This is a genomic window from Burkholderia sp. BCC1640 (assembly GCF_902833125.1).
Lineage (GTDB): Bacteria > Pseudomonadota > Gammaproteobacteria > Burkholderiales > Burkholderiaceae > Burkholderia > Burkholderia diffusa.
Genome location: NZ_CADFEF010000036.1, coordinates 1 through 57,671, shown reverse-complemented (window position 1 = coordinate 57,671; position 57,671 = coordinate 1). Strand labels below are relative to the sequence as shown.

Genomic DNA, 57,671 nt, shown 5'->3' with positions numbered 1-57,671 from the left:
CGCAGCCAGTTCAAGGCCGGCGCGCTGGATGAAGCCGGTTACCGCGAGGCGATGCAGGCGGAAATCGCGCGCAGCGTGCGCGAGCAGGAGTCGCTCGAGCTCGACGTGCTGGTGCATGGCGAAGCCGAACGCAACGACATGGTCGAATACTTCGGCGAGCAGCTCGACGGCTACGCATTCAGTCAATTCGGCTGGGTGCAGTCGTACGGTTCGCGCTGCGTGAAGCCGCCGATCCTGTTCGGCGACATCAGCCGCCCGAAGGCGATGACGGTCGAATGGATCGCGTATGCGCAGTCGCTGACGAACAAGCCGATGAAGGGCATGCTGACCGGCCCGGTGACGATCCTGAATTGGTCGTTCGTGCGCGACGACCAGCCGCGTTCGGTGTCGTGCTACCAGCTCGCGCTCGCGATCCGCGACGAAGTGCTCGATCTCGAGAAGGCCGGCGTGCGCGTGATCCAGATCGACGAGGCGGCGCTGCGCGAAGGACTGCCGCTGCGCCGCGCGCAATGGGGCGAGTACCTGGAGTGGGCGGTCGAGTCGTTCCGCATCACCGCGAACGGCGTGCAAGACGATACGCAGATCCATACGCACATGTGCTATTCGGAGTTCAACGACATCATCGCGTCGATCGCCGACATGGACGCGGACGTGATCACGATCGAGACGTCGCGGTCGGACATGGAGCTGCTCGACGCGTTCGACAGCTTCAGGTATCCGAACGAGATCGGGCCGGGCGTGTACGACATCCACTCACCGAACATCCCGACGCAAGATCATATCGTCGGCCTGATGAGGAAGGCGGCCGAGCGGATTCCGGCGGAGCGCCTGTGGGTGAACCCGGACTGCGGGCTGAAGACGCGCCAGTGGGCGGAAGTGATTCCGGCGCTGACGAACATGGTCGCCGCCGCGAAGACGCTGCGCAGCCAGGTGCGATAACGCGCGAACGCGGGGTGAATGTCGTCGCGATCGACGATCGGGCGGCATAAACGGCGGCCCGCATGTCGCGATGAGCGTTTGGGGACGTTGCGGCGTACCGCGGTACGCCCATGCAAACGGGCAGGCGATGTCGCCTGCCCGTTGCGTGGGGTTACGCGGTGCGTGCGCCGCGCGGCAACGCTTCGTCCGCCTTGCCGGGCGCGCCGGCATCGTCGATGCTGACGCGGCGCGAGATCAGCCACACGCACACCGACGACAGCACGGCGGCGCTCGTGTACTGAATCGCGAGCGGCCACCATTGCGGCGCGGTGTTCTGTGCGATCAGCGTGGCGACGAGCGGCGTGAGGCCGCCGGCGATCGCACCGCACACCTGGTACGCGATCGAGATCGCCGTGTAGCGGATGCGCGCGATGAAGATGCCGCTGACGAAACCCGCGACCACCGAGTAGTAGCCCGATTCCGCGAGCGTCGCGAGGCCGACGCCGACCGTGATCGACAACGGCGTGCCCATGTGCACGAGCGGCAGCATCACGAACGGCACGATCGCGGCCCAGGCGCCGGTGATCAGCAACACGCGCGTCGTGCCGAAGCGTTGCGCGATGAACGCGGCGGCGAGCTGCACGACGAACTGCAGCACAGCGACGATCGTCATGCAATGCAGCACCATCGACCGGTCGAGCGACAGGAACTGCGTCGCGTAGCTGATCATGAAGATGTTGCTGAAATACACGCCGGCGATTCCGTACACGTTCGCGCCGATCGCGAGCAGCAGCAGCGGCCAGTACTTGAGCGCCTCGCGCACCGGGTTCTGCGCGGTGTTGCCGCTCTTCCTGACTTCCTCGAACTCGGGCGACTCGGACACGCTCGCGCGGATCACGAAGCCGACCGCCAGCAGCACGGCGCTCGCGAGGAACGGCACGCGCCAGCCCCAGCTCATCATGTCGTCCTTCGACAGCGTGCTGATCGCGCCGAACGCGAGCATCGACAGGATCAGGCCGCTCGCGCTGCCGAGCTGCGCGAACGACGCGAAGAACGTGCGCTTGCCTTCGGGCGCATGCTCGCCGGCGAGCAGCACCGCGCCGCCCCATTCGCCGCCGACCGCGATGCCTTGCAGCACGCGCATCAGAACCAGCAGGATCGGTGCGATCACGCCGGCCTGCGCATGGGTCGGCAGCAGGCCGATCGCGACCGTCGACACGGCCATCAGCATCAGCGTCGCGAGCAGCGAGCGCTTGCGGCCGAAGCGGTCGCCGAGATAGCCGAACATCACGCCGCCGAGCGGCCGCGCGAAGAAGCCGACCGCGAACGAGCCGAACGACGCGAGCAGGCTGACGAAACGGCTTTCGCCGGGAAAGAACAGCGGGCCGAACACGATGGCGGCGGCGGTCGCGTAGCTATAGAAGTCGTACCATTCGATCGTGGTGCCGACGAATGAAGCGAGCGCCGCCCGCTTCGGTTGCTTGATGGCAGTCCCCATCTGTTATGTGCTCCTCTGGAATCCTCTGATTTGGAATAGGCCGTGCGCCGGGATCAGTCGCGGTACGCGACGCCGGGCAGCACGCACAGCAACTCGTAGGCGAGGTTCGCGCCGAGCAGGGCCGTGGTGCCGAACGGGTCGTACGGCGGCGCGACTTCGACGAGATCGCAACCGACGATGTTCAGCCCTTTCGCGCCGCGGATGATCTCGAGCGCCTGCGGCACCGTGAGGCCCGCGATTTCCGGCGTGCCGGTGCCCGGCGCGTAGGCCGGATCGATGCCGTCGATGTCGAAGCTGATGTAGACGGGCGTGTCGCCGATGCGCGCGCGCACTTCTTCCATCAGCGGGGCGAGCGACTTGTTCCAGCATTCCTCGGCCTGGACCACGCGAAAGCCCTGCTCGCGACACCAGTCGAAATCCTCGGCTGCGTAGCCGGTGCCGCGCAGGCCGATCTGCGTGACCTTGTCGCCGTGCAGCAGGCCTTCCTCGACCGCGCGGCGGAACGGCGTGCCGTGCGCGATCTTTTCGCCCATCATCGTATCGTTCACGTCGGCGTGTGCATCGACGTGGATCAATGCAACCTTGCCGTGCTTGCGGTGGATCGCGCGCAGGATCGGCAGCGCGATCGTGTGGTCGCCGCCGAGCGTGATCGGCTTGCAGTCGTGCGCGAGAATCGCGTCGTACGCGGTCTCGATGCGCGCGATGGAATCGTGCAGGTTGTACGGGTTGATCGCGACGTCGCCGATGTCGGCGATCTGAAGCGAATCGAACGGCGCGGCGCGCGTGGCCATGTTGTACGGGCGCAGCAGCACCGATTCCGTGCGGATCTGGCGCGGGCCGAAGCGTGCGCCGGTGCGATTGGAGGTGCCGAGGTCGAACGGCACGCCGACGAAACACGCGTCGAGGCCGGCGGCGCTCGCCACGTGCGGCAGGCGCATCATCGTCGCGATGCCGCCGCTGCGCGGCATTTCATTGCCGCCGAGCGGCTGGAAATGGGTGTGGTCGTTCATGGGCTTGTCTCTTCCGATGTGGGGTTGCCGTATCATTCGACGCGGCCTGGCGCATAGTTTTACGCGTCCGACCGGAAAGAAGAATGCGAAGATATCGACGTAAACATCGATTTTCATCGATGTATGGAAGGGGAATAGCGTGCTGGGGAATCTGTCGACCCTCGATCTGCGGTTGATCCGCGTGTTTCTCGCGGTCACGGACGCGGGCGGCGTGTCGGCCGCGCAGGCGATGCTGAACGTCGGCCAGTCGACGATCAGCGCGCAACTGTCGTCGCTCGAGACGCGGCTCGGCTACCGGCTCTGCGAGCGCGGCCGCAGCGGCTTCCGGCTCACGCCGAAGGGCGAGCGGTTCCACGCGATGAGCCGCAAGCTGCTCGCCGCGCTCGACGAATTCGGGATGGCCGCGCGTCACATGGACCGCCAACTCGTCGGTACGCTGAATATCGGCCTGATCGGCCATACGCCGGTCAGCCAGAACGCGCGGATCGCGGAGGCGATCGCCGCGTTCCGCACGCGCGACCAGGCCGTGCGCTTCTCGATTTCGGTGCGCGCGCCGGGCGATCTCGAGGAAAAACTGCTGAGCGGCGAGATCCAGATCGCGGTCGGCTACTTCTGGCATCGCGTGCCGACGCTGCACTACACGCCGCTGTTCATCGAGCGGCAGGTCGCATACTGCGGCCGCGGCCATCCGCTGTTCGAACGCGCCGGCGCGCTGACGCCAGCCGACGTCGCGGGATTCGAATGGGCCTGGCGCTCGTATCCGCTGCCGGAGGCGCAGATGTCGACCACGCCCGATCGCGTGACCGCGACCGCCGACAACATGGAGGCGGTCGCGCTGCTGATCCTGTCAGGCCATCACCTCGGCTATCTGCCGCAGCACTTCGCGGCGCCGTATGTCGCGCAAGGGCTCCTCGCGCCGCTCAGCCCGGATCGGCTGCATTACGAGGTCACGTTCCATATGGTCGTGGCGCGCGACGGGCGCGGCGATCCGCTCGTCGAAGCGTTTCTCGAGGATCTCGAGCGCGCGCACCAGTCGCCCGACATCGTGTGAACCCGCGTGCGGCCGGGCAACGCCGGCACTGTGGACGAATGTCACGCCGGAGCGGGCCGCGGCCTGCGTCACGGCACCGGCAACCCCGCGTCATGCTTCACCTCCCGTAGCGACAGCGCCGATTCGATCGACGTGACGCCCGGCAGCATCCGCAGCGAGTCGCGCAGGAACGTGCCGTAGTCGTCGAGATCGCGCGCGACCACCTGCAGCAGGTAGTCGGCCGTGCCCGCGACGTTGTGGCACGCGAGGATCCGCTCGATGCCGAGCACTTCCCGTTCGAACCGGTCGGCGACCTTGCGGTCGTGCGTCGCGAACCGCACGAGCACGAACGCGACGACGCCGAAGCCGAGCGCCTGGCGTGACAGCTGCGCGCGGTAGCGCTCGATGTAGCCGTCGTTTTCGAGACGTTTCAGGCGCCGCGCGCACGGCGTTTCGGACAGGCCGACGGAATCGGCGAGGCGCGCGATCGGCAGGCGGCCGTCGCGCTGCACCGCAGCGAGAATCGCGCGATCGGTTTTGTCGAGTTCGGTCATGTTGGCGGAATCCGTGTCTGGATCCCATGATTGTGGCGGATTCCGCTATGGAGCGCCAATCCTGAGCCAAAGATGGCCAATAATCCCTCCACCTCCAGCGGCAACATATCGTCATTGAAGGACGGGGCAGACCATGATTTCCACGCATTTGCTGTTGATTTATCTCGCCGCGCTGGCGGCCATCTACGCGGTGCCCGGGCCCGACATGGCGCTCGTGCTGCAGACCAGCATCGGCCGCGGCGTGCGCCCGGGCTTGGCGGCGGCGGCCGGCCTTTCGCTGTCACGCACCGCGCACGTGACACTCTCCGCGTGCGGCGTCGCGGCGCTGATCCGCAGCGCGCCGTGGCTGTACGAAGCGATCCGTTACGGCGGCGCGCTTTATCTCGCGTACGTCGCGATCCAGGTGTTCCGCTCGCCGGTGTTCGCACTCGGCGACGGCGACGAGGCGGCCTCGGACGAACTGCGGCAGTCTTTCTTCAAGGGGCTGCTGACGAACCTGCTGAATCCGAAGGCGCTGCTGTTCTGCTCGGTGCTGCTGCCGCAGTTCGTGCGGCCCGAGGCCGGGCCCGTCGTGTGGCAGATGTTCGAGCTCGGCGCGCTGCTGGTCGCGGCCGGCGTGTGCTTCGACCTCGCATGCGTGTTCGGCGCGTCGCGCATCGCGGCGTGGATGCGCGCGCATCCGCTCGCGCAGACGGTCCAGCGCTGGACGTTTTCCGCTGCGCTGATCGGGTTCGCGCTGCGGCTGTCGATGGATTGAGCCGCATCGTCGTATCGCTGCCGTGCGGGTCGACGGGCCGCGCGACAGCGATACGACGATCGACGGAGGCCGCGTGCAATGCCGGCCTTCGCGCCCATGCCCCGCCGCAGAAGGGCGTGCGCGCAAATCGTCTGACTGATCTAAACTCCCTTTAACTTCGCGCATTCGCGAACCGACTGACCGAACGGAACCGACTTCCGCCGGCTATGTCCGATTTCCTGGCTGTTCCGTGCAACGCGGTACCAAGGAGGGTCAGAACATGGCAAGGCATCTTCACGCCGACCGTGAACCCCGAATCGTCCCCGAGTCCAAGTGCCTCGGCCCGTGCGATCCGGCAGAACGCATCCACGTCACGATCATGTTGCGGCGGCAGGAAGAAGGGCAACTCGATACGTTGGTCCACCAGCTCGCCACCGGCGACGCACAGGCGAAACCGCTGTCGCGCGAAGCCTTCGCGCAGCGTTTCTCCGCCCATTCCGACGACATCCGCAAGACCGAGGACTTCGCGCGTCGTCATCAGTTGACGGTCGATCGCGTCGATCCGGTCGAAAGCGTCGTCGTGCTGTCGGGCACGATCCAGCAGTTCGAAGCGGCATTCAGCGTGAAGCTCGAGCGTTTCGAGCATCGTTCGATCGGTCAGTACCGCGGCCGCTCGGGCCCGATCGCGCTGCCGGACGAGCTCGGCGACGCCGTCACGGCCGTGCTCGGCCTCGACAGCCGCCCGCAGGCGCGGCCGCACTTCCGGCTGCGTCCGCCGTTCAGGCCGGCGCGCGGCGCCACGAGCGTCACGTTCACGCCGGTCCAGCTCGCGTCGCTGTACGGTTTTCCGGCCGGCGACGGCGCCGGGCAGTGCATCGCGATCGTCGAACTCGGCGGCGGCTATCGCGCGGCCGATATCCAGCAGTATTTCCGCGGGCTCGGCATCGACACGCCGCCGACGCTCGTCGACGTCAACGTCGGCACCGGCCGCAACGCGCCGACCGGCGACGCGAACGGCCCGGACGGTGAAGTCGCGCTCGACATCGAGATCGCCGGTGCGATCGCGCCGGCCGCGAAGATCGCGGTCTATTTCGCGCCGAACAGCGACGCAGGCTTCATCCAGGCCGTCAACGCGGCCGTCACCGACAAGACCAACAGACCGTCGGTGATTTCGATCAGCTGGGGCGGGCCGGAAGCGATCTGGCAGGCGCAGTCGGCGCAGGCGTTCAACCGTGTGTTGCAGGCGGCCGCCGCGCAGGGCATCACCGTGTGCGCGGCGTCGGGCGACAGCGGCTCGGGCGACGGGTTGCAGGACGGCACCGATCACGTCGACTTCCCCGCGTCGAGCCCGTACGTGCTCGGCTGCGGCGGCACGCAGCTCGATGCGCTGCCCGGGCAGGGTATCCGCGGCGAGGTCACGTGGAACGACGAGGCGTCCGGTGGCGGCGCGGGCGGCGGCGGCGTCAGCACGCTGTTCGACCTGCCGGCATGGCAGCAAGGATTGAAGGTTGCGCTTGCCGACGGCTGCAGCGTGCCGCTCGCGAAGCGCGGCGTGCCGGACGTCGCCGGCGATGCATCGCCGCAGACGGGCTACGAGGTGTCGATCGCGGGCACGCCCGCGGTGATGGGCGGCACGAGCGCCGTCGCGCCGTTGTGGGCCGCGCTGATCGCACGGATCAACGCGGCGGCGGGCGCATCGGCCGGCTGGATCAATCCGGCGCTGTACAAGAATCCGGGCGCGCTGCGCGACATCACCAAAGGCTCGAACGGCACCTATGCAGCCGCGTCCGGCTGGGATGCATGCACGGGCCTCGGTAGCCCCGACGGCGCGAAACTCGCGGCAATCCTCGGGCGCAAGCCGTCGAGCTGACACGCCGGCACCGGCCTTTCCACGCGACGCGGGTTTCCTGCCCGCGTCTTTTTTCACCTCCAGGAGCAGCACGATGGGCATCGATTCCGCATCCTCCGGCGGCGTGTATCCGCTGCATCACGGCGACCACAATTCGCATGGCGTGCCGCCGACCATCAATCCGGTCGCGCTGAGCCACGGCCGCGACCAGCCGTTCTTCGATCCGGTCGCGTACGGCAACGGCCCCGACGACTCGGTCACCGACACGACCGAAGCGGCCGCGATCACGCACCATACGATCCTGATCGACGGCAAGCGCATCGCGTACACGGCGACGGCCGGCCATCTCGTGACGGTCGACCCGAGCAGTTCGCTGCCGGCCGCGAAGATCTTCTACGTCGCGTTCACGGCCGACGGCGCGAAGGAGGAGACGAGGCCCGTCACGTTCTTCTACAACGGCGGGCCCGGGTCATCGTCGGTGTTCGTGCTGCTCGGCTCGTTCGCGCCGAAGCGCATCAAGACCTCGATGCCGGGATTCACGCCGCCCGCGCCGTACCAGATGGAAGACAATCCGGACAGCATGATCGACCACAGCGACCTGGTGTTCATCAACCCGGTCGGCACCGGCTATTCGGCGGCCGTCGCGCCGAACAAGAACCGCAATTTCTGGGGCGTCGACCAGGATGCGAATTCGCTGAAGCAGTTCATCAAGCGCTACCTGACGAAGAACAACCGCTGGAATTCGCCGAAATACCTGTTCGGCGAGTCGTACGGCACCGCGCGCAGCTGCGTGCTCGCGTACAAGTTGCACGAGGACGGCGTCGACCTGAACGGCGTCACGCTGCAGTCGTCGATCCTCGACTACCGGCAGGCCGGCAACCCGGTCGGCGCGCTGCCGACCGCCGCGGCCGACGCGTGGTATCACAAGAAGCTCGGCGTCACGCCCGCGCCGACCGATCTCGGCACGTTCGTCGAGGAAGTCGCGCAGTTCGCGCGTACCGATTACCTGACCGCATTGCGCAACGTGCCGCATGCCGATCCGGCCGCCGTGCGAAAGCTGTCGGACTACACGGGCATCGACGCCGCGACGCTGCAGACCTGGGGGCTCGACATCGCGGGCTACGACGCGCGTGGCAATTCGCTGTTCCTGACGACGCTGCTGCACGCGCAGGGGCTGGCGCTCGGGTCGTACGACGGCCGCGTGACCGGGATCTCGTCGGGCATCGCCGGCAAGATCGATCCGAACTCGGGCGGCAACGATCCGACGATGACGGCCGTGACCGGCGTCTACACGGCGATGTGGAACAGCTACCTGAACGAGCAGTTGAAGTTCACGTCGAATTCCGCGTTCACGGACCTGAACGACCAGGCGTTCCAGAACTGGGACTTCAGCCACATCGATCCGACCGGCGCGCAGCAGGGCATCGATGCGAAGGGGAACGTGATCCTCTATACGGCCGGCGATCTCGCCGCGGTGATGGCGCTGAACGTCGACCTGAAGGTGCTGTCGGCGAACGGCCTCTACGATTTCGTCACGCCGTTCTACCAGACCGTGATCGACCTGCAGCAGATGCCGCTCGAGGATCAGAAGGTGCGGCAGAACCTGTCCGCGCGCTTTTATCCGTCGGGGCACATGGTGTATCTCGACGGCGGTTCGCGCACCGCGCTCAAGCGCGATCTCGCGACGATGTACGACGCGACGGTCAGCGATACGGGCGCGCGGATGCGGATTCGTGCACTGCAGGCGAAGAAGACGGGCGGGCACGCGTAGCGTCGCCCGTCGTGCATGTGCCGCGCGTAACCGCGAGGTTCGCGCGGCACGGCATGGTGCGGCGGCGACGGGGCCGGCTTACGCGGCCGGCCAGTCGAACGGCGTGTACGGCAGCGCGCGCTTGTGGCGCGAGCCGTCGTAGAAGCGCAGCACCGTTTCGTACACGCTGTCGGCCACGGGTTTGCCTTCGAGGAAATCGTCGATCTCGTCGTAGGTGACGCCATACGCGTGCTCGTCGGGGCGCAGCGGACGCAGTTCCTCGAGGTCGGCCGTCGGCACCTTCATCACGATCAGTTCGTCGCCGCCCAGCGCGCGGGCGACCGCACGCACGCGGCGCTTGCTCAGGCCGGCGAGCGGCAGTACGTCCGCGCCGCCGTCGCCGAACTTCGTGAAGAAACCCATCAGCGATTCGGCCGCGTGGTCGGTGCCGATCACGATGCCGCGCCGCGCGCCGGCGACCGCATACTGCGCGATCATGCGCTCGCGTGCCTTGATGTTGCCGTGCACGAAATCCTGCTGTGCCGGGTTTTCGAACGCGTGGCCGGAGGCGACGAGCGATGCGAGCATCGCGTCGGCGGCCGGCTTCACGTCGACCGTGAACGTTTCGTCCGCGCGCACGAACGCGAGCGCGCGCTGCGCATCGGCTTCGTCGTTCTGCACGCCGTTCGGCAAGCGCATCGCGATGAAGCAGGCGTCGTAGCCGTCGGCGCGCAGCCGTTCGACCGCCAGTTGCGCGAGCCGCCCGGCCGTCGACGAATCGACGCCGCCGCTGATGCCGAGCACGTAGGTCCGCAAGCCGGTCGAACGAAGGTACTGCGCGAGGAAGTCGACGCGGCGGGCGATTTCGGCATCGACGTCGAATTGCGGGGCGACGTTCAGTTCGGCAATGATCGCGCGTTGGCGGCTGGCGTAATCGGCGGATGTCATGGAGGGTGGTTCCGGAACGAAATGCAAGGCGCTCATCATAAGCGCAATCGCAGCCCGACGCCGCGCCGGGCATGCGATCCGGCGGCCGCGCGTTGCATCGGCGAGACGCGTTGCATCGTCATGGGGCAGCGCGCGGGGCGGCGGGCTCCGGCGTGCACGCGGATGCCTCGTTTCGATGCATGAAAGGGGCGCGGTGAGGATGCTCTCTGCTTCCGCTCGCCCGCGTCAGCGCCGCGCGAGCACGACGCCCACCAACGCGAGCCCGAAGCCGGCGAGCTGGACGGCCGCGAGCGTTTCGCCGAACAGCAAGTAGCCCTGCAGCGCGGCGAGCGGCGGCGCGAGGAACAGCAACGACGTCGCGCGCGCGGCGTTGCCGCGCCGCAGCATCCACATCAGCATCGTGACCGCGCCGCCGGACAGGAGCACGATGCCCCACACGAGCGAGATCCACAGCGCCGGCGCGCCGATCCAGCGCGTTTCGTGCAGCAGCACGACGAAGACCGCCGCGACGATCGCCGCGCCCAGGTTCTGCACGGCGACGGCCGTGCGCAGGTCGTTCTGCGCGAGCTTGCCCTTCTGATACAGCGAGCCGGCGGTGATCGAGCCGACCGACAGGATCGACACGGCCACGACGAACCACGCGGGCGCAGCGCCCGGCAGCGGCGCGACGCCGCCCGCCACTTTCGGCGCGAGCACGAGCGCGACGCCGGCGAGGCCGAGCGCCATCCCGAGCCAGCCGCGCGCGGGCAGGCGCTCATTGAACAGCGGCACCGCGAGCACGGCGGTGGCGAGCGGCTGCAGCGCGCCGAGCAACGCCATCACGCCCGCATTCAGTCCCTGCGCGACGGCCCAGTAGCTGGCGCCGAGATAGACGCCTTGCAGCAGCGCGCCCGCGATCAGGTGGCGCGGCCATTCGCGGCGGGCCGGCCACGGCGCGCGCGCGGCGAGCGCCACCGCGCCGAACAGCACGGCCGTGCCGGCGAAACGCGCGAGCAGGAACAGGTTCGGATCGGCGTACGGCTTGATTGCCCGGGCGACGATGAAGCCGGTGGACCACAGCGCGACGAAAGCCGCGGCGACGAGCGAGTTAAACATGCATGGCGGGCCGCGATACGGCCGGACGAATCGTGAAGTCGGCCAGTATCGGCGGAACCGGAGCCGCCGTCTTGTCGGATTTTGCATTCGCCTGTGGCGCGAGCGCGGCGGCCATTCCGTTACCGGCCGGCCAGATGAAGGTGCTGCGGCATGAAAGCGCGCCGTGGCGCGCGGAAAGGACGGAGGATCAGTCGAGCGAGAACGTGTCGAGCGGCTGGTTTGCGCGAGCGTCGGTCGCGAAGCGCGCGGCGAGCTGTTCGTACAGCCGGCGCGCCTCGTCGAGCGTCAGGTCGATCCAGTACGGATCGCCCGCGCCGTCGTTGAGTCGTTCTGGCGAAAACTGGATTTCGAGCACACTGCCTTTGCGATACATTGCGCAAGCCCCTTGATGGTCTGTCGTTCGGCGAAACGCAGAGTGTAGCAACCGCTTGCCGTGCCGATTCGCGCGCATCGGGCAATACAGAATTTCGCTTTCGTGAAACGCGCCGACCGCCAGCCGCGCCGCCGTCAAATGGCGGTCAAACGGCCGTAATACAATGGTCGGCTTACCCATTACCAGTCGCCTCGGGCGCATTGCGATGCTGGCGGAACAACGTCATCAATACATTCTGTCGGAGCTCGGACGATCGGGCGCGCTGTCGGTCGCCGAACTCGTGCGCTCGCTCGACGTATCGCGCGAGACGATCCGGCGCGATCTGAATGCGCTCGCGGCGCGCGGCCTGCTCGTGATGACGCACGGCGGCGCGCTGGCGGCGGACCGCCGCGAGCCGAGCCTGTCCGAGCGTGAAGCGGCGAACGCCGAAGCGAAGCGCACGATCGGGCGACGCGCGGCCGAATTCGTACCCGACGACGCATCGGTGCTGATCGACTCGGGCAGCACGCCGCATGCGGTCGCGCTCGCGCTGGCCGACCGGCACCGGCTGTCGATCTACACGAACGACTGGCGCACGGCATTCGTGCTCGCGCGGCGCAACGGCAATCGCGTGACGCTGCTCGGCGGCGAACTGTCCGACGACGAGGACGCGACGTTCGGGCTCGATACGATCCAGCAGCTCGCGCAATACCATGTCGATTTCGCGTTCGTCGGCGCGGGCGGCATCACGTCGGACGGCGACTGCACCGACTATTCGCGGCTCGCCGCCGAAGTGCGCAGCCGGATGATCGCGGCGGCCGGCACGGCGATCATCGTCGCCGACCATTCGAAGTTCGGCCGCGTGACGCCAGTGCGGATCAACGGCACATCGGCCGCGCGCTACCTCGTCACCGAGCGCGCGCCGGACAAGGCCGTGCGCCGCGCGCTGACCGCACGCGGCATCGAGCTGCTCGTGTGCGACTGACGCGGGTCCGACATACAAGGTTCATCGAACCGTCATCGCGCGGGAAGAACCACCGTCAACACTGACTCATTCATCTCGACCGGCCCGTCCGGCAGGAGCAACGAATGACCGTCAGCGTACGCAGTTATCTTTCCCCGACCCTCGTCCTGCTTGCCTTCGACTGGCCCGATGCGGCATCGCGCACGGACTTCCTCGGCTTCGCGATCCGGCGTACGCCGGGCTTCTGGTCGGCCGACGGCAAGACGCGGGCGCCGAACAGCTGGCTGCCGAACCGGCTCACGTTCGACGGCCCGGCCGCCGACACGCAGGGCGACGCACCGACCGACCAGGCGCCGATCCAGAAATTCATGTGGTGGGACGCGCGCATCGATCCGCAGGACCGCGACGCGTCGTTCCGCTATGACGTCTATCCGGTCGTCGGCACGCCGGAGCACCTGCAGGTGCTCGATGCGGAGGCCGGCGTGTGCGATGTCGTGCTGCCCGCGCACGTCGTGGACGGTGTCGGCACGTGGTTCAACCGTGCGGTCGTCAGCTCGCAGGCGTTCGCGAAGCAGGTCGCGGCACTGGGTCTCGCGCCGGATGCCGCGCCGAGCGCGGACCAGGCACTGAAGCTGCGCACGTGGCTCGCGAACGACATGGAGCAGGTGTTCGCGGCGATGCTCGACCCCGCGTCGCGCGCGGTGTCGGCCGTCTATCACCTGACGGACACGCTGTGGGCGCTGCCCGCTTTCGAGGCGTTCGGACGGCGGCACGGCGAAGCGTCGCTCGCGATCGTCTACGACGCGCACACGACCGCGCGCAAGGGCAAGCCGCCGCTGCCGTCGCCGAACCAGCCGGCCGTCGACGCGCTGCAGGGCCTCGCGACGCTCGCGCCGCGCGACCAGACGCACATCATGCACGACAAGTTCATCGTGACCGACGCACCGGCAAATGTGGCAACCGCGGTGACGCCCGCGCGCGTGCTGACCGGTTCCGCGAACTTCACGACCGAAGGGCTGACGGAGCAGGCGAACGTGCTGCACGCATTCGATTCGCCGGCGCTCGCGGCGCTGTACAACGCGCGTGCGCACGCGCTGGCCGCGAATCCGCCGATCGCGGAGACGGCGAAGTTGTCGGCGGGCTGGTCGGCGCCGATGACGATCGGCAGCGCGCAGGTGCGCGTCGCGTTTTCGCCGGAGCCGGCGGGGCAGCGCACCGAGATCGATACGATCGTCGCCGCGATCGCGGCCGCGAAGCATTCGGTGTCGTTCTGCCTGTTCATGCCGACCGACGCTGCGCTGCGCGACGCATGCTTTGCAGCCGGCGATCGCGGCCTGATGATGTTCGGCCTGGTGAACCGCATCAACGTCGGCAGCGCGACGAAGGCCGATGCCGCGCAGCACGACGGGCAGTCGCTCGATGCGGCGACGCTCGCGAACCTCGAGCTTTATCATCGCCAGCGCGATCGGCGCGACGTGATCGATGCCGCGTATTTTTCGCCGGCGACGGTGCCGAAGGGTTTCGAGCCGGAGCTGCGCCTCTTTCCGGGCGAGCCGGCGCCGGCGTATCCGCCGGTCGTGATCCACCACAAGTTCATCGTGATCGATGCGGAAGGCGCGAACCCGATCGTCTATACGGGCTCGGCGAACATGAGCCGCAACTCCGAGCAATACAACGACGAGAACCTGCTCGAGATTCGCGACACGCGGATCGCGGCGATCTATCTCGCGGAATTCCTGCGGCTCTACGAGCACTACCGCGCGCGGGCGCTGTCGATCGAGACGAAACGGCATGGCGCCGGTGCGCATCGGCAACTCGCGCTCGCGCCGGATTCGAGCTGGGCGAAGAAATATTACGTGGCGGGAAGCCCGGAAGAGAAGGCGCGGATCGCGCTGGCGTCGACCGTGCCGACGGACTCGCCCGCGACGCACGCGCGGCGTGAGGCGGCCTGAATGAGCGTGCCGCGTGCGTCCGGCTCATGCCGGTTGCACGCGGCGCGGCGACGTTCGGGAGATGTGCCGGACGGCGAGTGGCGTGATCGCCAGCCGGCCTTCGGGCGGAATCGCGCGGTGTGCCTACGCGGCGACGTAGCGCAGCACGGAGTCGGTGATCGTCTCGCGATGTCGCGCGCGCAGCCGCGGCGCCGACGGATCGCGGCCGAACGCGGCGCCGAACGTATAACGGTTCGACACGCGGTGGAAGCAGAACGAGCTGATCAGCAGATGCAGGTCGAACGCGTCGATGTCCTTGCGGAAGGCGCCGCTCGCCGCACCGCGCTCGAGCAGTTCCTCGAGCGTCTTGATGATGCTGACGTTGCGGTTCTTGAACGACTTCAGCTGTTCGAGATACTTCGCGCCGTGGATGTTCTCGATCGACACGAGGCGGACGAAGTCGCGATGCTTGTCGTGATAGTCGAACGTGAATTCGACGAGCCGGCGCATGCCTTCGCGCGGCTCCATGTCGCCGACGTGCAGTTCCTGCTCGAGCGCGCGGATGTCGCCGTACACCTTCTCCAGCACGGCCTCGTACAGGCCTTCCTTGCTTTCGAAGTAGTAGTAGAGCATCCGCTTCGTCGTGTTCGTGCGCTCGGCGATCGCGTCGACGCGCGCACCGGCGAGGCCCATCGCGGAAAACTCCTGCGTGGCGACGTCGAGGATGTTGCGCTTGGTTTGCTCGGGATCGTATTTGCGCCGCGCATCGGTCGCAAGCGCGCGGCTTTCGGACGTGGCGGCCTTGCTTCCAGCTTTCATGTGACTTTGTTGTGAGTTCGCGGCGGCATGAAGAAACCATTCTAGCATGCGGGAAATGCCCGCCCGGCCGACCTTTCGCTCTAATCGGCCGGGCGGTTTCGGCTGCTGACGCCGCTCAGCGCCGGCACGACGCGAGCGCGTCGCGGGCCTGGTACGCGGTGTACGTGAGCTGCGCGGCGGCGAGGCCCGCGAGCCCGAACGTGCGCGTGAGCCCGAACGCGGCAAAGCCTTCCGGCACGGGCCGCTCGCCGGCAAGCGCGGCGGCGAGCGCTTCGCCGGCGACGGTGGTGGGCGCCATCCCGTGACCGCCGAATGCGATCGCGTGCCACACGCCGTCCGCGTCACGGCCGATCTGCGGCATCTTGTGCCGCGCGTAGCTCATCAGCCCGCCCCAGGCGTATTCGACCTTCACGCCTTCGAGCTGCGGATACACGCGCAGCAGGTCGCGTCGCAGCAGCCGCGCGATCGCGTCGGGGCCGCGGTCGAGCACCGAGATCCGGCCGCCCCACAGAATGCGCGTGTCCTTCAGCGGGCGGTAGTAGTCGAACGCGAAGCGCGTGTCGTAGATCGCGTACGGCGCGTCGATCGCGTCCGGCAGGCGCGTGCCGAGCGGTTCGGTCGCGATCACGTAAGTCGCGATCGGCAGCACCGCGCGCTCGATGCGCGGCGACACGCCGCGCGCGTAACCGCCGCCGGCGAACACGACGTCCTTCGCGCGCACCGTGCCCTGCGCCGTGCGCACGACGTAGCCGGCGCCTTCGCGCGCGATGCCGAGCGCGGCCGAGCGTTCGAACACGCGCGCGCCGCCGCGCGATGCGGCCGCCGCGACGCCGAGCACGTACTTGAGCGGATGAAAGTGGAACGCGTTCGGCTCGAACAGGCCGCCGTAATAGCGCTGCGTCTTCAGCCGCGCGCGCAGCGCGTCGGTCGCGACCGGTTCCCAGTCGACGTTGAATTCCTGCTTCATCAGCGTGCGCACGCCGTCGAGCCGCGATGGATCGTCGAACCAGTTCGCGAGCATCACGCCCTCGTCGACGATGTCGCAGTCGATTCCGTAGCGGGCGATCCGCGCGCGGATCAGGTCGACCGCATCGACGGTGAGCCGGTACAGGCGGCGGCCTTCGTCGCGGCCGAGCGTGCGCAGCAGGTCCGCGTTGTCGAGGCTGTAGCCGCCGAACACGAAGCCGCCGTTGCGGCCCGATGCGCCGAAGCCGACCCGCTCGCCGTCGAGCACGACGACGTCCCGCACGCCGCGCTCGACGAGGCCGAGCGCCGTGCACAGGCCGGCGAGGCCGCCGCCGACGATGCAGACCTGCGTGTCGATCGTGCCGGTCAGTTGCGGGTAGGGCTGGCGGGTAACGGTGGCTTCGTAGAAGTTCTGCATGCGTTTTCGGGGATTCGTAACGGCGGAAAAACGGACGGCGCGCGTCGATCTTGCCTGAACGCGCGCGCCGCGTCGAATGGGGTTTTCAGTGCAACGGCCGCGGCGATCGGGCGGCGGCCGTTGCGCGACCGGGCGTCAGGCGCCCGGCGTCGGGTTGGCCGGGGCGGCGACGTAGGCCGGATAGCCGGCATCGGCCTTTACCGTCGCCTCGGGCATCGCGTTGCGCTCGATCCACGGTGCGATCTCCATGTCCTCGTAGCGGACGAGGCGGCATTTGCGCACCAGCGCGTAGCCGAGCCAGATCGCGAGGAAGAACGGCAGGCCGATGTAGGTCGCGGCGATGCCGGCCCAGTCGATCCTGTCGGCGAGGAACGCCTGGTAGTCCTGGCCGAGCGCGACGATGGCGCACAACGCGAATGCGAACAGCGGGCCGAGCGGAAACCACTTCGACCGGTATGGCAACTGGTCGAGCCGAAAGCCCTGCTTCAGGAAGCCCTTGCGGAACCGGTAATGGCTGACCGCGATGCCGAGCCACGTGATGAAACCGGCCATGCCCGATGTGTTCAGCAGCCACAGGTACACCGTCTTGTCGCCGTACAGCGACGTGAGGAAGCACAGCGCGCCGACGGCGGTCGTCGCGTACAGCGCATTGCGCGGCACGCCGCCGGCGGACAGCTTCGCGAACAGCTTCGGCGCGCGGCCTTCGACCGCGAGGTTGTAGAGCATCCGCGTCGACGCGTACATGCCGGAGTTGCCGGCCGACAGCACGGCCGTCAGGATCACCGCGTTCATCACGCCGGCGGCGAACGCGAGGCCCGCATGGCGGAACACGAGCGTGAACGGGCTCACGCCGACGTCGGTCACGTCGCTCTTCAGCAGGCTCGGGTCCGTGTATGGAATCAGCACGCCGATCACGAAGATCGCGAACACGTAGAACAGCAGGATGCGCCAGAAGATCTGGCTGACCGCGCGCGGGATCGTCGTGCGCGGGTTCTCCGATTCGCCGGCCGCGACGCCGATCATTTCGGTGCCCTGGAACGAGAAGCCCGCGATCATCGCGACGCCAAGCATCGTCGCCCAACCGCCCGCGAAGGGCGCGTCGCCGATCGTGAAGTTGCCCCAGCCCGCGCTCGGGCCGCCTTGCATGATCCCGAAGATCATCAGCAGGCCGACGCCAACGAACGCGAGCACCGTCAGCACCTTGATCAGCGCGAACCAGTATTCGGCTTCGCCGAAACCGCGCACCGACAGCGCGTTGAGCGCGAAGATCAGCGTGAGGAAGATCGCGCTCCACCAGACGCCCGGCACGTGCGGAAACCAGTAGTGCATCACGAGCTGCGCGGCGACGAGTTCGACCGCAAGCGTCACCGCCCAGCTGTACCAGTAATTCCAGCCGAGCGCGAAACCAAAGCCCTCGTCGACGAATTTCGCGCCGTAGGTCGCGAACGACCCCGACACCGGCATGAACGCGGCCATTTCGCCGAGGCTCGTCATCAGGAAGTAGACCATCAGGCCGATCAGCATGTACGCGAGCATCGCGCCGCCGGGGCCGGCTTGCGAGATCGACGCGCCGGACGCGACGAACAGGCCCGTGCCGATCGAGCCGCCGATCGCGATCATCCGCAGATGGCGCGCCTGCAGCGCGCGGTGGAGGGACGGCTTCGCGGGCGGCGAGCCGGACGGACGGGGCGAGTCGGGGCGGGCATCTGAATGCATGGCGGGTGCTGGGCGCTGTCTCCGGGATTGTTTTTTGGTGACGAAGGGCGACGCGCCGGCGGCCGGCCGGCGGTCGGCGGCACTGCTTCGCGGGCTTGATCCGGATCCACCGGATCGACCGGATTTACCGGTGCCGCGGTGCGCGACGCGTGTCGTCTTCGTCTGTCGTCCGGCTGCCGCTGGGCGGCCGTCGGCGCGCCGGGTGCCGTGCACCTCGTCGACGCCGCCCCGATTGTGTGTGCCGGCCGCATGCGCGGCAAACGATATTTCCGCACAGGGTAATGCGGCTTTGTCATCAACTTGTGGCGCGGCGCAATCGGGTCGGGCGGCCCGGCCATCGGCCCTGGATACGTCACATGCCGGCGTCGAAACGGGCGGATCAGTCCTGCCGAGGTGTTGCGTTTTGGGAATGAAGTCGTGAGTTAATATCAATAGCGGCCCGACTTGTGGCCATCGACAATGTGTCTCATGGATCGTGCCTCGCGAGGCCGGGGCGTGCCGTCAGGCCGGGTTTCCGGCGGCGGCGCCGCGCGATGCGCCAGGCGGCGCACCGGGCCCGCCGAGCTGCGCATCCGCTTGCACAGGGCGCGCGAACGCGCTCCAATCGAATCACGCGGGCGGCGTCGCCGCCGCACCGATCAATCTGTCCCTGAAGAGGAAGTGATGCAATTCAACGACATTCTTGCTGCGCTCGACATCGATCTCGCCCAGTGGAAAGGCAATGCGCTGACCGCGCGTTCGCCGCTCGACGGCGCGACGCTCGCGACGCTGGCGGTTGACTCGCCCGCCGACGCCGAGCGCAAGATCGACGCCGCGCACGACGCATTCCTCAAGTGGCGCACGGTGCCGGCGCCGGTGCGCGGCGAGCTCGTGCGCGTGTTCGGCAACGTGCTGCGCGAGCACAAGGCCGAGCTCGGCCGCCTCGTCACGCTCGAAGCCGGCAAGATCACGTCGGAAGGGCTCGGCGAAGTGCAGGAAATGATCGACATCTGCGACTTCGCGGTCGGCCTGTCGCGTCAGCTTTACGGCCTGACCATCGCGTCCGAGCGCCCGGGCCACCGGATGATGGAAACGTGGCACCCGATCGGCGTGTGCGGCGTGATCTCGGCGTTCAACTTCCCGGTCGCGGTGTGGGCGTGGAATGCGGCGCTCGCGTTCGTGTGCGGCGATCCGGTCGTGTGGAAGCCGTCGGAAAAGACGCCGCTCACCGCGATCGCATGTCACCAGCTGCTCGCCAAGGCGCTGCGCGAATTCGACAAGACGCATCCGGGCGTCGCGCCGGAAGGCCTGAGCCAGCTCGTGCTCGGCATGCGCGACGTCGGCGAGGTGCTGACGTCGTCGAAGAAGGTGCCGGTCATCAGCGCGACCGGCAGCGTGCGGATGGGCACGGAAGTCGCGAAGGTGCTGAGCCAGCGTCTCGCGCGCGGCATCCTCGAACTTGGCGGCAACAACGGGATGATCGTCGCGCCGAGCGCCGACCTCGACCTCGTGGTGCGCGCCGTCACGTTCGCGGCGGTCGGCACGGCCGGCCAGCGTTGCACGACGCTGCGCCGCCTGATCGTGCACCGAAGCGTCGTCGACCAGCTGCTGCCGCGCATCGAGAAGGCCTATGCGTCGGTGAAGGTCGGCAACCCGCTTGAAGAAGGCACGCTGGTCGGCCCGCTGGTCGACCGTGCGTCGTTCGACGCGATGCAGAAGGCGCTGGCCGACGCACGCGAGCAGGGCGGCGAAGTGAAGGGCGGCGAGCGCATCGATGTCGGTCACGCGGATGCGTACTACGTGCGTCCGGCCATCGTACGGATGCCGAAGCAATCGGCGGTGGTCGAGCGCGAGACGTTCGCGCCGATTCTCTACGTGATGGTCTACGACGACTTCGAAGACGCGATCGACGTGCACAACGCGGTGCCGCAGGGCCTGTCGTCGGCGATCTTCACGAACGACATGCGCGAGGCCGAGCAGTTCATGTCGGCGGCGGGCAGCGATTGCGGGATCGTCAACGTGAACATCGGCACGAGCGGCGCGGAGATCGGCGGCGCGTTCGGCGGCGAGAAGGAAACGGGCGGCGGCCGCGAGTCGGGTTCGGATGCGTGGAAGGCGTACATGCGCCGTGCGACGAACACGATCAACTACAGCCGTCAGCTGCCGTTGGCGCAGGGCGTGAAGTTCGACGTGTGACGCAGCGGCCCGTCAGGGCGCGTTGACGTTCGAATGACAAGGGCCGGTTGCCGCGAAAGCGGTAACCGGCCCTTGTCGTTTTCGGCGATGCCCGATCCGCGCCCGCCCGATCACGTATTCATTCGTGCCGGGTGGATCCGTCGACTGCCGGCATGTTCTGCACGACTAGCATCTGCGGTGTCGACAGCGTGATCTGCGACGCCCGCAACTGCTTCAGGATCTCGAACAGCAGGTCGCTCTTCGTCGCGCTCGCGATCCGCGGGCTCGCCACGTAGCCCGTGACGCTCAGCGTGATCCCGTCCGGCGCCAGCTGGCTGAACGTGACCGACGGCGCCGGCTTGTCGAGAATCGCTGGATGCTCGCGATATGCGTCGAGCAGCAGGTCGCGCACCTGCTCGGGGTCGGTGTTCAGCGGGAACGTCAGCATCAGCGTCGCGACGCCCTGCGTGCTGTTGCCCATCGTCACGTTGCGCACGTTCTGCGAGATCAGCTGCGAGTTCGGCACGATCACGGTCGAGCGGTCGCTGAGCTGGATCTCGGTCGCGCGCACGTTGATGCGGCGGATGTCGCCTTCGACGCCCGCGATGCTGACCATGTCGCCCACCTTCACCGGCCGCTCGGTCAACAGGATCAGTCCCGACACGAAGTTCTTCACGATCTCCTGCAGGCCGAAACCGATACCGACCGACAGCGCGCTGACGATCCACGCGAGGTTGCTCCACCTGACGCCGAGCAGCCCCAGCGTCATCAGCACGAGCAGCACATAGCCGACGTTGGTGAACAACGTGATCAGCGACACGCGCATTCCGGCATCCATGCCGAGTGCCGGCATGAACTCGCTGTCGAGCCAGCGCCGCACCGAGCGCAGCAGGTAGAAGCCGATCGCGAACCCGATCACCGCGTTCATGATCCGGTCGGGCATGATGTTCAGGCTCTGCAGCCGCTGGCCGCCGATCATTGCGACCGCGCTGTCGAGCAGGTCGCTCGGCGTCGTGCCGAAACCGCCCGTCAGCAACGCGATCGCCGCGACCAGCATCAGCAGGCTCGTGCCGAGACCGGACACGACGGTGTGGGCCTGGTCGAGATGCCGGTCGTCGAGCGCGAACAGGTGCTTGATCTGCTTGCCGGTCGACAGGTTCGCGGAGAACAGGCTTTCGCTCGCGTCGCGCGTCAGCTGCGTCATGATGTAGACGCTGCACAGCACGATCTCGAACCACACGAGCTCGTACGTGATGAAGCGTGCGACCGTGATGTAGCCGATCAGCAGCGCGCCGAGCGACACGACGATCGCCAGCGTGACGCCCGCATGGATCAGCCCCGCGAGCGTCGAGCGATCCTCGGGCGCCTCGCCGGATGCCGCAAGCGCGCTGCGGACGCGATTCGCGCGAAGGATCGACGCGCCGACGGTCAGCGCGACGACGAGCGAGACGATGCCGCGGCCGAACAGCGTGACGGACAGGCTGGTATCGACGATCCGGTTGATCGATTCGAGCGTGCCCGACATCAGCAGCAGCGCTGCCAGCACACCGGGGAACGGCTTCATCGCGAGCGCGACGGGATCGGCGAGCGCGGGCAGCCGCCACGACGGATGCTTCGTGCAGAGCAGCGCACGGCCGAGGCCGGCGATCAGCGCGCAGGTCACGGCGAGCTTCGCGAACTGGTCCCACAGATCGGTCATCGACGACGTGAGCTCGGCGTGGCGGGCGAGCGCGAGATAGAGGATCTGGACGGCGACCGCGGTCGCGAGTAGCGTCGAGAACGCCGTCGCCAGCGCCAGCGCACTGCGGCGCAGCCGCGTGGGCGGCAGGCGGTTCAGGCAGAACCACGCAAGCCCGCGTTCGACGATGCGGCGGCCGCCGAGCCAGGCCGCGAGCGCGGCGATCACCAGCAGCGTGGTGAGCGCGCGCTGGCCGGGTGTCCAGGACGAACGCAGCATGTCGCGCAGTTCGTCGTTGAAATCGTCGAGCCGCTGGACGTCGTCCGGCGACAGATGGAACAGCGGCAGCCAGAACTGCGCGCCGAAGATGCTGCCGGAACGGAACGCAAGCTGGTTTTTCAGCAAGCTGCGGTGCAGCTTCGAGAACTGGTCGTTCAGGTTCGCGAGGTTGGTCTTCTGGTCGGCGGCCTGCTTCAGCGCCGCGTCGATCTGCGCCTTGCGCGCGTTCAGCGCCGCCCGCTGCTGTGCGACGGCGGGGGTTTCGGGCGACGCGCCCGGGGCCGGCGGCGGGCCGAGCACGTCGAGCTGCGCCTGGACCTGCGTGCGCTGTGGCGCGAGCTGGCTCTGCAGCTTGTCGACGTCGGCGCTCAGTTCTTGGGTCGCGTCGCCGAGTTCGTCGAGCTCCTTGCTGTTGGTCGCGTTCGACGTCTGCTGCTTGATGCGGTCCTGCTGCACCTGCATCTGCTTGAGCTGCGCAACGGCGTCGCCGAGCGAAATCGTCGGCACGGGGACGCCGACGCCGCTCGCGCCCGGTGCGGACGCGGCCGTCGGAAATGCCGACGCGGTCGCGATCACCGCGAACTGCAGCAGTGCGAACAGCGCGATCCGGCGTGCGTACGTGGATAGTCGTTGTATGGACATGGAATGCTTACGTTTTGCCGACAATGGCGGGCGCCGCAAGGCGCCCGGAAGCCGGGAGTTGGCCCGGTAGCATGTTACCGGGGCATGGCGGCCGCGGCGCTGCCGATCGTGCATCTTGCCTGGCGCGTACCGTGATGCCCGCGCGGGCATGCGATGGCCCCGCGAGCCCTTGCCGGCGGGGCCGTGACGGGTTGCGTTCGCAGTCCGGCAGCGAAACGTCGCGACACCGGCGAACCTTACAGATCCGACAGACGGTTACGCAATTTACACAATACCCGGCGCGAAAGTGGGGTGTCCGAACCGGTTCGCCACGCCGCGCGGCCCGCGCGGCGTGCCGGTACAATGCAGCGAATCGCCCGACGGCGGCCCGCTGGCCGCCGGACAACAAAACACACGACACGATCAGGAGACACGACCAAGATGGTCTCAACGGACAGCTTTCCGCAGGCAGCCGCCTCGTCCTCTTCCATCGACGCCGGCTCGATTTCGGCCCGCCTCGATCGCCTGCCGCCGACCCGCAGCGTCTGGAAGCTCGTCGTGCTGCTGAGCCTCGGCTTCTTCTTCGAACTCTACGATCTGCTGTACAGCGGTTACGTCGCGCCGGGCCTCGTGAAAAGCGGGATCCTGTCCGCGACGACGCACGGCCTGTTCGGCACCACGGGCGTCGCGAGCTTCATCGCCGCGCTGTTCTCCGGCCTCTTCATCGGCACGATCGCATGCGGCTTCCTTGCGGACCGCTTCGGCCGCCGCGCGATCTTCACGTGGTCGCTGTTGTGGTACACGGCCGCCAACGTCGTGATGGCGTTCCAGGACACGGCGGGCGGCTTGAACTTCTGGCGCTTCGTCGTCGGTCTCGGCCTCGGCGTCGAGATGGTGACGATCGGCACGTACATCTCCGAACTCGTGCCGAAGCAGATCCGCGGCCGCGCGTTCGCGTGCGAGCAGGCGGTCGGGTTCGTCGCGGTGCCGGTGGTCGCGTTCCTCGCGTATCTGCTCGTGCCGCACGCACCGCTCGGCCTCGACGGCTGGCGCTGGGTCGTGCTGATCGGCGCGCACGGCGCGCTGTTCGTGTGGTGGATTCGCCGCGAGTTGCCCGAGAGCCCGCGCTGGCTCGCGCAGCAGGGGCGCGTCGACGAAGCCGATCGCATCATGCGCGCGCTCGAGGCGAAGGTCGAAGCCGAATATGGCCGGCCGCTGCCGCCGCCCGCGCCGGCCGAGCCGGTGCCGCCGCGCGGCAGCTTCCGCGACATGTGGGTGCCGCCGTATCGCAGCCGCACGATCATGATGACGATCTTCAACGTGTTCCAGACGGTCGGTTTCTACGGCTTCGCGAACTGGGTGCCGACGCTGCTGATCAAGCAGGGCATCACGATCACGTCGAGCCTCATGTATTCGAGCGTGATCGCGCTCGCGGCGCCGCTCGGCCCGCTGATCGGCCTCGTGATCGCCGACCGCTTCGAGCGCAAGTCGGTGATCGTCGCGATGGCGGCGGCGATCGTCGTCTGCGGGCTGCTGTTCAGCCAGACGACGGCGGGCGCATTCCTGATCGTGCTCGGCATCGGCCTCACGCTCGCGAGCAACATCATGTCGTACAGCTTCCACGCATATCAGGCCGAGCTGTTCCCGACGTCGATCCGCGCGCGCGCGGTGGGCTTCGTCTACTCATGGAGCCGCTTCTCGGCGATCTTCTCGTCGTTCGTGATCGCGGCCGTGCTGAAGGGCTTCGGCACGTTCGGCGTGTTCGCGTTCATTGCCGGCGCGATGGTGATCGTGATGGCCGCGATCGGGTTCATGGGGCCGCGTACCAAAGGCATCGCGCTCGAAACCATTTCGAAGTAGACGCCGGCTGCGCACTCGCGTGTCGCGTGCGGCACGCGGGTGACAAGCACGCGGCAACGAGTTGAAACAAAGCGTGACGAAGCGCAACACCGCCGCGAAACCGGGGGTTCGGCCCTGCCGATTCGTGTCCGCGCGGGTAGAATGAAAGACCTGACGACTCATTAGCCGCCATTGGACCGAACGCGTTGTGCTGCGAACGACTCCACCGCGAAGAGGCGTCGGCGCCGGGCACATGCGTGCCGCAGGCGTGTCGATGGCTCGCGCGGGAGATGCGCCGTTCGCCACGTGCGATGGCCGGATCGGCCGATGGCTTCGATCGCATGATGCTCTCCGACCTGACGCGGCAGTTATCCAGGCCGCGTTGCCGTACTCTCGCGGTCGCCACGTATGTGTGGCTCGCGGCCGCTGTCCCGATCTCCGTTCTTGTCGCGCGGCCGGCCTTTGCCGCGTCCGACGTGCCGTCGGCCACTGCTACGTCTTCCTCATCAACTGCTTCGGCCGCGCATCCGGCTTCGCCGGCACATGTGTCGTCGGAAGCAGCGCCGGCATCCGCCGCGTCCGCGGCCTCTCCTGCATCGGCAGCATCCGCCACACCGGCAAGCGAAGCCGAAGCACCCGCACCGACGCCGCCGCGCCGGCACCCGCCGCTGTCGGCCGAGGAGGCGAGGAACGCAACCGCGCGCGCGATCGACATGCGCAAGCGCTTCACGCAGGAAGTCACGCGGCGCCTGAACGTGCCCGCGAGCGAGCAGCGCGCGTATGGCGATCGCCTTCAGAATGCGCTCGCCGATGCGGATCTCGGTGACCTGGCCGGTGAATACGTTGCGCTCGTCGACCGTGCGCCGAACGTTCAGGCGCTGTTCATCTACTTCCGCGCGACATCGTCCAATGCGTGGTTGATGATCGGTGCGTCGCCGGTCGGCACCGGCTGGCCCGGCAAATACGATCACTTCCTGACGCCGCTCGGCGTGTTCCACCACTCGCCCGACAACATGGATTTCCGCGCGGAAGGCACGACGAACGACAACGGCATTCGCGGCTACGGCAAGCGCGACATGCGCATCTATGACTTCGGCTGGGTGGACGGCGAGCGGGGGTGGGGCAAGGGCGGCAAGTCGCCGATGCGCTTCCAGATGCACGCGACCGACCCCGATCGCCTCGAACCGCTGCTCGGCATCCGGCATTCGAAAGGCTGCGTGCGGATTCCTGCGTCGCTGAATACGTTTCTCGACACGCACGGCATCCTCGACGACGACTATCAGGCGCGCGTCGAGGCGGGTAAGTCGTTGTGGGTGTTGCGCCGCGATCGCGACATCACGCCGATCGCCGGCCGCTACCTGGCCGTGATCGACAGCGCACGCAAGACGCGTCCGGCATGGTCGCCGGCGCCGGGGCGCAACGCATGGTCGAAGCTGCCGAAGAACGGCGACACGGCGGACTGACAACAGCCGGTCCGACGAAGGCGATACGGCGGGTGCGCCCGTTCGATGCACTGGCCGCGACGTTCGCGGCGGCCTGAGCGCGTTGTCGGCCGTATCCGCCGGCCCGCGCATCGTTCGGGGCCTGACGCAGGTCGCCCGCGAAATCGTACGGCGTGCAGTCGCGGAACGCGAAACGCCGCGCGCCGGCGACGCGCTCGAACGCGTCGAGGATGCGCGGTGCGTGCCGGGATCGCTTCCTCAAGGATGACGAAGCGTCATTGTCGAGCAGTGCTCAGCGGAAGATTTTCAGCCAGTCGAACAGGCCGGGGTGCGGATGTCGCTTCGGCACCGGTGCCGGCGCACTGCGCGGCCGAAAATCGGGCGAAAACTGCGCACGCGGATCGATCGCGCGCGCACGCAACGCCGCATCGTAGAACGAGCCGACGATCGGCAGCGCGCTGTGTGCGCCCGCGCCCCAGTAGTCGCTGCGCAGCGTCACGCTACCGTCGTCGAAGCCGACCCATGCACCGGCCACCAGTTGCGGATGCATCAGGATGAACCAGCCGTCCGTGTTGTCCTGCGTCGTGCCGGTCTTGCCCGCGACGTCGACGCGAATCCCGTAGCGCGAGCGGATGTCGGCGCCGGTCCCGTAATCGACGACGCCGCGCATCACGTCAACCAGCGTCTGTGCCGCGGCCACCGGCAGCGCGCGTTCGGGCGGCGCGCTGCCGAACGCAGCGAGCACCTTGCCGTCGCGGTCCTCGATGCGCGTGATCATTTGCGGCGCGACGTACACGCCGCGGTTCGCGATCGTCCCGTACGCGGACACCATTTCCTTCAGCGTGACGGGGCTCGTGCCAAGCGCGAGCGACGGCACCGCGTCGAGCGCGCTGTCGCGCACGCCCATCGCGCGCGCGAGCTGCGCGACCCTGGCCGCGCCTTCGCGCTGCATCACCTGCGCGGTGATCCGATTGCGCGATAGCGCAAGCGCGTCGCGCAACGTCATCGGCGCGTCCGTCGGCGGCTCGGCATCGGTCGGGTGCCACACCGCGTGCGCGCCGATCGGGATCGCGACGGGGCGATCGACGAAGGTATCGCCCGGCCGCATGCCGTCCGCGAACGCGGCGCCATAGACGAACGGCTTGAACGTCGAGCCCGGCTGGCGCCGCGCCTGCACGACGTGATCGAACGGCTCGCTGCCGAAATCGGGGCTGCCGACCCACGCGCGAATCGCGCCGTTGCGCGGATCGATCGCGACGAAGCCAGCCTGCACCTGCGTTTTGCGCTCGCACAACGCGCGGATGAACGTGCGATTCGCGCCGAGCTGCTTCAGCGCCGCCGCATCGGCGAGCCCCGCGTCGCGCGCGGCGCGATAGTCGGGCGTCTGCCGGATGAAGCCGCGGAACAGGTCGTTGCGCAGCCCGCAGCCGGACGGGTTGTGCCATGCGTCATCGGCGATCGCCTGCAGGCGATCGGTCTGCTGCGTCAGCGCTTGCGTCGCCATGTCCTGCAGTTGCGCATCGAGCGTCGTGCGCACGACGAGGCCGTCGGCGTAAAGATCGTAGTTGTTGCGGTCGGCCCATGCGATCAGCCACTTGCGCAGCTGCACCGCGAAGTGCGGGGCGGGGCCGGGCTGCGCGGTCTGCGGCTCGAAGTCGACGCGCAGCGGCCGGCGCTGCAACTGCGCGAGCTGCCGCGGCGACAGCATGCCCATCGCCGCCATCCGGGCGAGCACGATGTTGCGGCGCTGTTCCGCGCGCTCGGGGTTCAGCACCGGGTTGTAATAGCTGTTGCCCTTGAGCATCCCGACGAGCGTCGCGCTTTCGACGATGTCGAGCTGGTCCGCCGACTTGCCGAAATAGGTGCGCGCGGCCATCTCGACGCCGTACGCGTTGTACAGGAACGGCACCGTGTTCAGGTAGGTCTCGAGAATCTCGTCCTTGCTGTACACCGTCTCGATCTTGAACGCGGTGATCAGCTCCTTCACCTTGCGCGTGAGCGTCGGCGCGCGGCCGACTTCGTCCGGATACAGGTTACGCGCGAGCTGCTGCGTGATCGTCGAGCCGCCCTGGCGGCTTCCCGAGAACGTGTGCAGCCCGGCCGCGAGCGTGCGGCGCCAGTCGATGCCGTGATGCGCGTAGAAGCGGTGGTCCTCGGTCGCGATCAGCGCGTCGACCATGTGCGGCGAGATCTGCTTGAGCGGCACCCATTCGCGATTGACGGGCCGGAATTCGGCGATCAGCTGACCGTCGGCCGACAGCACGCGCGCGGGGCGGTCGATGCGCGCCTTGCGGATGTCGCCGATGCTCGGCGTAAACGGGACGAACGCGAGCAGGACCAGCAGGCCGAGCACCGGTATCGCGGCGAGCGTCAGCGCGACACCGCGGCGCGTCGGATGGCGCAGGCGATGCCAAGCGCCGGCGCCCAGCACGCGGGCACCGGTGCGGCAGCGAAGCCACAGGTCACGAAGAAACGGCACGAAGCGATTCACGACGGCAGGAGCGCGAGCGGAAAAGGCGCGATCCTAGCAAACCGCGCACCGTTGCCGGCGGTCAAACAGCCCGTTTTCTTGCAGGATTTACAGACGATTACGTTTGTTTCCCGCGGACAACCTTTGGTCGTCCGCGCCGCCGCGATTCGTCCGATGAAACGGTGCCGGCCGCTTCGCCGACCACATCCGCGAGCCGCTGCGCGGCCGCTTCCATCCGCGCGCGATCGAACCCGCCGAAGCCGAGCACGAGGCCCGGACGCGCGGTGCCCGGCGCGAACATCGGCGACACCGCGCGCACCGCGACGCCCGCCTGCGCGGCACGCGCCACCACGTCGAGATCGTCGATCCCTTCCGCGAGCCATAGCACGACGTGCATCCCCTGATCGCCCGGCTGCACCCACGCGCGCTCGCGCGGCAGCCGCGCGCCGAGCGTGTCGATCAGCAACGCACGCTGTTCCGCGTAGACGCCGCGCACCCGGCGAATGTGGCGGTCGAGATGCCCTTCCGCGATGAAGGCGGCGAGCACGTGCTGATCGGCGGTCGGCGCGTGCCGATCCATTAGCGCGCGCGCACCGCAGAACGCGGGCACGAGGTCGTCGTGCGCGATCACGTAGCCGAGCCGCAGCGACGGGAACAGGATCTTGCTGAACGTGCCGAGATAGATCACGTGTTCCGGATCCAGACCTTGCAGCGACGGAAACGGATAGCCTTCGTAGCGCAGCTCGCTGTCGTAATCGTCCTCGACCACCCACGCGCGATGCGCGCGCGCCCAGCCGAGCAGCGCGTTGCGTCGCGCCATGCTCATCGGCATCCCGAGCGGGTACTGATGCGACGGCGTGACGAACGCCGCGCGTGCGTTCGGCGCGAGACGGATGCCGGCGTCGACGTCGATGCCGTCCGCGTCGACCGGCACGCGGACCATCGCGTCGCTCCGGCCGGTGCTCTCGAGCAGCGCGGTGATGCCGCGATAGGCGGGATTCTCGACCCACGCGCGATCGTTCGGGCCGAGCAGGACCTGGCTCGCGAGGTGCAGCCCCTGCTGCGTGCCGCTCGTGATCACGACCTGATCGGCGCTGCAGCGCACCGAGCGCGAGCGGCGCACGTAATCGGCGATCGCTTCGCGCAGCGGCCGCGCGCCTTGCGGATCCGCGTAACCGGACGGCGCACCGGCGCCGCGGGCGCGCAGGCGGTTACCGAGCCGGCGCCAGATGTCGTCGGGCGCGGTGAGCCCAACCGGCACCGAGATCGCGAACGGCACGGCCGGCAACGGCCGGAATTCGCGGGCGATCCGCGCGAACGTCGCGGCCGGTTCGGGCAGCCCGGCGGGTGCGGCACGCCGCCGGGCGGCGGGCGGTTCACCGGCCGGCGGAGCGGGCTCGGCCAGCGCGTTCGCGACCCGCGTGCCGGCGCCGCCGCGCGACTCCAGGAAGCCTTCGGCGACGAGCTGCGCATACGCATCGACGACGGTGCCGCGCGCGACCTGGAGCGACGTCGCGAGCAGCCGCGTGGACGGCAGCGTGTCGCCGGGCCGCATGTCGCCGCGCCGCACCGCGTCCCGCAACGCCTGCGCGAGCTGGCGGCTCAGGTCGCCGGCCGCGCGGTCGAGCACGCCGAGCGACGGGATTTCGGCGATCCGGGCGGTTCTGGCCATGATTCTGGTCTGCTGAAATTGTTCGAAACCGGCTCTACAGCATAAACCAGTTAGCGATCACAATCTGCGCATGACGGGCCGGTTGCGCCTGTTCCGTCCGAACCCTTTTCGACCGTGGAGCCGCCATGTATGTCCCTGCCGATTTCGCCGAATCCCGCCCCGACGCGCTGCGCGAATTGATCGTCGATCATCCGTTCGGCAGCCTGGTCACGCACGGGAAGGGCGGGCTCGACGCGAACCACCTCCCGTTCGAATTGCTGCCGGGCGACGGCGGCCTCGGCGAGCTGCATGCGCACGTCGCGCGCGCGAATCCGGTCTGGCAGGAGGTCGCGAACGGCGACGAGGTGCTCGTGATCTTCCGCGCCGGCGACGCGTACATCTCGCCGAACTGGTACCCGAGCAAACACGCGGCGCATCGACAGGTGCCGACGTGGAACTACGTGGTCGTGCATGCATACGGCCGCATCACGGTGCGCGACGACGAGAAGTTCGTGCGCGGCGTGGTCGCGCGGCTGACGCGCACGCACGAGGCGTCGCAGCCGGCGCCGTGGAAGATGACCGACGCGCCGAAGGATTATCTCGACACGATGCTGCAGTCGATCGTCGGGCTGCAGATCGAGATCACGCGGCTCGTCGGCAAGCGCAAGCTCGGGCAGAACAAGGCGGTCGACGATATTCGCGGCGCGGGCGACGCGCTGATCGCGGACGGGAATCTCGCGATCGGGGAGGCGATGCTGGCGGAGGCGGATGCGAAGCGGAAGTAAGTCGCGGTGAATCGCACGGGGGCGCATGCCGCGCCCCGGCCGGCGCACGCTACTGCGTACGCGTCGCGCCCTTGGCCGCTTCCCCCGCCTGCGCCAGCGCCCCCCGAATCGCCGCTTCCGTCTTGTCATACCCGCCCTCGCCGTACCGCGTATAGACCACTTTCCCGTTTGCGTCGATCAGGTACAGCGCGGGCCAGTACTGGTTCCCGTACGCACGCCACGTGTCGTAGCGGTTGTCCTGCGCGACCGGATACTGGATGCCGAAGCGCTTGACCGCGTCGGCGACGTTCTTCGCGTCGCGTTCGAACGGATACTCGGGCGTATGCACGCCGACCACGACGAGCCCCTGGTCGCGATACTTCCGGTACCAGTCGTTCACGTACGGAATCGTATGGATGCAGTTGATGCACGAGTACGTCCAGAAATCGACCAGCACGACCTTGCCGCGCAACTGGTCGAGCTTGAGCGGCGCGCTGTTGTGCCAGCGCTCGATGCCGGTGAAGTCGGGCGCCGGCGTGCCGGCCAGCGAGGCGGTCATGCCCGCGTCGTCGCGGGTGCCGGCGAATGCGGCGAGCCCGGCCGTGGCGGCGAGGGCGATCACGAGGGCGGCGGTCCTGAATCTGGGCAGCATGGCGGTTCTCCGGTTCGGCCGGCCGTCGCGCGAGTGCGCGGGCCGGACAGGTTTCGACAGCCTTCATTGGGCCGCGCCGACGTATCTGCGGTGTGTCCGGCAAGCCGCGCGTGTGCAATGTTGTGTGTCGTCATGGCGGCGCGATACATTGGGATACAAACGCGCGCCCGCGGTGCGGTATAAAAGCGGACATCACCAGCCGGAACATCACGCCAACGACATCGACTCATGGACAAGATCGACCACGTACTGATCGTCGACGACGATCGCGCGATCCGCGAACTGATCGCGGACTATCTGGAGAAGAACGGCATGCGCGTGTCGCTCGCCGCGAACGGCCGCGAGATGCGCAACGCGCTCGACGACGGCGCGCCCGACCTGATCGTGCTCGATCTGATGATGCCCGGCGAGGACGGCCTCACGCTGTGCCGCGACCTGCGCGCGGGCAAGTTCCGGACGGTGCCGGTGCTGATGCTGACCGCGCGCGGCGAGGAAACCGACCGCATCATCGGCCTCGAGATGGGCGCCGACGACTATCTCGCGAAGCCGTTCGCGGTGCGCGAACTGCTCGCGCGGATCCGCTCCGTGCTGCGCCGCGCGCGCATGCTGCCGCCCGGCATGCAGGTGACGGAGACGGCCGCGATGCTCGCGTTCGGCGAATGGCGGCTCGATACGACGGGGCGTCACCTGCTCGACACCGAAGGCACGCTGGTCGCGTTGAGCGGCGCCGAGTACCGGCTGCTGCGGGTGTTCCTCGACAATCCGCAGCGCGTGCTGACGCGCGACCAGTTGCTCAACCTCACGCAGGGCCGGCAGTCCGATCCGTTCGACCGGTCGATCGACCTGCTCGTGAGCCGGCTGCGGCAGCGTCTGCGCGACGGCGCGCGCGAGCCGCGCTACATCAAGACGCTGCGCAACGAGGGCTACGTGTTCTCGTCGGCGGTGACCGCGGTCGAAGGCGACGCATGAACACGCGCACCCTGTGGCACTGGCCGCGCTCGCTGTTCGCGCGGCTCGCGCTGATCCTGTGCGTGGGCCTCGCGCTCGCGCAGACGCTGTCGTTCTGGCTCACCGTGACCGAGCGCGACCAGGCGACCACCAACCTGATGATGGGCTACATCGAGCGCGAGGTCGCGAGTTCGGTCGCGCTGCTCGACCACCTGCCGCCCGATCAGCGCGCCGCGTGGCTGCCGCGTCTCGCGCGGCGCAGCTACGCGTTCATCCTCGGGCCGGGCGAGACGGGCACGCCGCCGGAGGCGCGGCTCTCGGCGCGCGTCGAGCGTTCGATCTCGGACGGCATCGGCGGCGATTACCCGCTGACCGCGAACGCGCTCCCCGGCGATCGCGAGCATCTGCAAGTGCATCTGCGCCTGACCGACGGCTCGCCGCTGACGATCGACATCCATCCGATGTCGACGGTGCCCCTGTCGGGCTGGCTGCCGGTCGTGCTCGCGCTGCAGCTCGCGGTGCTCGCCGCATGCTGCTGGCTCGCGGTGCGGCTCGCGACGCGGCCGCTGAAGCAGCTCGCGCAGGCGGCCGACGCGCTCGGCCCCGACCTGAAGGGCGAACGCTTGAACGAGGACGGCCCGTCCGAAGTCGCGCGCGCGGCCCGCGCGTTCAACGCGATGCAGGACCGCATCGCGCAGTACATGGCCGAGCGCATGCAGATCCTCGCGTCGATCTCGCACGATTTGCAGACGCCGATCACGCGGATGCGGCTGCGCGTCGACGTGATGGACGACGACGCGCAGGGCGCGAAGCTGCGCCAAGACCTGCTCGAGATGGAGCATCTGGTGAAGGAAGGCGTCGCGTATGCGCGCACGCTGCACGGCACGGAAGAGGCCGCGCGCCGCATCGATCTCGACGCGCTGCTCGACAGCATCGTGTGCGACTACACGGATGCGGGGCAGGACGTCGCGCTGCACAGCGGCGGGCCGCTCGCGCTCGTCACGCGGCCGAAGGCGCTGCGCCGGATCGTCGGCAACCTCGTCGACAACGCGCTGAAGTTCGCGGGCGCGGCCGAGATCGACGTGCAGGCGGCACCGGACGGCGGCGCGGTCATCGCGGTGCGCGATCGCGGGCCCGGCATTCCGGACGATCAGCTCGACGCGGTGTTCGAACCGTTCCGGCGCGTGGAGACGTCGCGCAACCGCGAGACGGGCGGCACGGGGCTCGGCCTCGCGATCGCGCGTCAGCTCGCGCTCGCGATGGGCGGCACGCTGACGTTGCGCAACCGGCCGGACGGCGGCGGGCTCGAAGCGCGGTTGACGCTGGCGAACGCTGCGTAATGGGACGGCGCGTGATGCGGCGTCAAGGGCATTGCGGGCTGCGAGTCGAAGCGGCCCGCGTCACACGCGCTGCAAATGCGCGTCGACAAGCGGTGCAAGCGTATCCGCATGCACCGCCGCGAGATCGTGGTGGCCGCCCGGCACCACATGCAGCTGCGCATCGGGCAGCCGTTCGAGCAGGCGCCGGCCGGCCGCGACCGGACTGATCGGATCGTCGTCACCCCACAGCAGGAGCGTCGGCTGTGCGATGCGGCCGAGGTCATGCGACAGGTCCGCGCGAAACGTCAGGAACCAGTCGGGCAACTGCGGGTTCGCTTCCGCGAAGCCGGCGCGCCAGTCGTGCGCGCCGAGCCCCTGCATGTCGAGGCCGCCGGACGTGACCGTCAGCACCAGATGCGTGACGAGCGGCGCACGTTCGAGCGCCGCGCGCATCGCGATCACGCCGCCCATCGATTGCGCGATCACGGCGGTCGGCCGGTCGATCGCGGTCAGCACATGGCGCACGAGGCCGTCGAAGTCGTCGACGGCCGGATCGCGCGGCGTGTCGCCGAAGCCCGGATAGGCGACGATCCGTCGCGCGGCCGGATGCGCGAGGCGGCTCGCGAGCGGTTGCCAGAACGCGGTGCTGCCCGACGCACCGGGCAGGAAAAGCAGTTGCGATGGAACGGGCATGACGGGTTGGTTTTCCGGGGAGCGAAGCGGGTTGAACGAGGCGTGACGCTGCGTCAGCACCGGCCGGTGCGCAGCGCGACGGTCCAGTCGTCGCGGCCGCGCGATGCCGCGGTGGCGGCGGCCGTATGCCAGTCGTATTCGACCGCATGGAACTCGGCGTGCCAGCCGGCCGGCGTGCGCGACACCATCGCATAGCGCGCATGTGGCGAACCGGTTTCGATCCGGTGCGGATGCGGAAGATCGTCCATGTAAGCCTGCAGCCCGACGCTGCCCGGGTTGACGATCACACGCCCGTCGTCGAGCTTCGCGATGCGCGGCACATGCGTGTGGCCGCACAGGATCAGCGACGCCGGCGCGTCGCCCGCGCGCTGCGCGATTTCATCGGGCGTCGCCGCGCGGCAGCCGTCGGGCGTCACCGTTTCAAGGAAATAGACGAGATCGCTGGCGGGCGTGCCGTGCACCATCAGCACGTCGTCGCCGAGCGTCAGGCGCTCGGGCAGCGCGGCGATCCACGCGCGATGGTCGTCGCGCAGCGTGTCGTGCGCCCAGCGATCGGACAGCCGCATCGCGTCGCGATCGCCGGTGAGCAGTTGCCGTTCGTGGTTGCCCTTGATGGTCGGCAGCTCGAGCGCGATCAGGCGGTCGGCCGTGTCGGCGGGATGGAGTGCGCCCGACACGATGTCGCCGAGGTTGACGATCACGTCGGCGCCGCGGCGGCGCACGTCGTCGAGCACCGCGTCGAGCGCGGCGAGGTTGCCGTGGATGTCGGACAGCGCGGCGATTTTCATGATGAGCAAGTCGAGGCGAGGAACGGCGATTGTCGCGAATTCGACGCGGATCGTCCAATCGCACCGATGGCGGGACACGCGCGACGCGCGGCGAGTTTCAGTCGGTCGCGATGCGCGCGTACATCGCGAAATCGCCCGGTACGCCGCGCACCATCCGGTACGCGCGCAACAATCCTTCGTAGCGGTAGCCGCATTTCTGCAGGACGCGCACGGAGCCGGAGTTGCTGGTCAGCACGACGCCCTGGATGCGCATGAAGCCACCTTCGGCGAACGCCCACGCGGTGACGCTCGCGCACAGCGCGCTCGCGATGCCGCGCCCCCAGTGCGACGGCGCGAGGTCGTACGCGATCTCGGCCGAGCGGTTCGCGGTGGATACCGTATGCAGTCCGATTGTCCCCGCGAGTGCGCCGGACGCATCGTCGACGATCGCGAGACGGCGGATCGAATCCGGATGAGTCGACTCGATGCCGTCGAACAGCGGCAGCAGATCGTCGCGCGCATGCAGGTTCCAGCTCGTGTGGCGGACGACGTCGTGTTTCGACAGGTACGCGTACCACGCGTCGAGATCCGCGCGGTCGAGCTGCCGGAGCGACAGGCCGGGGAAACCGGAGCGGGGCGGCGCGGCGATCCTCATCGCGCACCCGCCACGCACGATGCGGCGTGCATGCCGACGCGCCTACGCGGCATGACGCCGGTACAGCGCGAGCGAACCGGCCAGGGCGAGCAGCATCGCGCCGCACGTGCGTTCGAGCCAAAGCGCGCCCGAGCGCTTCAGCAGCCGCACCGCGCGAGCGCCGAGCAGCGCGTAGCCGAACATCACCGCCCCGTCGAGCAGCGCGAATGTGACCGCGAGCGCGACGTATTGCGGCGCGAGCGGCGCGGACGGATCGAGGAACTGCGGCAGGAATGCGGAGAAGAACAGATAGCCCTTGGGATTGGTCACCGCAGTCAGGAAGCTCTTCGCGAAGATCGACGCGTTGCGTCCGTGCGCCGCGCCACCATGTGCGACGGCGACGTCGAGCGCGCCCTTCGACGTGAGCAGCCGGATGCCGACATACGCGAGATAGGCGGCGCCCAGCCATTTCACCACCGAGAACCAGAATGCCGACGCCATCAGCAGCGCGCCGAGGCCGAGCGCGACCGCGACGATCAGCGCGAAGTCGGACAGCATCGCGCCGGCGAAACCGTAGGCCGCGCGGCGCACGCCGTAGCGCGAGCCGTTGGTCAGTGCGAGCAGCACGGTCGGGCCGGGCGTCGCGATTCCGACGAACGCGACGGCGGCGAAGATCAGCAAGGTCGTTTGATGCATGCCGAAGGCTCCCTGTGCAAGGCGGGTGCTCGATTATCGGGCGCACGTCGTCGCGCTGTACAGCGGCGTTCGATGCGCGAGCGATTATCTCGATTCTCGCAAGAAATTGTTTTCATCATTGCGCTGTCGACGGGAACCGGTTCCAACTACCATGGCGGCCGTGGCGGGCATGCTCGCCGCGACGTCGCGCGCGCGTATCGCACGCGCGCGTTCCCGTATGCGGCCGCGGCCGGCCTCGCATGCCGGCGGATCTCCCGACCGCACACGCTACTCGCATAGAACAACGGGTTCACCGCCCGGAGACGCTAATAATCATGAACAAGCAACTGATCGCAGCCCCGCTGCTGCTCTCGCTCGCGGGCATCGCATCCGCGCAAAGCTCCGTCACGCTGTACGGCATCGTCGACGCGGGCGTCACCTATCGCAGCAACGAACGGGTCGGCTCGCCGGGCGCCTATACAGGGCATTCGAACGTCGGCCTGACCACCGGCAACCTGTCCGGCAGCCGCTGGGGCATCAAGGGTTCCGAGGATCTCGGCGGCGGGATGCGCGCGCTGTTCGTGCTCGAGAACGGCTTCGACATTACCAACGGCACGTCGGGCCAGGGCGGTCGCCAGTTCGGCCGGCAGGCCTTCGTCGGCGTCGGCAGCACCCGTTACGGCACGGTCACGCTCGGCCGCCAGTACACGTCGCTCGACGACTTCGTGAGCCCGGTCGGCCCGTCGTCGTTCATCGGCGGCTTCGGCGCGCACCCTGGCGACATCGACGATCTCGACCAGACCGCGCGCGTCGACAGTTCGATCAAGTACACGAGCGCGAACTACTCGGGCTTCACGTTCGGCGCGCTGTACGGCTTCGGCAGCCAGCCGGGCAGCATGAAGCAGCGCAACACGTGGAGCGTCGGCGCGGCATACGCGGCGGGGCCGCTGCGCGTGGGTGTCGGCTACGAGCGTTCGGACAACAGCAAGACGGGCGCGACCGACCCGACGGCCGGCAAGTGGCGAAGCACCGACGACGGCCTGTTCAACTCGTCGATCAACGAAGGCTATGCGAGCGCGCAGTCGCAGCAGATCATCGCGACCGGCGCGACGTACGACTTCGGCCCGGCCGTGGTCGGCATGAACTACAGCAACGTGCAGTACCGCAGCGGCGCTCAGTCGCTGTTCAACGGCCACGCGACCTTCAACGTCGCGGGCGTGTTCACGCGCTGGAACGTGCAGCCGCAGACGCAACTGTTCGCGGGCTACAGCTACACGCGCGGCAGCGACGTCGACGGCATCGACAACCGCGCGCAGTATCACAACGTCACGCTCGGCGCGGTCTACGACCTGTCGAAGCGCACCAGCGTGTACCTGCTCGGCGCGTACCAGCATGCGTCCGGCACGACGCTCGACGCGCTCGGCCGGCCGGTGGCCGCGACCGCGTCGGTGTCGGACAAGGCGAACGGCCACTCGTCCGACTCGCGGTCGCAGGCGATCGTCAGCCTCGGCCTGCGCCAGAAGTTCTGACGTCACGCGCATGACCGGCGGCTCGCGTTCGAGGCGGGCCGCCGGTTACGTGGCCCGTTGCTTGTCGATGTCTGTTCCGCCGGCAGCGTGTGATCGACATCGTCGATGCGCTGCCATCGCTGCGCGCATCGCTCGTCGCCGCACTCGCGGGACATCTTTCCCCTCATCCGCATCTTCATCGGCAACGGCATTCCGCCGCACATCGCCTTATTTCATACATTCACGACTTTCCCGGCAATGCAGCGTGCGCCGCATAATATTTTTTCTCTTTCATTTTAATTTCGATTTGTAATCATTGAATCGCTTTGCCGGAAATGGGAATTCAATGCATGTAAATCAGAAAAAATGACGCGTCCGTATTGGGCGATTCGGAATTAAGTGCCGGAAAGCGCGAATCGCGAGAGCGCCGCTGGGGCGTAGATTTGCGATACGACACCCGGAGCGGCGAGTCTTCAGTCAGCCGGTGTCGCGCGGTCAAAGAACGTAATGAATCATTCGCGGCGCAATTGAACCGGTTTTTGAAAAAATCACCAATATTTCATACGCGGCGAATTAGAGTGTCGAAAAACGATCGTCCGGGAGCATCATTCATGTTATCGAAACAAATTCGCGCGGCATTGCTTGGATTGTGCATGGCAATGCTGGCGCCGGTCGGTCACGCACAAGCGCAATACACGACGGACTGGCTTGCGAACACGTTCGGCACGCTCGCCGCGCACGTCGGCAACGGTGCGCGCTCGCTGTGGGTCGCGCCCGAGGGCGTGATCTATACGGCGTCGCGCTGGGACGAGAACGCGGGCGGCGTCGCGATCTACCAGAATGGGCAGACGCTCGGCACGATCGGCATCCATGACGAATTCCAGGGTGGTGCGATCACCGGCAACGCGAACTCGCTGTTCGTCGCGCTCGGCTACAACCGTACGTTCGGCAGCGGCTCGGTCGGCCGCTACAACCGCAGCACGAACCAGCGCGATCTGCGCATTCCCGTCAGCACGTGGACGGGCATCCAGTACGCGGACGTGATCACGGGCCTCGCGACGACCGGCAACCTGCTGTACGCGAGCGACTTCTACGGCAACCGCGTGCGCGTCTATACGACGGACGGCGTGTGGCAGCGCGACATCGGCGTGTCGGGCCCCGGCGCGCTGGCGCTCGATGCGGCCGGCAACCTGTGGGTCGCGCGCAAGAGCGCGGGCGTCGTCGCGCAGTTCAGCCCGACGGGCACGGCGATGAACACGATCCAGATGGCGGCCCGTGCGCGGCCGGCGTCGCTGTATTTCGATGCGCCGAGCGGGCAGTTGCTGGTGGGCGACGAAGGCCCCGACATGAACATCAAGATCTACGCGCTCGTGGGCCAGCCCGTGCAGCTCGGCACGTTCGGCGTGCAGGGCGGCTACCTCGACACGACCTCGGGCATCAAGGGGCAGGTCGGCGACAAGCGCTTCACGCGCGTCGCCGGCATCGGCAAGGATGCGGCCGGCAACCTGTACGTGCTGAACAACGCGTGGGGCGGCGGCTGGGATCTCGGGCGCAACGGCAGCACCGACCTTCATTCGTACGGCCCGACGGGCGCGCTGCAATGGAAACTGCAGGCGCTGAACTTCGAGGGCGCCGCCGCGCCCGATCCGGCGACCGACGGCGCATTCTTCTACAGCGGCAACAACGTATACACCGGCACCGCGGGCGGCACGTTCGTCGCGAACACGATCGATCCGTTCAGCTATCCGAAGGACCCGCGCCTCGACATGAACGACTACCAGCGCGGCCAGCATTTCGGCCAGCTCGCGCTGGTGAACGGCACCCGGATGCTCGTCGCGACCGGGCAGAACCCGGGCAACTACAACATCTATCACTTCAACGGCGCGAACGGCTACATCGCGATTCCGGACGGCTCGATTCCCGGCAAGCCGTTCAACACGACGCTGCAGGTCACGGCCGGTTTCGCGCTCGACGACAACGGCGACGTGTGGGCCGGGCTCGATCGCACCAACAACATTTCCCACTATCCGATGACGGGTTTCGACGCGACCGGGAAACCGACGTGGGGCAAGCCGGTGCAGATCCCGATTCCGCGCACCGTGCTGCCGCTCACGCGAATCATCTACCAGGCCGACAGCGACACGATGATCCTCGCGCAAGGCATCGCGGGCACCTGGGACTGGACCGCGATGAACGGGCACATCGAGGTCTATCGCGGCTGGAAGGCCGGCAACACGAGCACGCCGAACGTCGCGATCAACCTGACGAGCGCGAATCCGAAATCGATGGCGGCGGCCGGCCACTACCTGTTCGTCGGCTACGTGCACACGGTGCCGAACGTCGACGTATTCGACCTCAACACCGGCAGCCTCGTGACCACACTGACGAACTCGAACACGTCGGCGATGGACGTCGGCAATGACGTCGACTCGATGTACGGCATCCGTGCGTACCTGCGCTCGACGGGCGAATACGTGATCACGAAGGACAACTACAACGGGTCGAGCATCGTCGTGTATCGCTGGCATCCGTGATCGCGCATGCCGCGCCGTTCGGACCAGCCAGATCTCATGGCGCGCCGAGCACGCGGCCGTTCACCTCGCGCCCGTACATCGAGTCGGGCGTGTCGTGGAATTTCGCGCGGGTGTCCTGCACCGAGCCGGTGAAACGCGGGTCCTGCGGGCGCTCGTGACTGTCCATGAAGGTCGCGACGTCCCACGCTTCCTGATCGGTCAGCGTGCCGCCGAGCCCGAGCGGCATGTTGGCCTTCACGAAGTCGGCCGCGTTGCGGATGTCGCCCATCCCCGCGCCCCAGTTGAACGAGCGCGCGCCCCAGAGCGCCGGAAAGACCGGCTTGCCGCCGCTCGATTGCCCCTGGCCGTCCGCGCCCGTCGTCGTGCCTTGGGTGGCGATGGTATTGCCGAGTGCGATGTCGTCCGCGTGGGCATTGCCGGCGAGCAGTGCCGCGCATCCCGGTCGGACATCGAACTCTCCCATATCGTTTTTGTGGGGGCGTGGTGCATCGCCGTGTCGCGGCGATGCGTCGCCATCGCGTAGCCAGTCTAGAGGCGCGCGATCGACAGCGGAAATCGCGATATCGGATGGGAGATATTCGAGGGTCCGATGATTGGCGGAAACGACAAGGCCGCGCGGCGCCGACGTGTGCGGCATCGCGCGGCCTTCGTCTGCCTGCTGCGAAGGTGCGTCAGAACGACACCGTCGTCGTCAGCGTGACGAGCCGCGGCTCGCCGACGGCGACGATCAGATTGCTGTTGCTCGACGGATAGTAGGTCTTGTCGAGCAGATTCTTCACGTTGAGCTGGATGCGTGTCGGGAACTTGCCGATCGTCGTTTCGTAGGCCGCGAATGCGTCGACGGTCACGTAGCCGGGCAGCGTGAAGCTGTTCGCGGTGTCGCCGGGCCGTGCGCCGACGAGCCGCGCGCCGCCGCCGAAGCGCCAGCGTCCGGGCAGGTTCGCGATCGCCGTGTCGTACACCGCGAACAGGCTGCCGGTGTGGCGCGCGACGTTGACGAGCGGTGTGTTGCTGTCGCGGTCGTTCGCGTTCGTGTACGCGTAGCTGCCGATCAGGCTCAGATGGCGCGTGAGCTGCCCCGCGACGTCGAGTTCGATCCCGCGCGAGCGCGCGGTGCCGATCGTCGACGTGATGTCGCCGACCGTGACCGCGACGTTGCGCTTGTCGATCTGGTAGGCCGCGAGCGTGCCAGTGATGCCGGGTTTCAGGCTGAACTTCAGGCCGGCTTCCAGCACGCGGCCAAATTCCGGCGCGAGCGGTGCAGCCACGTTCGACGCGACGTTCGGCTTGAACGAGCGGCTCACGTTCGCATAGGCGGTCAGCGACGGCGTGAGCGCATAGGCGAGCCCGAACTGCGGCAGCCACACGTTGCCGTGCGAGCGGTCGGCGAACACGAACGGCCGCCCCATCCCCGATTCCTGCTGCCACTCCTCCCACCGCAGCCCGCCGACCGCGGTGAGCCGGTCGGTGATCTTTACGGAGTCCTGCACGATCATCGAGTACGTGTGCACCTTCGAAAGCGAATCGCTCTGCTTCGTGCTGACCGTGCCGCCGGGCGCGAGCAGGCCGTAGACGGGATCGTAGAGATTGAAGCCCTTGGTCGCGGCGCCGCGGATCGTGTCGCCGCGGAAGCTGCGCTGGCGCTCGTATTCGCCGCCGATGTAAAGCGCGTGGTTCATCCCCGCGAGCGTCAGGTTGCCGAGCAGGCCGAGCGTCGCGATCTGGTCGGAGTCGTTGCGCCCGAGGTTCGCGTCGGACGTGCGCGACAGCGCGCCGGTCGTGGCGTTGAAGGCGGTCGCGCGGGTGATGTATTGATCGTAGCGGTCGCGGCCCCAGCCGTAGGTCGCGCGCACGCGCCATGCGTCGGAGAGGCGGTGCTCGATGCGCGCGCGCAGCGTTTCCTGGATCCCGCCGCTTTGCGCCCACGCTTCCTCGTAGCGGCGATAGCGCAGCGCATCGTCGGGGCGGCCGTTCACGAGCACGGTGCCGCGATCGAACGGCATCGTGTAGTCGACATACTGGTAGCTGACGTCGATCGACGTGTTCGCGTCGTGCCACGAAAGCGCGGGCGCGATCAGCGCGTTGCGTTCGCGGCCGAAGCTGCGCCAGTAGCGGCTCGTATCGTATTCGCCGGTGAGCCGGAACGCGAGCGTGCCGCCCGCGACCTGGCCCGGCTTGCCGAGCGGACCGGTCAGGTCGAACTGCGCGCTGCTGCCGCCGTGGCTCGTGCGCGAGGCCGAGATCGAGCCGCCGAACGTTTCTTCCGGCTTGCGCGTGACGAGGTTGATCACGCCGCCCGGGTCCTGCATCCCGTATAGCAGCGAAGCGGGGCCCTTCAGCACTTCGACGCGGTCGATCGTCGCGAGATAGCTGTGCAGCACCGGTGTGCGCACGCCGTCGACGAGCACGGAGCCGTCGTTGTTCGAGCCGAAGCCGCGCTTGATGAACGCGTCGCGCGTGCCGCCGAGCGTGTTGGTCTGCGTCACGCCGCTGATGTTGCCGAGCACGTCGTCGAGCGAGCGCGCCTGCTGATCCTGCATCACGCTGCTGCTGACCACGGCGACCGATTGCGGAATTTCCTTGAGCGGACGATCGTCGCCGCCGGCGACGCTGCTGGTGCGCGGCTGGTAGCCGACGGTCGGATCGGCGGCCGCCGATGCGGTGACGCTGATCGTCGGCAGTTCGCGTTCGGGCGGCGCGGGCGTCGACGACGGCGAGGACTTGGCTGGCGAAGCCGTGGCGGCAGGTTCAGCATCCGCATGCGCGCCGCTTGCGACGCAAAGAGTGATCAGGGCAGGCAGGCTCGCGCGCCACGGACGCAAGGTCCGCGCGCGGCGTGGCAGTCGACGGGATGGCATGAATCGATGAATGGACGGCGTGCTAAGGATGAAGGCGCGGGCCGCGGCGCTTCACTGATTCGCCGCGGCAGGACGCGCATAATATACGTAATGAGAATCGTTTGCAATTGCGGCGAGGCCGATACGGCTCGGGTATCGCGATTTCCGGGCCGCAGGCCGTCTGCTGCCGTAGCGGCCAAAATTCCTGTCACGTCGCGCTCGACGAGCGGTGTCCGGCAATCAGAACTTCTGCTGGATGCCGGCCATCACGCCGAGCTGATTCATCCCGGTGCCGACCGTCCCGCCGGCGGCGACCGCGTTCGCGGCCAGCGTGCTGTTGAACATGTAGCCCACCGACGTATAGACGGTCGTCCGCTTCGACAGGAAATAGTTCGCTCGGCCGACAAAGAGCGTGGCGTTCGTGCCGCCTTCGCCGTTTTCTCGGCGTTGCAGGTAGCGCACGCCCTGCAGGTCGAGCGCGAGGTAGGGTGTCGCGTAGTACGTGCCGCCGGCGAACACGATGTCGGCCTGCAGGTGTGCGGCCGCCGCGAGATTGCGACGGATCCAGCCCGCGCCGAGTTTCGCGGGGCCGATCTTCACGTAGCCGGCGACGATGTCGCGCGTGTCGGTGTACGCCGGATTGTTCAGCGGCGCGAGCGCGCCGCCGCCGCCGCGCATCACGTCGTGCGATGCGGCGAGCCCGAAATTGCTCGCGTCATAGGCGAGCATTGCCGTGTATTGGCGGCAGGCGACGATGTCGCCAGGCACTTGCCCCGCGCAGCCCGTCGCGGATGGTCCCGCCGGCCCGGCCGCGTCGCGGCCGAAGCTGTAGGTCGCGCCGAGCGTCACGCCGTGGAACGTGCCCTTGTAGCCGATCGCGTTGTCGCTGCGCGCGTTCGGCAGATACGAGTCGAAATCGGCCATCGAATGAATCGACGGACCGATCACGTCGGCATTGGTCAGCACGATCATCGACATGTTCATCTGTCGGCCGAGGGTCAGCGCGCCGAAGGGGCTGTTCACGCCGACGTTCGCTTGCCGCCCGAACAGACGCCCGCCGTAGTTCAGCGCACCCGTGCCCGGCTGGAAGCCGTTTTCGAGCACGAAGAAGGCCTGATAGCCGCCGCCGAGATCCTCCGTGCCGCGCAGGCCCCAGCGTGACGGCACCTCGCCGGTCAGCGTTGGCATGCCGATGAACGATCCGCCGCGCGCGGCGTTGTTGTAGTAGGACACGCCGGTATCGATGATCCCGTACAGCGTGACGCTGCTTTGCGCACAGGCCGGTCCGGCCATCGCCATCGCCGTCGCGAATGCGACGCCCAGTTTCGTTTTCATGGCTGTCTCCAAACAGTATGTAGATCTACTTGTCGATTTTTCTAATGCCCCGGACATGTCCGGGATGCCGACGGGTATCGGCAGGGCCGCGGGCGTCGCGCGTTACGAGATCGCCGGATCGTGCTGCCGCTGCGGTGCCGCGGCGCGCGCGCCCGCCACTGCGACGGCGATCGCCGCGCCAGCCATCGGCACGAGGAACGCCAGATAGAGATGGGGCACGGACCAGCCGTCGTCGAGCAGCGCACCGACCGTCATCGGCGACAGGATCGCGCCGAGGCGACCGATGCCGACCGCGAGACCGATGCCGGTCGTGCGGATCTCGGCGGGGTAGGGTGTCGGCGACAACGCGTACATGCCGGCCACGCACGCATTGATCACGGCGCCGAGGAACACCGCGACGGTCATCCCGATGCCAAGCGAGCCGGTGTTCGCGCCGAACACGACCATCAGCGCGCCGCCGAGCAGCAGCGTCGCGCCCAGCAGGTTGCGCAGGCCGAACCGGGTCGACAGCAGGCTGAAGAGCGACGCGCCCGCGATGCCGCCGAGGTTGAGCAGCACGCCACCGGTCACGCCCTGCGATGCCGACAGTCCGGCCTGGACCAGCAGCTTCGGCGTCCAGCTCACGACGAAATAAAAGCTGCCCATCACGAGAAAGAACGCGATCCACAGTGCGATCGTGCGGCGCGCGAGCGGTGCGCGCAGCACGGCCGTCCAGCTCGACGCGGGACGTGTCGTGTCGATGGACGCCGTCACGGCCGGCAGCGCGTCGATGGGTGCGCGCTTCATTCTCGCGAGGATGCGGTTGATTTTCTGCAGCGCGTCGTCCGGCCGCCGTGCCAGCAGGAAGTCGAGCGATTCCGGCAGCAGTGCGAGCACCATCGGGATCGCCATCAAGGTCAGGATGCCGCCGAACGCGAACACGCTGCGCCATCCCCACGTCGACAGCAGGTAGCCGGCGATGACCCCACCGGCGGTGGCGCCGATCGCGTAGCCGGTCGACTGCATGCCGATCGCGGCGCTGCGCCATTTGTTCGATGCGTATTCGCCGCTGATGACGGTCAGGCTTGCGAGCATGCCGCCGATGCCGAGCCCCGTGTAGGCCCGCGCGATCGCGAGTTGCAGCGTGCTGTGCGTGGCCGCGCAGGCGAGCATCCCGGTCGAGATCACGGCGAGGCAGAGCAGGATGATGCGGCGGCGACCGACGCGGTCGGCCAGCGGCGCGATCAACACCGAGCCGATGCCCATGCCGGCGAGCCCCGCGCTCAGCAGCAGGCCGATTTCCTTGCCGCTCAGTTTCCATTCTGCGGCGAGGTGCGGCGCGGCAAATGCGATGGCCAGCACGTCGAAGCCGTCGAGCATGTTCAGCACGACGCAGGCCGTGACCGCCATCGTCTGGAACGCGCTCATCGGGGATGCGTCGATCGTATTGCGGATATTTGCACTCACGTCAAAGACCCTTCATAAAAATAGTATGACTAATCGAATGGGAAAAACAGAAGCCGGCGGCCAACCGCGGGGGATGCTTGCAGCCACAAGCAGGCGTCGTTCGCGCGCCGGCGCGACGGTTACACGGGTTCGGGTTGCTGCAGCAGTCGCTCGATCACGCGCCGCGCGCGATTGGGGCCTGCGTCGACGTGAATGTCGATCTGGCGGCCGTCCGGAAACCGCAGTTGGTTCCGGTATTGCGCTTCGATCACGGTCTTGTCCTCGTCGAACGTCGCCGCCGATTGCTCGATGACCGTTTGCGCGACGCGTTCGACGTCGTGTTGCGGATTGGTCGCGATGGTCCAGAAATAGTGCGTCGTGGTGTCCGTCTCCGGCGTGATGCCGTGGAAGCCGCGCATGTGAAAGCCGCCGCGCGCGGGATCGAGCAGGTCGCCGGTGCCGGCGTCCATCGCGCCGGTCCAGATCCGGATATGCGACACGTGGAATTCGATTTCCTGCCAGCGATCGACCCGGCCCGCGAACGGCCACGCGGCCGTGTACGTCGGCGGCGGGTCGGAATCCGGCATCCGGCGCACCAGCGTCACAGTGTCGCCGTCGTTGCTGACGCAGGTTTCCGCGCCCATGTGCAGCGGCGCATTGCCGCCGATCGTTTTCAGATGGACATAGCCGAGGTGGCTCAGGTCCATCAGGTTGTCGTGAATCAGCTGATACGGCGCGTCGTAATGGTAGTTGCCGCCGCCGAACCGATATTGCGGATCCGTGTGGAACGCATAGCGCGGCGGCGCGCAGGTCGGTTGAGCATGCGCGTCGGCGCCGATCCAGATCCACACGATCGCATCCTGTTCCCGCACCGGATACGACGATACACACGCCTTTGCCGGAATCCGGTCCTGCCCGGGAATCTCCACGCAGGTGCCGTCGCGGTCGAACAGCAGGCCGTGATAGCCGCAGCGCAGGCCGCGAGCTTCGAGCGAGCCGCACGACAGCGGCAGCGACTTGTGGCAGCAGCGATCTTCCAGCGCACCGACTTCCCCGGACGGCAACCGGAACAGCACGACCGGACGGCCGAGCAGCGTGCGGGCGACGGGTTTGTCCGTCAGTTCGGAAGACAGCGCGGCGACCCACCATCGGTCGACCGGGAACTTAGTAGTATTGATCGGTGGCCGAGCATGTTGCGCCATTGATCGTCTCCAGTATTGTGATTGGCCGCCGCGTGTCGGGCGGTCCGTCTACAGCTCTACAGGTCGAGTACCAGCAGATCGCTTCGCGATCGCGAGCAGCACGGCATGAACTGGTCGCCGGCCGCCTGTTCCGCTTCCGTCAGATACGAATCGCGATGATCGGGCTCGCCTTCGAGTACGCGCGTCACGCAGGTGCCGCAGACGCCTTGCTCGCACGACGTGAGCAAGTCGATGCCGTTGGCCGCCAGCGCGGCGATGACCGTGCATTCGGCCGGCACGTCGATCACCTTGCCGCTGCTCGCGATGCGGACCTGGAACGCGCGATCCGCGCCGGACGATGCAACCGCGCCGCCGAAGAACTCGTAATGCAACCGCTCGTCGGCCCAGTTGCGCTGGCGTGCGGCGTTCAGCACCGCGTCCATGAAGCCGCGCGGGCCGCATACGTAGAGGTGGGTGCCGTCAGGCGCCGCGGCGAGCACGGCGGGCAGGTCGAGGCGTTGCGCGGGGTCGCCGTCGTCGACGTGGAAGCGGGCGCGGTCGCGGAACCCGGCCGCGTCGATCCGCTCGACGAAGGCCATGCGATCGGTCGAACGCGCGCAGTAGTGCATGTCGAAGGGCGTGCCGGACGAGAACAGCCGTTCCGCCATGCAGAGAATCGGCGTGACGCCGATCCCGCCCGCGATCAACAGGTGGTGCGGGGCGTCGGGCGCGAGCGGAAATTGATTGCGCGGCATGCCGATCCGTACGGTATCGCCTTGCCGGACTTCGTCGTGAATCGCGCGCGACCCGCCGCGGCCCTCGGCATCGCGCAGCACCGCGATCTGGTAGCGATCGCCGTGTTCGGGGTGGTTGCACAGCGAGTACTGGCGCACGAGCCCGCCCGGCAAATACACGTCGATATGCGCGCCGGCGTCGAAGCGCGGCAAGGGCGACCCGTCATCGCTGACGAATTCGAAACCGCAGATGTCGCGCGCTTCCTGCCACTTGCGGGCCACCCGGACCGTCAGCGTCGCGGCGCTCATGACGCCTCCTTGATCTGCGCGACCGGAATCACGGGCCGCTGCGGGCTCGACGCGTTTTCGTCGGCGAGCAGCCGCTCGATCACCTTGCGCGACAGCACGCCGCCGGCGTCGATGTTGAGCTTGAGCAGCTTGCGGTCCGGCCACTGCTCGAGGTTGAGTTGCTGGCGCTCGAGCATGTCGAGATCCTCGGCGAAGATCTTGCCCTGGCCTTCGCGGATCTCGGCGGTCAACGCGTGGTCGTCGGGCCGGAAGTTGCGCGCCATCCCCCAGAAATACCAGATCGAGGTGTCCGTCTCCGGCGTGATGAAGTCGACCACGATCGACGATGCCTTCAGCTCGGCCGGCGCGTCGTAACCGCCGTGGCCCGCATGCGCGACGCCCACTTCGATCATCACGTGGCTCGGCGGCGTGAAGCGGCAGATCTGCCAGCGGTCGACCGGCACGTCGTCGGCCAGCCCGTTGCCGCGCAGCGCCATCCGCCAGAACGGCGGCGGCATCACGTTCTCCATGAAGCGGCTCGTGACGACTTCGTCACCGTTGGCGGTCGTCTTCGGCGGCGCTTCGTCGATTTCCTTCTGGCCGATGCTCGTCGCATGCACGTAGGTCTCGTGCGTGAGGTCCATCAGGTTGTCGATCATCAGCCGGTAGTCGCAACGGATGTGATACAAGCCGCCGCCGTGTGCCCAGGCCGGATCTTCGGCCCACTGGAGCGCGGGCAGCTTGTCGGGATCGGCTGCGGACGCATCGCCGGGCCACACCCAGACGAATCCATACCGCTCGACCGCCGGAAAGCTGCGGATCGGCGGAAAGCCGCCGACGCGCTGGCCCGGCATGCCGGCCGTCTTGCCGTTGCAGCCCATTTCCAGCCCGTGATAGCCGCACACGAGCACGCCGTCGCGCACGAATCCCAGCGACAGCGGCGCGCCGCGGTGCGGGCAGAAGTCATCGAGCGCGGCGACCCGGCCGTCCGCCGCGCGGTAGAACACCATCGACTCGTTGCAAATCTTGCGGCCGAGCGGCTTGCCGTCGATTTCATCGGGCGTGCACGCCACATACCAAGCGTTCTTGAGAAACACGTTCTTCGTCTCCTTCAGGGCGGTGCCGCCGGTGCGCGGCAATTCTTCATTCCGTGTACTGAATGAGATTCAGTGTACTCATCGAGATTGGCCAGGGCAAGGCGAGCGGTATACTGGTTTTCCCGGGAAATGGCGCGACGCAGCGCCATGCCGTCGGCGCACGCAACGGCGTGCGCCGCCTATGTCATCGACTCATTCATGGAAAAAACGAATCCCGCCGACGCGCCGTCTTTCCCGCTCGACCTGTACGACGAACCCGGGCATCTGATCCGGCGCGCGCACCAGATCGCGGTTGCGATGTTCTACGAGAAGCTGGGCCGGGACGTGACGCCGGTGCAGTACGCGGTCCTGCGGATGCTCTATGAGTGTCCGGGGCTCGATCAGGTGACGCTCGCGCAGCGGGTGGCGCTCGACACGTCGACGACCGCGGACCTCGCGGTCCGGCTCGAAGCAAAAGGATTGATCGTCCGCGAAGTATTGCCGCGGCGTCAGCGGCGCTTGCTGCTGACGCCGGCGGGCGTCGAACTGCTCACGCACCTGATTCCGTCGGTGAAGGAGTTGCGCGCCGGCCTGTTCGACGGCATGGGGGAGGACGATTCGCGGGAACTGATGCGCCTGTTGCGCAAGTTCGTTCACTTGAACAACGAGCAGAGCCGTGCGCCGCTGCGGGTCGGCGAGGAGTCGTAGCGTCCGAATTCCCCGCGACGGGGGGAACGATGCGGCAACGCGGCGGCAGGCGCTCAGCGTCGCCCCTCGGCGTCACGGGCGTGACGCTTCCCCTTCCAGCCGCCGGACCGCTTCCGCGACTTCGTTCCTGAAGCGCACCAGCGCCGCCTGCTCCGGCGCGGGCGGTTGCACGGCCGCCCACAGCATGTCGATGAGCTGCGTGGCCGTCGTTTCCGTATCGAGCTTGCGGTGCCCGAGGATCGCATCCCACAGCACGTGCTCGATCGGCCCGAACACCATCGAGCGCAGCAGGCTCAGCGGCATGTCGCTGCGCACCTGCCCGGCCGCCTGGCCGCGCGCGAGCACGTCCATCAGCGGCGCCGTGTAGCGGCGCTGCAGCGCGGTGAGCTCGTCGCTCAACGCATGCTGCTTCGCCCGCCCCTCCGACAGCACCAGCGCGCACAGCCCCGTGCCGTTCACCAGCATCAGCCGCAGGTGCGTGCGCACGATGAACGCGAACTGCTGCTGCACCGACGCTTCCTGCGGCATCCCGACTTCGAACGCGGCAATGATTTCGTCATACCAGTCGGCGATCACGCGCGCGCACAGCTCGCGCTTGCCGCGGAAGTAGCTGAACACCGTTGCCTCCGATACGCCGACGCGCTGCGCGATCTCGGCGGCCGTCGCATGCTCGTAACCCTTTTCGGCGAACACTTCACGACCGGCGCGCAGGATGTCCTGCACGCGCTGCTGGGACTTGCGCCCGGCGGGTGCGCGCGACGGCTCGGGGCGGTCGGCTTTGGCGGTGGTGGTCATGGTGTCGGCGGTAGCGGCTGTCATGCCGCCATGATATCTGAGTGTCACTCAAAAAACTATTGACGACGAGCCGGACGAGGCGCGAAACTGTGCAAAATTTACGCTGTATTGGCTTAATGAATCGACGCATTGATCCGATTTGAGCGAAACTCAGAAATCGGCGCGTGCGACCCACTTTCTGGAGACGGAGGAGACATGATCAACCTGCCCGGTGTGCAATTCATGCTCGGTGAAGACATCGAGATGCTGCGCGACGCCGTCGCGACGTTCGCGGCCAAGGAAATCACGCCGCGCGCGGCGGAAGTCGACCGCACCGACCAGTTTCCGATGGATCTGTGGAAGAAGTTCGGCGATCTCGGCGTGCTCGGCATGACGGTGGCCGAGGAATACGGCGGCGCGAACATGGGCTACACCGCGCACATGGTCGCAATGGAAGAGATCTCGCGCGCATCGGCGTCGATCGGCCTGTCGTACGGCGCGCACTCGAACCTGTGCGTGAACCAGATCCACCGCAACGGCACCGACGCGCAGAAGCAGAAATATCTGCCGAAGCTCGTGTCGGGCGAACACATTGGCGCGCTCGCGATGAGCGAGCCGAACGCGGGCTCCGACGTCGTTAGCATGAAGCTGCGCGCGGACAAGCGCGGCGACCGCTACGTGCTCAACGGCACGAAGATGTGGATCACCAACGGCCCCGACTGCGACACGCTCGTCGTCTACGCGAAGACGGACATCGACGCCGGCCCGCGCGGCATCACCGCGTTCATCGTCGAGAAGGGGATGAAGGGCTTCTCGGTCGCGCAGAAGCTCGACAAGCTCGGCATGCGCGGGTCGCACACGGGCGAGCTCGTGTTCCAGGACGTCGAGGTGCCGGAAGAGAACATCCTCGGCCAGCTCAACGGCGGCGTGAAGGTGCTGATGAGCGGCCTCGACTACGAACGCGCGGTGCTGTCGGGTGGCCCGACGGGCATCATGGCCGCGTGTCTCGACGCGGTGGTGCCGTATATCCACGACCGCAAGCAGTTCGGCCAGTCGATCGGCGAATTCCAGCTGATCCAGGGCAAGGTCGCCGACATGTACACCACGTTTCAGGCGTGCCGTGCGTACCTGTACGCGGTCGGCCGCCATCTCGATTCGGCCGGCAGCGACCACATTCGCCAGGTGCGCAAGGACTGCGCGGGCGTGATCCTCTACACGGCCGAGAAGGCGACGTGGATGGCCGGCGAGGCGATCCAGATCCTCGGCGGCAACGGCTACATCAACGAATACCCGGTCGGCCGTCTGTGGCGCGATGCGAAGCTGTACGAGATCGGCGCCGGCACGAGCGAGATCCGCCGCATGCTGATCGGCCGCGAGCTGTTCGCGGAAACGATGTAACGCCCCACGTCACGCGAACGGAGCCCCGTCGATGCCGATCATCGAATCGAAACTGAACCCGCGTTCGGAAGACTTCCGCGCGAACGCCGCGGCGCTGGAGGCGGTCGTCGCCGACCTGCGCGCGAAGATCGAACAGCTCGCGCAAGGCGGCGGCCAGGCCGCGCGCGACAAGCACCTGTCGCGCGGCAAGCTGCTGCCGCGCGATCGCATCGCGCAGTTGCTCGATCCGGGTGCGCCGTTCCTCGAGCTGTCGCAGCTCGCGGCGAACGGCATGTACAACGACGACGCGCCGGGCGCGGGCGTGATCACCGGGATCGGACGGATCGCGGGCCGCGAGTGCGTGATCGTATGCAACGACGCAACGGTCAAGGGCGGCACCTACTATCCGATGACCGTGAAGAAACACGTGCGCGCGCAGGAAATCGCCGCGGAAAACCGGCTGCCGTGCGTGTACCTCGTCGATTCGGGCGGCGCGAACCTGCCGAACCAGGACGACGTGTTTCCCGATCGCGACCACTTCGGCCGCATCTTCTTCAACCAGGCGACGATGTCCGCCGCGGGAATCGCGCAGATCGCGGTCGTGATGGGCTCGTGCACGGCGGGCGGCGCGTATGTGCCGGCGATGAGCGACGAGTCGATCATCGTGAAGAACCAGGGCACGATTTTCCTCGGCGGCCCGCCGCTCGTGAAGGCCGCGACCGGCGAGGAAGTGAGCGCCGAGGATCTCGGCGGCGGCGACGTGCACACGCGCCTGTCGGGCGTGGCCGACCATCTCGCGCAGAACGACGCGCTTGCGTTGTCGATCGCGCGCAGCATCGTCGGTCATCTCGCGCCGAAGATCGCGTCGCCGGTGACGGTGCGCGAGCCGAAGCCGCCGCGCTACGACGCGAAGAGCCTGTACGGCGTGATTCCGGTCGACACGCGCAAGCCGTTCGACGTGCGCGAGGTGATCGCGCGCATCGTCGACGATTCGGAGTTCGATGAATTCAAGGCACGCTTCGGCACGACGCTCGTCACGGGCTTTGCGCACATCTGGGGCCATCCGGTCGGGATCGTCGCGAACAACGGCATCCTGTTCTCCGAATCGGCCGTGAAGGGCGCGCATTTCATCGAGCTGTGCTGCCAGCGCAAGATTCCGCTCGTGTTCCTGCAGAACATCACGGGCTTCATGGTCGGCCGCAAATACGAGAACGAAGGCATCGCGCGCCATGGCGCGAAGATGGTGACGGCCGTGTCGAACGCGAAGGTGCCGAAGTTCACGGTGATCATCGGCGGCTCGTTCGGCGCCGGCAACTACGGGATGTGCGGCCGCGCGTTCGGCCCGCGTTTCCTGTGGATGTGGCCGAATGCGCGGATCTCGGTGATGGGCGGCGAGCAGGCCGCTTCGGTGCTCGCGACCGTGCGCCGCGACGGCATCGAGGCGAAGGGCGGGTCGTGGTCGAGCGACGAAGAAGAAGCGTTCAAGCAGCCGATCCGCGACCAATACGAGCGCCAGGGGCATCCGTATTACGCGAGCGCACGGCTGTGGGACGACGGCGTGATCGACCCCGCGCAGACGCGCGACGTGCTGGGTCTCGGCCTCGCCGCGTCGATGAACGCGCCGATCGACGACACGCGCTTCGGCGTGTTCCGCATGTAACGGCCGGGAGGGCTGACCGATGCGATACGAAACGATCAAGGTAAGCGAAGCCGGCCGCGTGGCGACCGTCACGCTCGCGCGGCCCGACGTGCGCAACGCGTTCAACGAGACGACGATCGCCGAGCTGACCACCGCGTTCGAGTGGCTCGACGCACACGCCGGCGTGCGCGCGGTTGTGCTCGCGGCGGAAGGCGCGGCGTTCTGCGCGGGCGCGGACCTGAACTGGATGAAGAAGATGGCCGGTTACTCGGACGACGAGAACCGCGCCGACGCGCGCAAGCTCGCGCGGATGCTCGAGGCAATCCATCGCTGCGGCAAGCCGGTGATCGCGCGCGTGCACGGCGATGCGTATGCGGGCGGCGTAGGCCTCGTCGCGGCGGCCGACATCGCGATCGCCGCCGACGGCGCGAAGTTCTGCCTGTCCGAAGCGCGGCTCGGGCTGATTCCGGCGACGATCGCGCCGTACGTCGTGCGTGCGATGGGCGAGCGCGCGGCGCGTCGCTACTTCACGACGGCCGAAGTGTTCGACAGCGCGCGCGCCGCGTCGCTCGGCTTCATTCACGATGCCGTGCCGGCCGAGGCGCTCGACGAAACGGTCGCGAAGCTGGCCGCGACGCTCGTCGCGAACGGCCCCGACGCGGTGCGGGCATGCAAGCGGCTCGTCGCCGACGTGGCCGGCCGGCCGCTCGACGCGACGCTGATCGAGCAGACCGCCGACTGGATCGCGCGGACCCGCGCCGGCGCGGAAGCGCGCGAAGGGATCGCGTCCTTCCTCGAGAAACGCACGCCTTCGTGGCGTGAATGACGGCGTGCCCCTAACTTTCCGGACGACACCGAAGCCATGTTCGACAAGATTCTGATCGCCAACCGCGGCGAAATCGCCTGCCGCGTCGCCGCGACGTGCAAACGTCTCGGGATCGCGAGCGTCGCCGTCTATTCCGACGCGGACGCGAACGCGAAGCACGTCGCCGCGTGCGACGAGGCCGTGCACATCGGCGGCTCCGCGGCCGCGGACAGCTACCTGCGCATCGAGCGCATCATCGAGGCCGCGCGCGCGACCGGCGCGCAGGCCATCCACCCGGGCTACGGTTTCCTGTCCGAGAACGAGGATTTCGCGCATGCGTGCGAAGCGGCCGGCATCGCGTTCATCGGGCCGCCGGTCGACGCGATCGCGGCGATGGGCTCGAAGGCCGCCGCGAAGGCGCTGATGCATGCGGCCGCCGTGCCGCTCGTGCCCGGCTACCACGGCGACGACCAGGACGCCGCCAACCTGCATCGCGAAGCCGACGAGATCGGCTACCCGGTGCTGCTGAAGGCGAGCGCGGGCGGCGGCGGCAAGGGCATGCGCGTGGTCGAGCGCTCCGAGGACTTTCCGGCGGCGCTCGCGTCGTGCCAGCGCGAGGCCGCGAGCAGCTTCGGCAACGATCGCGTGCTGATCGAGAAATACCTGACGCGCCCGCGTCACGTCGAAGTGCAGGTGTTCGGCGACACGCACGGCAACACCGTCTATCTGTTCGACCGCGACTGCTCGGTGCAGCGCCGTCACCAGAAGGTGCTCGAGGAAGCGCCAGCGCCGGGGCTGCATGAAGACGTGCGCCAGGCGATGGGCGAGGCGGCTGTCGCGGCCGCGCGTGCGGTGAATTACGTCGGCGCGGGCACCGTCGAATTCATCATGACGGGCGACGCGTTCTACTTCATGGAAATGAACACGCGCCTGCAGGTCGAGCATCCGGTCACCGAGATGGTCACGGGGCTCGATCTCGTCGAATGGCAACTGCGCGTCGCAGCGGGCGAGCCGCTGCCGCTGCAGCAGGACGAGCTGCGCGTGCAGGGCCACGCGATCGAGGCGCGTCTCTACGCGGAGAATCCGGCGCGCGGCTTCCTGCCGTCTACCGGCACGCTGAAGCACTTGCGGCTGCCGGAAGGCGTCGAATTCGCGATCGGCGCGGCGGTGCGCGTCGACAGCGGCGTGCGCGAAGGCGATGCGATCACGCCGTTCTACGATCCGATGATCGCGAAGCTGATCGTGCACGGCGCTGACCGCGAAGAAGCGCTCGGCCGAATGCTGCGCGCGCTGCGGGCATGCGAGGTGGTCGGCCTGCATACGAACGCCGCGTTCCTGCAGCGGATCGTCACTTGCGCGCCGTTCGCGATCGCCGATCTCGACACGGGCCTGATCGAGCGCAACCACGCTGCGCTGTTCGCGCCGCAACAGCCGCCGCGCGCGACGCTCGCGCTGGCCTGCGCGGCGCTGCTCGCGCGCGAACGCGATGCGGCCGCACGGGAAGGCGCGTCGCCGTGGCGTGTGCTGCCGGACTGGCGGCTGAACGGCGGCTATCGCCGCACGCTCGAATGGCATGCGCCCGAACGCGAAGCGGACGTGACGGTCACCTACGTGGACGACGGCGGCAGCACGCGCATCGCGACCGGCGACGCGGCCGCGCAGCCGTTCGCGTGGGCACGCGGCGCAACGCCGCTCGACTTCGACGTAACGCTCGACGGCGTGCGCAGCAGCGGCCGCGTGTATGCGGACGGCGACAGTTTCCACGTGTTCACGCAGGGTGTCGCCGAGACGTTCGAATGGCGCAACGTGCTCGCGCACGCCGGCGATGCCGAGCATGGCGGCGGCCGCCTGACCGCGCCGATGCCCGGCAAGGTGATTGCGGTGCTGGTCGAGCCGGGCCAGAAGGTCGAGGCCGGCACGCCGCTGATCGTGATGGAAGCGATGAAGATGGAGCACACGATCGGCGCGCCGGGCGCGGGCGTCGTCGCCGAAGTGCTGTATGGCGTCGGCGACCAGGTCGCGGATGGCGCGCAGTTGCTGATGATGGCGGAAGGCTGACCGGGGCGTGCGTCGCGCATGGGCCGGCGTGGCGCCTCGCGGCGCGACGCCGGCCTTGTCACATCCGGCGCCGGCGGCGCGCATGTCGTGCGGTGCGGTGCGCCCGGTCGCCAACCGGCGCCGTTGGAGTACTTTCCAAAACCAAAAGGAGCCTGGCGGGAGCGGAGTACTTGGAGCTGGATGGTCGTTAAAGGAAGCTGCATTTTAGGGTACGGGGAGTCTCGGTTGCGAAGGGGAAGCCGTGAAGGGCGT

Annotated in this window: 44 protein-coding genes and 1 pseudogene (1 of these 45 running past the window's edge); 20 read left to right on the top strand and 25 right to left on the bottom strand. The window is 67.8% G+C overall.

Translation table 11 applies throughout. From position 1 onward, the window contains the following. Window positions 1-939, top strand: partial view of a 5-methyltetrahydropteroyltriglutamate--homocysteine S-methyltransferase gene (gene metE, locus HWX25_RS28950; protein ID WP_175911880.1) — the end only. The gene continues 1,356 nt to the left of window position 1, outside the view; only the last 939 of its 2,295 coding nucleotides appear in the window; the start codon falls outside the window, past its left edge; it ends in the stop codon at window positions 937-939. Window positions 940-1,090: 151 nt separating this feature from the next. On the opposite strand, the gene HWX25_RS28945 is transcribed toward metE, so the two are convergent. Both HWX25_RS28945 and speB read right to left on the bottom strand, forming a co-directional pair. Beyond that, on the bottom strand, window positions 1,091-2,416 hold the full coding sequence (locus HWX25_RS28945) for an MFS transporter (RefSeq protein WP_059464556.1): 1,326 nt from the start codon (window positions 2,414-2,416) through the stop codon (window positions 1,091-1,093). A 53-nt stretch (window positions 2,417-2,469) separates the two neighbouring features. Beyond that, window positions 2,470-3,426, bottom strand: a complete 957-nt coding sequence (speB, locus tag HWX25_RS28940; RefSeq protein ID WP_059464555.1) for an agmatinase — start codon at window positions 3,424-3,426, stop codon at window positions 2,470-2,472. A gap of 139 nt (window positions 3,427-3,565) precedes the next feature. Here speB and HWX25_RS28935 point away from each other — a divergent pair, with 139 nt between their 5' ends. Further along, the gene (locus tag HWX25_RS28935) at window positions 3,566-4,477 is read left to right on the top strand and encodes a LysR family transcriptional regulator (protein ID WP_175911879.1); all 912 of its coding nucleotides are present in this window, start codon (window positions 3,566-3,568) and stop codon (window positions 4,475-4,477) included. Between the two features lie 68 nt (window positions 4,478-4,545). Here the strand turns inward: HWX25_RS28935 and HWX25_RS28930 are convergent, their stop codons facing one another. Further along, window positions 4,546-5,010: an Lrp/AsnC family transcriptional regulator gene (locus HWX25_RS28930; RefSeq protein WP_044848788.1), complete on the bottom strand. Its 465-nt coding sequence runs from the start codon at window positions 5,008-5,010 to the stop codon at window positions 4,546-4,548. A 133-nt stretch (window positions 5,011-5,143) separates the two neighbouring features. Between HWX25_RS28930 and HWX25_RS28925 the strand changes: the two genes are divergently transcribed. The 3 genes from HWX25_RS28925 (at window position 5,144) to HWX25_RS28915 (ending at window position 9,366) form a co-directional block, all read left to right on the top strand. Beyond that, a complete protein-coding gene (locus HWX25_RS28925; RefSeq protein ID WP_175911878.1) occupies window positions 5,144-5,767 on the top strand; it encodes a LysE family translocator in 624 nt (207 codons plus the stop codon). A 259-nt stretch (window positions 5,768-6,026) separates the two neighbouring features. After that, a complete protein-coding gene (locus HWX25_RS28920; RefSeq protein WP_175911876.1) occupies window positions 6,027-7,616 on the top strand; it encodes a S53 family peptidase in 1,590 nt (529 codons plus the stop codon). Between the two features lie 73 nt (window positions 7,617-7,689). Next, window positions 7,690-9,366 (top strand): peptidase S1, encoded by a 1,677-nt coding sequence (locus HWX25_RS28915; RefSeq protein ID WP_175911874.1) that lies wholly within the window; start codon window positions 7,690-7,692, stop codon window positions 9,364-9,366. 78 nt (window positions 9,367-9,444) lie between these two features. Here the strand turns inward: HWX25_RS28915 and nadE are convergent, their stop codons facing one another. The 3 genes from nadE to HWX25_RS28900 all read right to left on the bottom strand — a co-directional run bounded on the left by nadE (window position 9,445) and on the right by HWX25_RS28900 (window position 11,761). Beyond that, window positions 9,445-10,293, bottom strand: coding sequence for an ammonia-dependent NAD(+) synthetase (nadE, locus tag HWX25_RS28910; protein WP_175911872.1), 849 nt, complete (start codon window positions 10,291-10,293; stop codon window positions 9,445-9,447). Window positions 10,294-10,518: 225 nt separating this feature from the next. Then, a complete protein-coding gene (locus HWX25_RS28905) occupies window positions 10,519-11,388 on the bottom strand; it encodes a DMT family transporter (RefSeq protein WP_175911870.1) in 870 nt (289 codons plus the stop codon). A gap of 187 nt (window positions 11,389-11,575) precedes the next feature. Beyond that, window positions 11,576-11,761: a hypothetical protein gene (locus tag HWX25_RS28900; RefSeq protein ID WP_006752380.1), complete on the bottom strand. Its 186-nt coding sequence runs from the start codon at window positions 11,759-11,761 to the stop codon at window positions 11,576-11,578. A gap of 205 nt (window positions 11,762-11,966) precedes the next feature. On the opposite strand from HWX25_RS28900, the gene HWX25_RS28890 reads away from it, so the two are divergent. Beyond that, window positions 11,967-12,725 carry a DeoR/GlpR family DNA-binding transcription regulator gene (locus HWX25_RS28890; protein ID WP_059532616.1) on the top strand — a complete coding sequence of 253 codons (759 nt, stop codon included), beginning with the start codon at window positions 11,967-11,969 and terminating at the stop codon, window positions 12,723-12,725. Between the two features lie 104 nt (window positions 12,726-12,829). Continuing rightward, window positions 12,830-14,656 (top strand): phospholipase D-like domain-containing protein, encoded by a 1,827-nt coding sequence (locus tag HWX25_RS28885; protein WP_175911868.1) that lies wholly within the window; start codon window positions 12,830-12,832, stop codon window positions 14,654-14,656. Window positions 14,657-14,779: 123 nt separating this feature from the next. Here HWX25_RS28885 and HWX25_RS28880 read toward each other — a convergent pair whose 3' ends face one another. The 3 genes from HWX25_RS28880 to HWX25_RS28870 form a co-directional block, all read right to left on the bottom strand. Next, the gene (locus HWX25_RS28880; protein ID WP_059464545.1) at window positions 14,780-15,454 is read right to left on the bottom strand and encodes a TetR family transcriptional regulator; all 675 of its coding nucleotides are present in this window, start codon (window positions 15,452-15,454) and stop codon (window positions 14,780-14,782) included. 115 nt (window positions 15,455-15,569) lie between these two features. Beyond that, window positions 15,570-16,838 carry an FAD-binding oxidoreductase gene (locus tag HWX25_RS28875; protein ID WP_059691633.1) on the bottom strand — a complete coding sequence of 423 codons (1,269 nt, stop codon included), beginning with the start codon at window positions 16,836-16,838 and terminating at the stop codon, window positions 15,570-15,572. A 135-nt stretch (window positions 16,839-16,973) separates the two neighbouring features. Beyond that, on the bottom strand, window positions 16,974-18,554 hold the full coding sequence (locus HWX25_RS28870; protein ID WP_175911866.1) for an amino acid permease: 1,581 nt from the start codon (window positions 18,552-18,554) through the stop codon (window positions 16,974-16,976). Between the two features lie 663 nt (window positions 18,555-19,217). On the opposite strand from HWX25_RS28870, the gene HWX25_RS28865 reads away from it, so the two are divergent. Next, window positions 19,218-20,729 (top strand): aldehyde dehydrogenase family protein, encoded by a 1,512-nt coding sequence (locus tag HWX25_RS28865; RefSeq protein ID WP_059532606.1) that lies wholly within the window; start codon window positions 19,218-19,220, stop codon window positions 20,727-20,729. A gap of 118 nt (window positions 20,730-20,847) precedes the next feature. Here the strand turns inward: HWX25_RS28865 and HWX25_RS28860 are convergent, their stop codons facing one another. Further along, a complete protein-coding gene (locus HWX25_RS28860) occupies window positions 20,848-23,307 on the bottom strand; it encodes a DUF3772 domain-containing protein (protein ID WP_175911863.1) in 2,460 nt (819 codons plus the stop codon). A gap of 420 nt (window positions 23,308-23,727) precedes the next feature. Between HWX25_RS28860 and HWX25_RS28855 the strand changes: the two genes are divergently transcribed. Then, window positions 23,728-25,146 (top strand): MFS transporter, encoded by a 1,419-nt coding sequence (locus HWX25_RS28855; RefSeq protein WP_059818543.1) that lies wholly within the window; start codon window positions 23,728-23,730, stop codon window positions 25,144-25,146. A gap of 269 nt (window positions 25,147-25,415) precedes the next feature. Then, window positions 25,416-26,588, top strand: coding sequence for a hypothetical protein (locus tag HWX25_RS28850; protein ID WP_175911862.1), 1,173 nt, complete (start codon window positions 25,416-25,418; stop codon window positions 26,586-26,588). 271 nt (window positions 26,589-26,859) lie between these two features. Here HWX25_RS28850 and HWX25_RS28845 read toward each other — a convergent pair whose 3' ends face one another. Together HWX25_RS28845 and HWX25_RS28840 are read right to left on the bottom strand one after the other, a co-directional pair. After that, the gene (locus HWX25_RS28845) at window positions 26,860-29,058 is read right to left on the bottom strand and encodes a transglycosylase domain-containing protein (protein WP_175911860.1); all 2,199 of its coding nucleotides are present in this window, start codon (window positions 29,056-29,058) and stop codon (window positions 26,860-26,862) included. A gap of 97 nt (window positions 29,059-29,155) precedes the next feature. Further along, window positions 29,156-30,709 (bottom strand): PLP-dependent aminotransferase family protein, encoded by a 1,554-nt coding sequence (locus HWX25_RS28840; RefSeq protein WP_175911858.1) that lies wholly within the window; start codon window positions 30,707-30,709, stop codon window positions 29,156-29,158. Window positions 30,710-30,834: 125 nt separating this feature from the next. On the opposite strand from HWX25_RS28840, the gene HWX25_RS28835 reads away from it, so the two are divergent. Then, complete coding sequence (locus tag HWX25_RS28835; protein ID WP_059691626.1) at window positions 30,835-31,473, top strand: FMN-binding negative transcriptional regulator; 639 nt, start codon at window positions 30,835-30,837, stop codon at window positions 31,471-31,473. Window positions 31,474-31,522: 49 nt separating this feature from the next. On the opposite strand, the gene HWX25_RS28830 is transcribed toward HWX25_RS28835, so the two are convergent. Continuing rightward, the gene (locus HWX25_RS28830; protein ID WP_175911856.1) at window positions 31,523-32,104 is read right to left on the bottom strand and encodes a thioredoxin family protein; all 582 of its coding nucleotides are present in this window, start codon (window positions 32,102-32,104) and stop codon (window positions 31,523-31,525) included. A gap of 228 nt (window positions 32,105-32,332) precedes the next feature. Here HWX25_RS28830 and HWX25_RS28825 point away from each other — a divergent pair, with 228 nt between their 5' ends. Then, complete coding sequence (locus tag HWX25_RS28825) at window positions 32,333-33,073, top strand: response regulator (protein ID WP_059532572.1); 741 nt, start codon at window positions 32,333-32,335, stop codon at window positions 33,071-33,073. Next, window positions 33,070-34,392, top strand: a complete 1,323-nt coding sequence (locus tag HWX25_RS28820) for an ATP-binding protein (RefSeq protein ID WP_175911854.1) — start codon at window positions 33,070-33,072, stop codon at window positions 34,390-34,392. The genes HWX25_RS28825 and HWX25_RS28820 overlap by 4 nt, the downstream gene beginning before the upstream one ends. Window positions 34,393-34,452: 60 nt before the next feature. Here HWX25_RS28820 and HWX25_RS28815 read toward each other — a convergent pair whose 3' ends face one another. The 4 genes from HWX25_RS28815 to HWX25_RS28800 all read right to left on the bottom strand — a co-directional run bounded on the left by HWX25_RS28815 (window position 34,453) and on the right by HWX25_RS28800 (window position 37,161). Next, the gene (locus HWX25_RS28815; RefSeq protein ID WP_175911852.1) at window positions 34,453-35,064 is read right to left on the bottom strand and encodes an alpha/beta fold hydrolase; all 612 of its coding nucleotides are present in this window, start codon (window positions 35,062-35,064) and stop codon (window positions 34,453-34,455) included. 53 nt (window positions 35,065-35,117) lie between these two features. Further along, window positions 35,118-35,852, bottom strand: a complete 735-nt coding sequence (locus tag HWX25_RS28810) for a metallophosphoesterase family protein (protein ID WP_175911851.1) — start codon at window positions 35,850-35,852, stop codon at window positions 35,118-35,120. Window positions 35,853-35,949: 97 nt separating this feature from the next. Then, window positions 35,950-36,486: a GNAT family protein gene (locus tag HWX25_RS28805; RefSeq protein WP_175911849.1), complete on the bottom strand. Its 537-nt coding sequence runs from the start codon at window positions 36,484-36,486 to the stop codon at window positions 35,950-35,952. Window positions 36,487-36,528: 42 nt separating this feature from the next. After that, entirely contained in the window at window positions 36,529-37,161 is a 633-nt protein-coding gene (locus tag HWX25_RS28800) for a LysE family translocator (RefSeq protein ID WP_175911847.1), read from the bottom strand. Window positions 37,162-37,475: 314 nt separating this feature from the next. Here HWX25_RS28800 and HWX25_RS28795 point away from each other — a divergent pair, with 314 nt between their 5' ends. Together HWX25_RS28795 and HWX25_RS28790 are read left to right on the top strand one after the other, a co-directional pair. Next, window positions 37,476-38,669 (top strand): porin, encoded by a 1,194-nt coding sequence (locus tag HWX25_RS28795; protein WP_175911846.1) that lies wholly within the window; start codon window positions 37,476-37,478, stop codon window positions 38,667-38,669. A gap of 590 nt (window positions 38,670-39,259) precedes the next feature. Beyond that, window positions 39,260-41,182 carry an SMP-30/gluconolactonase/LRE family protein gene (locus tag HWX25_RS28790; protein WP_175911844.1) on the top strand — a complete coding sequence of 641 codons (1,923 nt, stop codon included), beginning with the start codon at window positions 39,260-39,262 and terminating at the stop codon, window positions 41,180-41,182. Between the two features lie 34 nt (window positions 41,183-41,216). Here the strand turns inward: HWX25_RS28790 and HWX25_RS28785 are convergent. From HWX25_RS28785 to HWX25_RS28755, 7 genes and pseudogenes are all read right to left on the bottom strand, one after another. Beyond that, window positions 41,217-41,537 (bottom strand): annotated as a pseudogene (locus HWX25_RS28785) (cytochrome C); the annotation flags it as partial. 316 nt (window positions 41,538-41,853) lie between these two features. Further along, window positions 41,854-44,040 (bottom strand): TonB-dependent siderophore receptor, encoded by a 2,187-nt coding sequence (locus tag HWX25_RS28780; RefSeq protein WP_175911842.1) that lies wholly within the window; start codon window positions 44,038-44,040, stop codon window positions 41,854-41,856. Window positions 44,041-44,259: 219 nt separating this feature from the next. Continuing rightward, the gene (locus tag HWX25_RS28775; protein WP_175911840.1) at window positions 44,260-45,354 is read right to left on the bottom strand and encodes a porin; all 1,095 of its coding nucleotides are present in this window, start codon (window positions 45,352-45,354) and stop codon (window positions 44,260-44,262) included. Between the two features lie 102 nt (window positions 45,355-45,456). After that, on the bottom strand, window positions 45,457-46,800 hold the full coding sequence (locus tag HWX25_RS28770; protein ID WP_175911838.1) for an MFS transporter: 1,344 nt from the start codon (window positions 46,798-46,800) through the stop codon (window positions 45,457-45,459). 119 nt (window positions 46,801-46,919) lie between these two features. Continuing rightward, the gene (locus HWX25_RS28765) at window positions 46,920-47,981 is read right to left on the bottom strand and encodes a Rieske 2Fe-2S domain-containing protein (RefSeq protein ID WP_175911836.1); all 1,062 of its coding nucleotides are present in this window, start codon (window positions 47,979-47,981) and stop codon (window positions 46,920-46,922) included. A 56-nt stretch (window positions 47,982-48,037) separates the two neighbouring features. After that, window positions 48,038-49,003 carry a PDR/VanB family oxidoreductase gene (locus HWX25_RS28760; RefSeq protein ID WP_175911834.1) on the bottom strand — a complete coding sequence of 322 codons (966 nt, stop codon included), beginning with the start codon at window positions 49,001-49,003 and terminating at the stop codon, window positions 48,038-48,040. Then, a complete protein-coding gene (locus HWX25_RS28755) occupies window positions 49,000-50,079 on the bottom strand; it encodes an aromatic ring-hydroxylating dioxygenase subunit alpha (RefSeq protein WP_175911832.1) in 1,080 nt (359 codons plus the stop codon). Before HWX25_RS28755 ends, HWX25_RS28760 begins: the two co-directional genes overlap by 4 nt. 198 nt (window positions 50,080-50,277) lie before the next feature. On the opposite strand from HWX25_RS28755, the gene HWX25_RS28750 reads away from it, so the two are divergent. Further along, a complete protein-coding gene (locus HWX25_RS28750) occupies window positions 50,278-50,766 on the top strand; it encodes a MarR family winged helix-turn-helix transcriptional regulator (RefSeq protein WP_059818571.1) in 489 nt (162 codons plus the stop codon). 72 nt (window positions 50,767-50,838) lie between these two features. Here the strand turns inward: HWX25_RS28750 and HWX25_RS28745 are convergent, their stop codons facing one another. Next, a complete protein-coding gene (locus tag HWX25_RS28745; protein WP_059818558.1) occupies window positions 50,839-51,585 on the bottom strand; it encodes a TetR/AcrR family transcriptional regulator in 747 nt (248 codons plus the stop codon). Window positions 51,586-51,756: 171 nt separating this feature from the next. Between HWX25_RS28745 and HWX25_RS28740 the strand changes: the two genes are divergently transcribed. From HWX25_RS28740 to HWX25_RS28725, 4 genes are read left to right on the top strand one after another with little or no spacing between them, the layout of a single operon-like run. Continuing rightward, on the top strand, window positions 51,757-52,938 hold the full coding sequence (locus HWX25_RS28740) for an isovaleryl-CoA dehydrogenase (RefSeq protein WP_059532493.1): 1,182 nt from the start codon (window positions 51,757-51,759) through the stop codon (window positions 52,936-52,938). Between the two features lie 31 nt (window positions 52,939-52,969). After that, window positions 52,970-54,577, top strand: coding sequence for a carboxyl transferase domain-containing protein (locus HWX25_RS28735; protein ID WP_175911829.1), 1,608 nt, complete (start codon window positions 52,970-52,972; stop codon window positions 54,575-54,577). Window positions 54,578-54,596: 19 nt separating this feature from the next. Then, a complete protein-coding gene (locus tag HWX25_RS28730) occupies window positions 54,597-55,382 on the top strand; it encodes an enoyl-CoA hydratase/isomerase family protein (RefSeq protein WP_059532487.1) in 786 nt (261 codons plus the stop codon). A gap of 36 nt (window positions 55,383-55,418) precedes the next feature. Continuing rightward, window positions 55,419-57,419: an acetyl/propionyl/methylcrotonyl-CoA carboxylase subunit alpha gene (locus tag HWX25_RS28725; RefSeq protein ID WP_175911827.1), complete on the top strand. Its 2,001-nt coding sequence runs from the start codon at window positions 55,419-55,421 to the stop codon at window positions 57,417-57,419. The last annotated feature ends 252 nt before the right edge of the window (window positions 57,420-57,671 follow it).

What these genes read in the sequence shown, in the direction of transcription:
- HWX25_RS28945 (WP_059464556.1), bottom strand. Translation starts at nt 2,416, where the DNA reads ATGGGGACTGCCATCAAGCAACCGAAGCGGGCGGCGCTCGCTTCATTC.
- speB (WP_059464555.1), bottom strand. Translation starts at nt 3,426, where the DNA reads ATGAACGACCACACCCATTTCCAGCCGCTCGGCGGCAATGAAATGCCG.
- HWX25_RS28930 (WP_044848788.1), bottom strand. Translation starts at nt 5,010, where the DNA reads ATGACCGAACTCGACAAAACCGATCGCGCGATTCTCGCTGCGGTGCAG.
- HWX25_RS28925 (WP_175911878.1), top strand. Translation starts at nt 5,144, where the DNA reads ATGATTTCCACGCATTTGCTGTTGATTTATCTCGCCGCGCTGGCGGCC.
- HWX25_RS28920 (WP_175911876.1), top strand. Translation starts at nt 6,027, where the DNA reads ATGGCAAGGCATCTTCACGCCGACCGTGAACCCCGAATCGTCCCCGAG.
- HWX25_RS28915 (WP_175911874.1), top strand. Translation starts at nt 7,690, where the DNA reads ATGGGCATCGATTCCGCATCCTCCGGCGGCGTGTATCCGCTGCATCAC.
- nadE (WP_175911872.1), bottom strand. Translation starts at nt 10,293, where the DNA reads ATGACATCCGCCGATTACGCCAGCCGCCAACGCGCGATCATTGCCGAA.
- HWX25_RS28905 (WP_175911870.1), bottom strand. Translation starts at nt 11,388, where the DNA reads ATGTTTAACTCGCTCGTCGCCGCGGCTTTCGTCGCGCTGTGGTCCACC.
- HWX25_RS28900 (WP_006752380.1), bottom strand. Translation starts at nt 11,761, where the DNA reads ATGTATCGCAAAGGCAGTGTGCTCGAAATCCAGTTTTCGCCAGAACGA.
- HWX25_RS28890 (WP_059532616.1), top strand. Translation starts at nt 11,967, where the DNA reads ATGCTGGCGGAACAACGTCATCAATACATTCTGTCGGAGCTCGGACGA.
- HWX25_RS28885 (WP_175911868.1), top strand. Translation starts at nt 12,830, where the DNA reads ATGACCGTCAGCGTACGCAGTTATCTTTCCCCGACCCTCGTCCTGCTT.
- HWX25_RS28880 (WP_059464545.1), bottom strand. Translation starts at nt 15,454, where the DNA reads ATGAAAGCTGGAAGCAAGGCCGCCACGTCCGAAAGCCGCGCGCTTGCG.
- HWX25_RS28875 (WP_059691633.1), bottom strand. Translation starts at nt 16,838, where the DNA reads ATGCAGAACTTCTACGAAGCCACCGTTACCCGCCAGCCCTACCCGCAA.
- HWX25_RS28870 (WP_175911866.1), bottom strand. Translation starts at nt 18,554, where the DNA reads ATGCATTCAGATGCCCGCCCCGACTCGCCCCGTCCGTCCGGCTCGCCG.
- HWX25_RS28865 (WP_059532606.1), top strand. Translation starts at nt 19,218, where the DNA reads ATGCAATTCAACGACATTCTTGCTGCGCTCGACATCGATCTCGCCCAG.
- HWX25_RS28860 (WP_175911863.1), bottom strand. Translation starts at nt 23,307, where the DNA reads ATGTCCATACAACGACTATCCACGTACGCACGCCGGATCGCGCTGTTC.
- HWX25_RS28855 (WP_059818543.1), top strand. Translation starts at nt 23,728, where the DNA reads ATGGTCTCAACGGACAGCTTTCCGCAGGCAGCCGCCTCGTCCTCTTCC.
- HWX25_RS28850 (WP_175911862.1), top strand. Translation starts at nt 25,416, where the DNA reads ATGCGCCGTTCGCCACGTGCGATGGCCGGATCGGCCGATGGCTTCGAT.
- HWX25_RS28840 (WP_175911858.1), bottom strand. Translation starts at nt 30,709, where the DNA reads ATGGCCAGAACCGCCCGGATCGCCGAAATCCCGTCGCTCGGCGTGCTC.
- HWX25_RS28835 (WP_059691626.1), top strand. Translation starts at nt 30,835, where the DNA reads ATGTATGTCCCTGCCGATTTCGCCGAATCCCGCCCCGACGCGCTGCGC.
- HWX25_RS28830 (WP_175911856.1), bottom strand. Translation starts at nt 32,104, where the DNA reads ATGCTGCCCAGATTCAGGACCGCCGCCCTCGTGATCGCCCTCGCCGCC.
- HWX25_RS28825 (WP_059532572.1), top strand. Translation starts at nt 32,333, where the DNA reads ATGGACAAGATCGACCACGTACTGATCGTCGACGACGATCGCGCGATC.
- HWX25_RS28820 (WP_175911854.1), top strand. Translation starts at nt 33,070, where the DNA reads ATGAACACGCGCACCCTGTGGCACTGGCCGCGCTCGCTGTTCGCGCGG.
- HWX25_RS28815 (WP_175911852.1), bottom strand. Translation starts at nt 35,064, where the DNA reads ATGCCCGTTCCATCGCAACTGCTTTTCCTGCCCGGTGCGTCGGGCAGC.
- HWX25_RS28810 (WP_175911851.1), bottom strand. Translation starts at nt 35,852, where the DNA reads ATGAAAATCGCCGCGCTGTCCGACATCCACGGCAACCTCGCCGCGCTC.
- HWX25_RS28805 (WP_175911849.1), bottom strand. Translation starts at nt 36,486, where the DNA reads ATGAGGATCGCCGCGCCGCCCCGCTCCGGTTTCCCCGGCCTGTCGCTC.
- HWX25_RS28800 (WP_175911847.1), bottom strand. Translation starts at nt 37,161, where the DNA reads ATGCATCAAACGACCTTGCTGATCTTCGCCGCCGTCGCGTTCGTCGGA.
- HWX25_RS28795 (WP_175911846.1), top strand. Translation starts at nt 37,476, where the DNA reads ATGAACAAGCAACTGATCGCAGCCCCGCTGCTGCTCTCGCTCGCGGGC.
- HWX25_RS28790 (WP_175911844.1), top strand. Translation starts at nt 39,260, where the DNA reads ATGTTATCGAAACAAATTCGCGCGGCATTGCTTGGATTGTGCATGGCA.
- HWX25_RS28780 (WP_175911842.1), bottom strand. Translation starts at nt 44,040, where the DNA reads ATGCCATCCCGTCGACTGCCACGCCGCGCGCGGACCTTGCGTCCGTGG.
- HWX25_RS28775 (WP_175911840.1), bottom strand. Translation starts at nt 45,354, where the DNA reads ATGAAAACGAAACTGGGCGTCGCATTCGCGACGGCGATGGCGATGGCC.
- HWX25_RS28765 (WP_175911836.1), bottom strand. Translation starts at nt 47,981, where the DNA reads ATGGCGCAACATGCTCGGCCACCGATCAATACTACTAAGTTCCCGGTC.
- HWX25_RS28760 (WP_175911834.1), bottom strand. Translation starts at nt 49,003, where the DNA reads ATGAGCGCCGCGACGCTGACGGTCCGGGTGGCCCGCAAGTGGCAGGAA.
- HWX25_RS28750 (WP_059818571.1), top strand. Translation starts at nt 50,278, where the DNA reads ATGGAAAAAACGAATCCCGCCGACGCGCCGTCTTTCCCGCTCGACCTG.
- HWX25_RS28745 (WP_059818558.1), bottom strand. Translation starts at nt 51,585, where the DNA reads ATGACAGCCGCTACCGCCGACACCATGACCACCACCGCCAAAGCCGAC.
- HWX25_RS28740 (WP_059532493.1), top strand. Translation starts at nt 51,757, where the DNA reads ATGATCAACCTGCCCGGTGTGCAATTCATGCTCGGTGAAGACATCGAG.
- HWX25_RS28735 (WP_175911829.1), top strand. Translation starts at nt 52,970, where the DNA reads ATGCCGATCATCGAATCGAAACTGAACCCGCGTTCGGAAGACTTCCGC.
- HWX25_RS28730 (WP_059532487.1), top strand. Translation starts at nt 54,597, where the DNA reads ATGCGATACGAAACGATCAAGGTAAGCGAAGCCGGCCGCGTGGCGACC.
- HWX25_RS28725 (WP_175911827.1), top strand. Translation starts at nt 55,419, where the DNA reads ATGTTCGACAAGATTCTGATCGCCAACCGCGGCGAAATCGCCTGCCGC.